The organism is Stenotrophomonas sp., assembly GCF_032103445.1.
In the GTDB taxonomy this organism is placed as follows: domain Bacteria; phylum Pseudomonadota; class Gammaproteobacteria; order Xanthomonadales; family Xanthomonadaceae; genus Stenotrophomonas.
In genome coordinates this window covers 1-52323 of the sequence record NZ_DAMDFR010000028.1, presented here as the reverse complement: position 1 = coordinate 52323, position 52323 = coordinate 1, and the positions used below count along the sequence as shown (strand labels likewise).

General features: G+C 65.4%; 43 protein-coding genes and 1 pseudogene. 31 read left to right on the top strand and 13 right to left on the bottom strand.

Translation table 11 applies throughout. The features are described 5' to 3' along the window. The 6 genes from RT551_RS11840 to RT551_RS11815 all read left to right on the top strand — a co-directional run. Window positions 1–661, top strand: a 661-nt coding sequence (locus RT551_RS11840; RefSeq protein ID WP_313458848.1) for a phospholipase D-like domain-containing protein, incomplete at its 5' end; no start/stop codon positions are given. Between the two features lie 26 nt (window positions 662–687). Further along, window positions 688–1116 (top strand): hotdog fold thioesterase, encoded by a 429-nt coding sequence (locus RT551_RS11835; RefSeq protein WP_313458845.1) that lies wholly within the window; start codon window positions 688–690, stop codon window positions 1114–1116. A 42-nt stretch (window positions 1117–1158) separates the two neighbouring features. Further along, the gene (locus RT551_RS11830) at window positions 1159–1950 is read left to right on the top strand and encodes a lysophospholipid acyltransferase family protein (protein ID WP_313458843.1); all 792 of its coding nucleotides are present in this window, start codon (window positions 1159–1161) and stop codon (window positions 1948–1950) included. A 57-nt stretch (window positions 1951–2007) separates the two neighbouring features. Then, the gene (locus tag RT551_RS11825) at window positions 2008–2997 is read left to right on the top strand and encodes an alpha/beta fold hydrolase (RefSeq protein ID WP_313458856.1); all 990 of its coding nucleotides are present in this window, start codon (window positions 2008–2010) and stop codon (window positions 2995–2997) included. Between the two features lie 58 nt (window positions 2998–3055). Next, window positions 3056–5125 carry a tetratricopeptide repeat protein gene (locus tag RT551_RS11820; protein WP_313458840.1) on the top strand — a complete coding sequence of 690 codons (2070 nt, stop codon included), beginning with the start codon at window positions 3056–3058 and terminating at the stop codon, window positions 5123–5125. 9 nt (window positions 5126–5134) lie between these two features. Next, window positions 5135–5746: a YbhB/YbcL family Raf kinase inhibitor-like protein gene (locus RT551_RS11815; RefSeq protein ID WP_313458837.1), complete on the top strand. Its 612-nt coding sequence runs from the start codon at window positions 5135–5137 to the stop codon at window positions 5744–5746. A 41-nt stretch (window positions 5747–5787) separates the two neighbouring features. Here RT551_RS11815 and RT551_RS11810 read toward each other — a convergent pair whose 3' ends face one another. Both RT551_RS11810 and RT551_RS11805 read right to left on the bottom strand, forming a co-directional pair. Further along, window positions 5788–6618, bottom strand: coding sequence for an META and DUF4377 domain-containing protein (locus RT551_RS11810; protein WP_313458835.1), 831 nt, complete (start codon window positions 6616–6618; stop codon window positions 5788–5790). 72 nt (window positions 6619–6690) lie between these two features. Further along, complete coding sequence (locus RT551_RS11805; protein ID WP_313458832.1) at window positions 6691–7485, bottom strand: undecaprenyl-diphosphate phosphatase; 795 nt, start codon at window positions 7483–7485, stop codon at window positions 6691–6693. A gap of 209 nt (window positions 7486–7694) precedes the next feature. Here RT551_RS11805 and glnA point away from each other — a divergent pair, with 209 nt between their 5' ends. The 10 genes from glnA (at window position 7695) to RT551_RS11755 (ending at window position 22488) form a co-directional block, all read left to right on the top strand. Beyond that, entirely contained in the window at window positions 7695–9104 is a 1410-nt protein-coding gene (glnA, locus tag RT551_RS11800) for a type I glutamate--ammonia ligase (RefSeq protein ID WP_282297721.1), read from the top strand. Window positions 9105–9405: 301 nt separating this feature from the next. Next, window positions 9406–9744 carry a P-II family nitrogen regulator gene (locus tag RT551_RS11795; RefSeq protein ID WP_185750173.1) on the top strand — a complete coding sequence of 113 codons (339 nt, stop codon included), beginning with the start codon at window positions 9406–9408 and terminating at the stop codon, window positions 9742–9744. Between the two features lie 21 nt (window positions 9745–9765). Further along, entirely contained in the window at window positions 9766–11202 is a 1437-nt protein-coding gene (gene amt / locus RT551_RS11790; RefSeq protein WP_313458829.1) for an ammonium transporter, read from the top strand. Window positions 11203–11431: 229 nt separating this feature from the next. Next, on the top strand, window positions 11432–12172 hold the full coding sequence (locus RT551_RS11785; RefSeq protein ID WP_313458827.1) for an N-acetylmuramoyl-L-alanine amidase: 741 nt from the start codon (window positions 11432–11434) through the stop codon (window positions 12170–12172). A gap of 192 nt (window positions 12173–12364) precedes the next feature. Continuing rightward, window positions 12365–15094, top strand: coding sequence for a TonB-dependent receptor (locus RT551_RS11780; protein ID WP_313458825.1), 2730 nt, complete (start codon window positions 12365–12367; stop codon window positions 15092–15094). Between the two features lie 11 nt (window positions 15095–15105). Then, window positions 15106–15996: an endonuclease/exonuclease/phosphatase family protein gene (locus RT551_RS11775; protein WP_313458823.1), complete on the top strand. Its 891-nt coding sequence runs from the start codon at window positions 15106–15108 to the stop codon at window positions 15994–15996. A 35-nt stretch (window positions 15997–16031) separates the two neighbouring features. After that, window positions 16032–19313 carry a GH92 family glycosyl hydrolase gene (locus tag RT551_RS11770; RefSeq protein WP_313458854.1) on the top strand — a complete coding sequence of 1094 codons (3282 nt, stop codon included), beginning with the start codon at window positions 16032–16034 and terminating at the stop codon, window positions 19311–19313. 158 nt (window positions 19314–19471) lie between these two features. Further along, complete coding sequence (locus RT551_RS11765; protein WP_313458821.1) at window positions 19472–20629, top strand: MltA domain-containing protein; 1158 nt, start codon at window positions 19472–19474, stop codon at window positions 20627–20629. Window positions 20630–20724: 95 nt separating this feature from the next. Then, the gene (locus RT551_RS11760) at window positions 20725–21273 is read left to right on the top strand and encodes a hypothetical protein (protein WP_313458818.1); all 549 of its coding nucleotides are present in this window, start codon (window positions 20725–20727) and stop codon (window positions 21271–21273) included. 297 nt (window positions 21274–21570) lie between these two features. Next, window positions 21571–22488: an IS110 family transposase gene (locus tag RT551_RS11755; protein ID WP_313458816.1), complete on the top strand. Its 918-nt coding sequence runs from the start codon at window positions 21571–21573 to the stop codon at window positions 22486–22488. A gap of 201 nt (window positions 22489–22689) precedes the next feature. Here the strand turns inward: RT551_RS11755 and RT551_RS11750 are convergent, their stop codons facing one another. The 5 genes from RT551_RS11750 to RT551_RS11730 all read right to left on the bottom strand — a co-directional run bounded on the left by RT551_RS11750 (window position 22690) and on the right by RT551_RS11730 (window position 30839). After that, complete coding sequence (locus RT551_RS11750) at window positions 22690–25059, bottom strand: PAS domain-containing protein (RefSeq protein ID WP_313458813.1); 2370 nt, start codon at window positions 25057–25059, stop codon at window positions 22690–22692. After that, complete coding sequence (locus RT551_RS11745; RefSeq protein ID WP_313458810.1) at window positions 25052–25525, bottom strand: response regulator; 474 nt, start codon at window positions 25523–25525, stop codon at window positions 25052–25054. The genes RT551_RS11750 and RT551_RS11745 overlap by 8 nt, the downstream gene beginning before the upstream one ends. Further along, window positions 25522–27759 carry an ATP-binding protein gene (locus tag RT551_RS11740; protein WP_313458809.1) on the bottom strand — a complete coding sequence of 746 codons (2238 nt, stop codon included), beginning with the start codon at window positions 27757–27759 and terminating at the stop codon, window positions 25522–25524. Before RT551_RS11740 ends, RT551_RS11745 begins: the two co-directional genes overlap by 4 nt. Window positions 27760–29381: 1622 nt before the next feature. After that, entirely contained in the window at window positions 29382–29981 is a 600-nt protein-coding gene (locus RT551_RS11735) for a DUF6338 family protein (RefSeq protein WP_313458806.1), read from the bottom strand. A 177-nt stretch (window positions 29982–30158) separates the two neighbouring features. Continuing rightward, window positions 30159–30839 carry a Crp/Fnr family transcriptional regulator gene (locus RT551_RS11730; RefSeq protein WP_313458804.1) on the bottom strand — a complete coding sequence of 227 codons (681 nt, stop codon included), beginning with the start codon at window positions 30837–30839 and terminating at the stop codon, window positions 30159–30161. A gap of 130 nt (window positions 30840–30969) precedes the next feature. On the opposite strand from RT551_RS11730, the gene RT551_RS11725 reads away from it, so the two are divergent. From RT551_RS11725 to RT551_RS11705, 5 genes are all read left to right on the top strand, one after another. Beyond that, window positions 30970–31932, top strand: a complete 963-nt coding sequence (locus RT551_RS11725; protein WP_313458802.1) for a transporter — start codon at window positions 30970–30972, stop codon at window positions 31930–31932. 5 nt (window positions 31933–31937) lie between these two features. Further along, on the top strand, window positions 31938–32960 hold the full coding sequence (locus RT551_RS11720) for a DUF1254 domain-containing protein (protein ID WP_313458799.1): 1023 nt from the start codon (window positions 31938–31940) through the stop codon (window positions 32958–32960). A 157-nt stretch (window positions 32961–33117) separates the two neighbouring features. Then, entirely contained in the window at window positions 33118–33387 is a 270-nt protein-coding gene (locus RT551_RS11715) for a hypothetical protein (protein ID WP_125359558.1), read from the top strand. Window positions 33388–33538: 151 nt separating this feature from the next. Continuing rightward, a complete protein-coding gene (locus RT551_RS11710; protein ID WP_313458851.1) occupies window positions 33539–34225 on the top strand; it encodes a hypothetical protein in 687 nt (228 codons plus the stop codon). A gap of 124 nt (window positions 34226–34349) precedes the next feature. Beyond that, window positions 34350–35510 carry a hypothetical protein gene (locus RT551_RS11705; protein ID WP_313458793.1) on the top strand — a complete coding sequence of 387 codons (1161 nt, stop codon included), beginning with the start codon at window positions 34350–34352 and terminating at the stop codon, window positions 35508–35510. An 86-nt stretch (window positions 35511–35596) separates the two neighbouring features. Here RT551_RS11705 and RT551_RS11700 read toward each other — a convergent pair whose 3' ends face one another. Further along, window positions 35597–36010 (bottom strand): energy transducer TonB, encoded by a 414-nt coding sequence (locus tag RT551_RS11700; protein ID WP_313458790.1) that lies wholly within the window; start codon window positions 36008–36010, stop codon window positions 35597–35599. A gap of 199 nt (window positions 36011–36209) precedes the next feature. On the opposite strand from RT551_RS11700, the gene RT551_RS11695 reads away from it, so the two are divergent. The 3 genes from RT551_RS11695 to RT551_RS11685 all read left to right on the top strand — a co-directional run bounded on the left by RT551_RS11695 (window position 36210) and on the right by RT551_RS11685 (window position 41949). Then, window positions 36210–37163, top strand: coding sequence for a tetratricopeptide repeat protein (locus tag RT551_RS11695; protein ID WP_313458788.1), 954 nt, complete (start codon window positions 36210–36212; stop codon window positions 37161–37163). Between the two features lie 441 nt (window positions 37164–37604). Beyond that, window positions 37605–41426, top strand: coding sequence for a M48 family metallopeptidase (locus RT551_RS11690; protein WP_313458786.1), 3822 nt, complete (start codon window positions 37605–37607; stop codon window positions 41424–41426). A 103-nt stretch (window positions 41427–41529) separates the two neighbouring features. After that, the gene (locus RT551_RS11685) at window positions 41530–41949 is read left to right on the top strand and encodes a DUF2314 domain-containing protein (protein WP_313458784.1); all 420 of its coding nucleotides are present in this window, start codon (window positions 41530–41532) and stop codon (window positions 41947–41949) included. A 127-nt stretch (window positions 41950–42076) separates the two neighbouring features. Here the strand turns inward: RT551_RS11685 and RT551_RS11680 are convergent, their stop codons facing one another. Beyond that, window positions 42077–42340, bottom strand: coding sequence for a hypothetical protein (locus RT551_RS11680; protein ID WP_313458782.1), 264 nt, complete (start codon window positions 42338–42340; stop codon window positions 42077–42079). A 144-nt stretch (window positions 42341–42484) separates the two neighbouring features. On the opposite strand from RT551_RS11680, the gene RT551_RS11675 reads away from it, so the two are divergent. From RT551_RS11675 to RT551_RS11650, 6 genes are all read left to right on the top strand, one after another. Next, window positions 42485–42934 (top strand): isoprenylcysteine carboxylmethyltransferase family protein, encoded by a 450-nt coding sequence (locus RT551_RS11675; RefSeq protein WP_313458779.1) that lies wholly within the window; start codon window positions 42485–42487, stop codon window positions 42932–42934. Window positions 42935–42944: 10 nt separating this feature from the next. After that, the gene (locus RT551_RS11670; protein WP_313458777.1) at window positions 42945–43238 is read left to right on the top strand and encodes a hypothetical protein; all 294 of its coding nucleotides are present in this window, start codon (window positions 42945–42947) and stop codon (window positions 43236–43238) included. Window positions 43239–43387: 149 nt separating this feature from the next. Continuing rightward, a complete protein-coding gene (locus tag RT551_RS11665) occupies window positions 43388–44449 on the top strand; it encodes an ATP-binding protein (RefSeq protein WP_313458776.1) in 1062 nt (353 codons plus the stop codon). Beyond that, window positions 44439–45887 (top strand): nitrogen regulation protein NR(I), encoded by a 1449-nt coding sequence (gene ntrC, locus RT551_RS11660; RefSeq protein ID WP_313458774.1) that lies wholly within the window; start codon window positions 44439–44441, stop codon window positions 45885–45887. The genes RT551_RS11665 and ntrC overlap by 11 nt, the downstream gene beginning before the upstream one ends. Before the next feature lie 93 nt (window positions 45888–45980). Then, complete coding sequence (locus tag RT551_RS11655) at window positions 45981–46550, top strand: superoxide dismutase family protein (protein WP_313458772.1); 570 nt, start codon at window positions 45981–45983, stop codon at window positions 46548–46550. A gap of 51 nt (window positions 46551–46601) precedes the next feature. Next, complete coding sequence (locus tag RT551_RS11650) at window positions 46602–47240, top strand: superoxide dismutase family protein (protein ID WP_313458770.1); 639 nt, start codon at window positions 46602–46604, stop codon at window positions 47238–47240. An 85-nt stretch (window positions 47241–47325) separates the two neighbouring features. On the opposite strand, the gene RT551_RS11645 is transcribed toward RT551_RS11650, so the two are convergent. Next, window positions 47326–48213 (bottom strand): hypothetical protein, encoded by an 888-nt coding sequence (locus RT551_RS11645; RefSeq protein WP_313458767.1) that lies wholly within the window; start codon window positions 48211–48213, stop codon window positions 47326–47328. Between the two features lie 92 nt (window positions 48214–48305). Between RT551_RS11645 and RT551_RS11640 the strand changes: the two genes are divergently transcribed. Then, window positions 48306–49601, top strand: a complete 1296-nt coding sequence (locus RT551_RS11640) for an acetyl-CoA C-acetyltransferase (RefSeq protein ID WP_313458764.1) — start codon at window positions 48306–48308, stop codon at window positions 49599–49601. Window positions 49602–49671: 70 nt separating this feature from the next. On the opposite strand, the gene RT551_RS11635 is transcribed toward RT551_RS11640, so the two are convergent. The 3 genes and pseudogenes from RT551_RS11635 to RT551_RS11625 form a co-directional block, all read right to left on the bottom strand. Beyond that, window positions 49672–50994, bottom strand: coding sequence for a heme biosynthesis HemY N-terminal domain-containing protein (locus tag RT551_RS11635; protein WP_313458762.1), 1323 nt, complete (start codon window positions 50992–50994; stop codon window positions 49672–49674). 3 nt (window positions 50995–50997) lie between these two features. Continuing rightward, window positions 50998–51975, bottom strand: coding sequence for a uroporphyrinogen-III C-methyltransferase (locus RT551_RS11630; RefSeq protein WP_313458760.1), 978 nt, complete (start codon window positions 51973–51975; stop codon window positions 50998–51000). 108 nt (window positions 51976–52083) lie between these two features. Next, window positions 52084–52323 (bottom strand): annotated as a pseudogene (locus tag RT551_RS11625) (uroporphyrinogen-III synthase); the annotation flags it as partial.

Below are 52323 nucleotides of genomic sequence, written 5' to 3'. Positions count from 1 at the left end.
GCCGGCTGACCCTGCCAGTGCGGAGACCGACGCCGACAGCCGGCCGCAACCGCAGCCCACGCCTGGCCCCGCCGCGCGCCGCCGTACCGACGGCAGCGTGGTCGAACGGCGCGTCCTGCGTGCTGAAACGCGGCCGTCGTTCCTCGGTACCAAAGCGGTCAACAAGCCGCTGCCGGTGACCCGCAGCGGCGCACGCATGGGCCTGCACGCCAAGTCGCTGGTGGTGGACCGCCGGGTCGGGGTGATCGGCACCCACAACTTCGATCCGCGCAGCGAGAACTACAACACCGAAGGCGCGGTGGTCATCGACGACCCGGCGTTTGCCGAGGCGCTGGCCCAAAGCATCCTGCGCGACATCGAGCCGGACAATTCCTGGACTGTGGCCCCGCGCACCAAGCCGCCGGTGCTGTCGGGCCTGAACTACAGCGTGGGCAAGGCCTCCGAAGCACTCCCGGTGCTGGATTTCTGGCCCTGGCGCTACGCCACCGACTACGAGTTCCAGCCCGGCCCCGAGTGCCCGGCCCCGTTGCCGCGGCAGCACGCAGATTTCCACCGCTGCTACACCGCCGTGGGCGACTTCCCGGAAGTGAATGTCGGCCCGAAGTGGCTGCTGGTGCGTATGCTGACCGCCTTCGGTGCCGGCCTGGTGCCCATCCTGTAACCCCGCTTTCTGTACGGAGACGCTGCATGCCCCAGGTTTTCCGCGAGCCGGTGTCGATCGATGCCCTCAACGCACTCAGCCGCAACACCCTGATCGAGCATCTGGGCATTGTGTTCACCGCCGCCGGCGAGGACTGGGTCAGCGCCACCATGCCGGTAGATGCGCGTACCCGCCAGCCGTATGGCCTGCTGCATGGCGGTGCCTCGGTGGTGCTGGCCGAAACCCTCGGCAGCAGCGCTGGCAATCTGTGCGTCGACACCCGCAAACAGGTGTGCGTCGGGTTGGAGATCAATGCCAACCATATCCGCGCCCAGCGCAGCGGCACCGTCACCGGTACCGCCCGGGCCGTGCATGTGGGCCGCAGCACCCATGTGTGGGACATCCGCATCGAAGACGAGGCCGGAAAGCTGGTCTGCACGTCGCGGCTGACCCTGGCCGTGGTCCCGGCCGCCTGAGAACCGCTGGCAGACCCCGCTATGCTGGAGTATCGTGCCCGGATGACTTCCCCCACTTCGGCCCCGCGTGGCGGCGTGGCGCGTGTGTGCCGTTACCTGTACCGCGTTCCCTTGCTGCTGGTTCACGTCCTGCTGTTCCTGCCCCTGACCCTGATCGGCATGTTGCCGTTGTGGGCGCATGTGCGCGTGGGTAACCGCACGCTGGGGCATGCCGTGGTCAATGCCTGGCAGGGTGGGCTGATGTGGATCTTCGGTTTTCGCCTGCAGCGCATCGGCACACCATTGCCGGGTGCGGTGCTGTTCGTCGCCAATCATGTCAGCTGGGTCGATATCAGCGTGCTGCACAGCCAGCGCATGATGGGCTTTGTGGCCAAGCGCGAGATCGCCAGCTGGCCGGTGGTCGGCTGGCTGGCCGCACGCGGGCAGACCATCTTCCACCAGCGTGGCAGCACCGAGTCGCTGGGTGGGGTGATGCAGGTCATGGTCGAGCGCCTGCAGGAAGGCAAGGCGGTCGGCGTGTTCCCGGAAGGGCGCACCCGTGGTGGCACTGAAGTCGGGCCGTTCCATGCGCGTATCTTCCAGGCGGCGGTGGAAACCCATGTGCCGGTGCAGCCGGTGGCGCTGCGCTACGGCTGGCAGGGTGACGCCCAGACCATCGTGGCGTTCGGCCCGAAAGAAAGCTTTTTTGCCAACTTCCTGCGCCTGCTCGGAGAGCCGGCGCGGCGGGCCGAGGTGCACTTCCTCGACCCCATCGAAACCCACGATCTTGAAGGCCGTCGCCGCATCGCCGAAACTTCGCGTGCGCGCATCGTGGCGGCCATGACGGCTGAGTAAAGCGATGGCGCCCGTTCCCGCGCCATCGTCATTACCCGTAACAGGCTCGCGCCCATGTTGACCGCTGCCGACTACCGTCCGCCGCGTTGGCTGCGCAATCCGCACCTGCAGTCGATGCTCAGTTCCAGCCGCATGCGCATGCAGCGCGGCCTGGTCCTGCTTGCGGCAACCGGGGCGGTCACCGAAGAGCTCATCCTGGACGGTGGTGAAGGTGTGCGCCTGCAGGGTTGGCACAGCCGCATCGAAGGCCGTGAACCGGTCGGCATGGCGCTGCTGCTGCACGGCTGGGAAGGCAGTGCCGAATCCAGCTACATGCGCATGACCGCCGCGCGCATGCTGGAGTCGGGGTACGACGTGATCCGGCTTAACTTCCGGGACCATGGCAACACCCATCATCTCAACCCGGGCATCTTCCACTCCAACCGGATCGAGGAAGTGGTGCAGGCCGCCGGTGATATTGCCCGGCGCTGGCCGCAGCTGCCGCTGGTGGCCGCCGGCTACTCGCTGGGGGGCAATTTCGTGCTGCGGCTGGCGCTGCGCGCACCCGACGCCGGCGTGCCGCTGCGGCGGGGGGCCTCGGTGTGCCCGGTGCTGGACCCGGCCATCACCATGGAAAGCATCGAGAACGGGCCGGCCATGTATGACTGGTACTTCCGTCGCAAGTGGGCCGGGTCGCTGCGCCGCAAGCGCGACCTGTTCCCCGAACTGAGCGACTGGGACGACCGCGTGCTGAAGCTGGACATCCGCGCGCTGACCGCCTGGCTGGTGGAGCATCACACCAACTACGGCTCGCTGCAGGCCTACTTCGATGGCTATTCCATTGCCGGCGACCGCCTGGCCGCGCTGAGTGTGCCGGCCGACATCCTGATGGCCGAGGACGACCCGGTCATTCCTTACGCCACCTTCAACGGCTGGTGCCTGCCAGCCACCGCGCAGCTGGACATCGCCCCGTGGGGCGGCCACTGCGGGTTCCTGGAGAACTGGCGTGGCGACGGCTTCTCCGAACGCTGGGTGGCCGGGCGGCTGGGGCGCGAAGCCCTGCGCTGAAGCGGGCAGGGCCGGCAGGGTGTCTTACAATCGGGGTTTGAGCCCAAGCCGGACTGTCATGCAAGACCAGATTGTTGATGCCCTGCGCCGCAATGCGGCCGATGAAGCCGTGCAGCTGGCGCGGGAGTGGACCCAGATCGAACCGGCGCAGCCGCAGGCACACCGTTGGCTGGCCCTGGCCCTGCAACAGCAGGCCCAGTACGACGCCGCGCTGGAAAGCCTGCAGCAGGCACTGGGCCTGGACCCGGACAACGCCGAACTGCACCTGCAGCACGCCGGGCTGCTGCTGGCCCTGCGCCAGTTCGATGCCGCCGGCAGCGCGCTGGACCGCACCGCCACCCTCAACCCGAACGAGCACGCGGCGTATGTGATGCAGGCGCACCTGGCGCTGGCCCGCAACGACGTGGAAGAGGCCGAGCGGATCACCCGCCTGGCCGCCCGTGTCGACGAAGAACATCCAGAAGTGGTGGCGCTGCTGGGCATGATCGCGCTGCGCCGCAACGACCACGATCGAGCCCTGGCGCTGCTGTCGGCCGCCAGCCAGATGCTGCCCAACGATGCGCGCGTGCTGTACGCACTGGGCTTCGCGCACATGGGCAAGGGCACCCTGGCCTTCGCCGAGCAGGCGTTCCGCCGCGTGCTCGAGCAGAACCCCAGCATCACCTCGCTGCATGGCCTGCTGGTGCAGCTGGCGCTGCGCCAGGGCAACGTGGAAAGTGCCGCGCAGACCCTGGGCCAGCTGCTGGCGCGCCCGGACAGCGACTCGCCCGGCCTGCGCCGCCTGGCCGGTGAAATGGCCCTGCAGGCCGGCCAGCCGCTGCAGGCACTGGAACACCTGCTGCCGGTGCTGGAGCAGTGGCCGGGCGACCGCCAGACCCTGCAGCTGCTGCTGGTGGCCTGGCAGCGCCTGGGCCGCGAAGCGCAGGCACGCGAGGTGCTGGATGCCGCGGTGGACACCCACCCGCAGGAGCACAACCTGTGGCTGGCGCGCCTGTCGGTGGAGCCCGTCGGCAGTGAAGACGCCACCGCAGTGGTGGAGCGCTGGCTGACCGCCATGCCGGAGCACCTGCCGGCGCTGGAAACCCGCATGCGTCTGCATGACATGCAGAATGACGCCGAAGGCGCGGAAGCCGTGGCACGTCGCATCGTGGCGCTCGAACCGGGCCGCGTCACCGGCGAAACCCGTCTGGTCGAAGCCCTGCTGGCACGCGATGCCGATGCGGCCATCGCCCACGTGCAGGCACTGATGGACACCGCACCGGACGCGGCCAGGAACGACCTGCGCGCGTGGCTGGGTGCGGTGCAGGATCGCGCCGGCCGGCCGGCTGACGCGCTGGCCACCTGGGCCAGCCTGCATGCCGACGAAGCCGCGCGCCGCCTGCCGCTGCCGCCGCAGGCCAAGGCTCCGTTGAGCTGGCCGGACAAGGGTGAGATTGCCAGCGACGCTGCGGCGCGCCCGATGTTCGTCTGGGGTGCTCCGGGTTCCGGCGTGGAGCGCGTGGTCGCCGCCATCGCCGCTGCCAGCCCGGTGCTGCGTGGCGACCGCTTCGGTCCCACCCCGCCGAATGACGCCTTCCAGAGCTACCACACCCTGCAGGACCTCTCGACCGGCAAGCTGGATCCCGTGCAGCTGGTGACCCGCTGGCGCGAGGCGCTGGCCGAGCGTGGCCTGGCCGATGCCAACGTGATCGACTGGCTGCTGTGGTGGGACAACGCCCTGCTGTGGTCGCTGCGCCCGCAGCTGCCCGAAGGCCGCTTGCTGGTGGTGCTGCGTGATCCGCGCGACATGCTGCTGCAGTGGCTGGCACACGGTGCGCCGGCTCCGTTCGCGGTCAATTCGGTCAACGAAGCGGCCGAATGGCTGGCGCGGGCACTGGCCCAGGTGGCCACCCTGCACGAACAGGATCTGTACCCGCACGCGCTGGTGCGCATCGACAACATCGGCAATGACCCGGCGGCCATGGCCGACTACCTGGGCGGGCTGTTCGGCGTGGTCATGCCGCCCGCGCAGACCCTGGGTCCGGCGCGTCTGCCGGCCGGTCACTGGCGTACCTACCAGAACGAGCTGTCGGCCGCGTTCGCGCAGCTGACCCCGGTGGCCGTCCGCCTGGGTTATTCGGAAGCATAAGGAGCCCCCATGAAGTTGAGCAGCACCAGTCTGGTCAATGGCCAGCCGATTCCCGCCACCTTTGCCGCCGGTGATGCCAACGGCTTTGCCGGCAATCGCAACCCGCAGCTGGCCTGGAGCGAGGTGCCGGAGGGCACGCGTTCGTTCGCGTTGCTGTGCATCGACCCGGACGTGCCGACCGTGCCGGAAACGGTCGGTCGCCACGACCGCACCGTGCCGGCCGACCAGCCGCGCGCACCGTTCACTCACTGGGCCATGGCCGATATTCCGGCCGACGTGCGTGAGCTCGCCGAAGGCAGCTGCAGCGAAGGCTTTACCGTGAAGGGCAAGCCGCAGCCGGCCGGTCCGGCCGGGGCGCGCCAAGGCTTGAACGACTTCACCGGCTGGTTTGCCGGCAATGCTGACATGGAAGGCCAGTACCTCGGTTACGACGGCCCGTACCCGCCGTTCAACGACGAGCGTGTGCACCGCTACTTCTTCCGCGTGTTCGCGCTGGATGTGGCGACGCTGGAGCTGCCGACGCCGTTTACCGCGGCCGATGTGCTGCGGGCGGTGCAGGGGCATGTGCTGGCTGAGGCCTCGCTGCATGGGACCTACACGCTGAATCCGGCGCTGATGTAATCCCGGTAGGTGCCGACCGTTGGTCGGCACCCAATGCCGGATTATTTCTCGACCGCCGACTCCACCACCATATCCAGCACATACACCTGCGACGGCGCATCCGCCGGCGGGTTGGCAATCGCAAAGCGCTTCACCCGCAGCACGTTGCGGGTACCCGGTTCATGCGTGTAACCCTCGATGCTGCTGTAGAAGTTCTCGAACGCACCGGGCGTTCCAACCTTCAACCCCTTGTCGTCGAACTTCACTTCGCGGGTCTGCAGGCACTGCATGTCGCGGATCAGCGGGTGCGGGCAGGGCCTGGTCTGCGCGGCCACTTCAATGAACACGGTTTCGCCCGGGCCACCAAAGCGCGTTTCCGCGGTCGGTCGCGGTCCGAACACCAGCACGTCGCCGCTGGCGGTGTGCAGGGTCAGCTGGTCGTTGCTGCCGAGGTCGGCCTTCAACGCACCTTCCAGGCGTGAACCCACCGCCTGGTCCAGTGCCATCAGCGCCTTGTCGGTGCAGGCCATCATCGTTGAAGCCAGCGGCGAAATGGTCAGCGTGCCGTCGGCCAGGGTGTAGCCGCCGCTCATGCGGTTGCAGGTGTTGCTGACCGCCACGCGGCCGTCCACGAAGTCCAGCGTGACCGGCTTTTCGGTACGTGCGAACAGCGCATCAATGCGCTTGCCACTGCTGTCGGTGGCGTTTTCCAGCACCCAGTGGTTGGCCAGCAGCTGCTGCGCGTCGAGCTTCGCCACCGCCTTCTGGTCGGCGGCAGCGGTCGGGGCTGGGGCCAGCTCGTCGCGGCCCGGGCCTGCCGGAGCCTCGTTGGACGGGTTGCTGCAGGCGGCCAACAAGGCCAGCGGCAGAATCAGCATCAGGTTGCGTTTCATGAGCATCTCCTTGAAGAACGCGGGATTGAACGCGGGAACCGCCGAAAAGGGGTTGCCCGCGTGCCGGCCTGTTCAGCTACCGGCAGGCAGCCACAGCAGCAGGCCGATACCCAGCGCGATGCGATAGAACGCAAAGGCGGTGAACCGGTGCTGCTTGATGTAGCCCAGCAACCACTTCACTACGACGAAGCCGGTGATGATGGCGGCAACGAAGGCCACGCCCACGTCCGTCCAGTTCTCGCTGGCCAGCTTGCCGTCCTTGGCCAGTTCCAGGAATGCGTAGGCACTGGCCGCGAACATGGTGGGAATGCCGACCAGGAACACGAATTCAGTTGCCGCCGCGCGCCGGCTCAGGCCGAACAGCATCGCCACGAAGATCGCCGAGGCCGAGCGCGAAGTGCCCGGGAACACCCCGGCTACCACCTGTGCCAGACCCACCAGCACCGCCACCGTCCAGGTCACTTCGGTGCGGTCGGGCAGCTTGGCGGTGCGCGCTTCCACCAGCAGCATCCAGATGCCGCCGATGATCAGCGCCCAGGCAATCGGGGTGACCGTCTCCGGCAGCTCCCAGCCGGCCAGTCGCACCGGCAGGCCCACCACCGCCGTGACCAGGAACGCCGTGCCCAGCTTCAGCACGTAATCGCGGTTGGCTTTCTCATGCAGGCCGGTGGCCAGCTGCCACAGGCGCTGGCGGAACACCAGGGTGATCGCCAGGATCGCACCGGCCTGGATCACGATGTTGAAGAAGTCCGAGCGCTCACCCAGCCAATGCTGGGCAATCAGCAGATGGCCGGTGCTGGAGATGGGGAGGAATTCGGTAAGACCTTCAAGAATGCCCAGCAACAGGGCGGAAAGCAGATCGGACATCAGGGAGCTCGGTTGGGGCACCCCACAATATAAAACATCCCATCACGCACCAAATGTGTGCACGATCCGGCCAATGCACCGCAATGGTGCGCACCGTTCAGGGGAGTTCCACCACCGCAGCCAGCCAAATCAACAACTTGTGAAGCCCGAAAAGTTGGCACGGGGATTGCTCTATGTACCCAGGCAATCACCCATTCGAGGTTTCACCGATGTCCGTGGAAAATGTTGAGAAGCTGATCAAGGACAACCAGATCGAGTTCATCGACCTGCGCTTTGTCGATATGCGTGGCGTCGAACAGCACGTCACCTTCCCGGTCAGCATCGTGGAGCCGTCGCTGTTTGAAGAAGGCAAGATGTTCGACGGCAGCTCCATCGCCGGCTGGAAGGGCATCAACGAATCCGACATGGTCCTGCTGCCGGATCCGGCCAGCGCCTACGTCGACCCGTTCTATGCCGACCCGACCCTGGTGATCAGCTGCGACATCCTCGACCCGGCCACCATGCAGCCGTACGGCCGCTGCCCGCGCGGCATCGCCAAGCGTGCCGAGGCCTACCTGAAGTCCTCCGGCATTGCCGAATCCGCCTTCTTCGGTCCGGAGCCGGAATTCTTCATCTTCGATTCCGTGCGTTTCGCCAACGACATGGGCAACACCTTCTTCAAGGTCGATTCCGAAGAAGCCGCCTGGAACACCGGTGCCAAGTACGACGGTGCCAACAGCGGTTACCGTCCGGCCGTGAAGGGCGGTTACTTCCCGGTTCCGCCGACCGACTCGCTGCACGACCTGCGCGCTGAAATGTGCAAGACGCTGGCCCAGGTCGGCATCGAAGTCGAAGTGCAGCACCACGAAGTGGCTACCGCCGGCCAGTGCGAAATCGGCACCAAGTTCAGCACCCTGGTGCAGAAGGCCGACGAACTGCTGCGCATGAAGCACGTCATCAAGAACGTCGCCCACCGCAACGGCAAGACCGCCACCTTCATGCCCAAGCCGATCGTCGGCGACAACGGCAGCGGCATGCACGTGCACCAGTCGCTGTCCAAGGGCGGCACCAACCTGTTCTCCGGCGACGGCTACGGCGGCCTGAGCCAGCTGGCACTGTGGTACATCGGCGGCATTTTCAAGCACGCCAAGGCCATCAACGCCTTCTCCAACTCCGGCACCAACAGCTACAAGCGTCTGGTTCCGGGCTTCGAAGCCCCGGTCATGCTGGCCTACTCGGCCCGCAACCGTTCGGCCTCGTGCCGCATTCCGTGGGTCTCCAACCCGAAGGCGCGCCGCATTGAAATGCGCTTCCCGGACCCGATCCAGTCCGGCTACCTGACCTTCACCGCGCTGATGATGGCCGGCCTGGACGGCATCAAGAACCAGATCGACCCGGGCGCACCGAGCGACAAGGACCTGTACGACCTGCCGCCGGAAGAAGAGAAGCTGATTCCGCAGGTCTGCTCCTCGCTCGACCAGGCGCTGGAAGCGCTGGACAAGGACCGCGAGTTCCTGAAGGCCGGCGGCGTCATGAGCGACGACTTCATCGACGGCTACATCGCGCTGAAGATGCAGGAAGTGACCAAGTTCCGTGCGGCGACCCACCCGCTGGAATACCAGCTGTACTACGCCAACTGAGCAACCAGGTGGCGACGACGAAGGACATCCCTCCCACCTTCGTCGTCGTCACCGTTCTGCCGCTGGGGAGTGGCAGGGCGCACCACCGTTTCACGTAACACCAGGGGCAAGAGAGACCGGACGCTGCATGGGCCTTCCTCCCTCCCGCGTCACCGCTGGCGTCGCCCGTAACGGGCGTCGGCACGGCGTGGTCCACGCATCGTTCGGCGCGACAGCCTGCGGCCATGTGCAAGTGGCCGCCGGTTGACCTGACGCCGGCCTGCTACGGCAGGCCGGTTCCATCCACCATCGGGACATGCGCATGAAACTGATCTCCGCCATCATCCGGCCGTTCAAGCTCGACGAGGTCCGCGAGGCCCTCTCCGACGCGGGCGTGTCGGGCATCACCGTGACCGAAGTGAAAGGCTTCGGCCGGCAGAAGGGCCATACCGAGTTGTACCGCGGCGCGGAGTACGTCGTGGATTTCCTGCCGAAGATCAAGATTGAAACCGTGGTCACCGACGACCGCCTGGACGCGGTGGTTGAAGCGATCCAGAACGCGGCCGGCACCGGCAAGATCGGCGACGGCAAGATCTTCGTTACGCCTGTGGAACAGGTGGTGCGCATCCGCACCGGCGAAATCGGCGCAGACGCGCTCTAACTCTCACTCGGAGTCCCCAGCATGAAGACCTCTTTGTTGACCGGGTGGCAGGCCCGGTTCCACGCCGTGTGCCTGATGATGCTGCTCAGCGCATTGGCCGTCGGTGCTTTCTCCAGCAGCGCGCACGCCCAGGCCCAGGTGGCCCCGGTGGCCGAAGAACAGGTTGCGGTTGAGCCGCTGCCCGATCCGGCCGCCGCCGCTGCTACCGCAGCACCGGCAGAAGAAGCCGCAGCGCCCACCTTCGACCATGGCGACGTGGCCTGGATGCTCACCAGCACCCTGCTGGTGCTGCTGATGGTGGTGCCCGGCCTGGCCTTGTTCTATGGCGGCCTGGTGCGTTCCAAGAACGTGCTCTCGGTACTCAGCCAGATCCTGGTGGTGTTCTCGCTGGTGCTGATGCTGTGGGTGGCCTACGGCTACAGCGCGGTGTTCAGCGAAGGCAACGCCTTCTTCGGTTCATTCACCAAGTTCGCCTTCCTCAAGGGCTTCGCGCCCGACTCGGTCGGCAACACGCCGATTGCCGGCCTGCCGGATTATCTGTTTGTCGCCTTCCAGTCCACCTTCGCCGGCATCACCACCGCGCTGATCGTCGGTGCCTTTGCCGAACGCATCAAGTTCAAGGCGGTGCTGTTGTTCTCGGCCCTGTGGTTCACCCTGAGCTACATCCCGATGGCCCACATCGTGTGGGGCGGCGGTTACCTGGGTGAAATGGGTGCCATCGACTTCGCCGGCGGTACCGTGGTGCACATCAATGCGGGCGTGGCCGGTCTGGTGGCCGCGTACTTCGTGGGCAAGCGCATCGGCTACGGCCAGACCGCGCTGAAGCCGCACAACGTGCCGTTCACCTACATCGGCGCGATGCTGCTGTGGGTGGGTTGGTTCGGCTTCAACGCCGGCTCTGCTGCCGCCGCTGATACCGTCGCCTCGCTGGCCTTCATCAACACCATCCTCGCCACCGCCGCTGCGGTGCTGGGTTGGACCCTGGTGGAAGCGGTCAGCAAGGGCAAGCCGTCCGCACTGGGTGCCGCGTCCGGTGCCGTGGCCGGCCTGGTCGGCATCACCCCGGCCTGCGGCACCGTTGGTCCGCTCGGCGCGATCGTCATCGGCTTGGTCGCCGGTGTGGTCTGCGTATGGGGCGTGACCGGCCTGAAGCGCCTGCTGCGCGTGGACGACACCGCCGACGTGTTCGGTGTGCACGGCATTGGCGGCATCGTGGGTGCCATCCTCACCGGTGTGTTCAGCGCACAGTCGCTGGGCGGCACCAAGGCCGATCTCGACATCGGTCACCAGGTGTGGGTGCAGGTGGTCAGCGTCGGCTTCACCATCGTCTGGTGCGCCGTCGTCACCGCCGCCATCCTGCTGGTGGTCAAGCTGGTGGTCGGCCTGCGCGTCACCGAGGAAGCCGAACGCACCGGCCTCGACGTGACCTCGCACGGCGAATCTGCGTATGAAGCCTGACGCATGACGTGGTGCCGGGCATGGCCCGGCACTACAGGAAGCGCGTAGTGCCGGGCCATGCCCGGCAACCGCAGCCAACCCGAACGAAACACGGTAGTGCCGGGCCATGCCCGGCAACCTCAGCAATACAAGAAACGAGAGAGAGAAGCTGTCTTGACCGGCGATTCCCAAGATCGCCGGTCTTTTTCTTTCATTCGCACCCCACGCCCCGATCGGCCACAATCGGCCCATGCGCCGATTCCGCCTCCCGCTCGCCCTGCTCGCCACGCTGCTGCTCACCAGCTGCGCCACCACCGACCTGCGCAGCCCGCTCGCCACGTGGGTGCCATCCCCGAACCATAACGAGCGCAAGCCGGTCATCATCGTCCTGCACCACACCGACCAGGACAACGTGCAGCAGAGCCTGCACACGCTGCGCACCGCCAACAGCGGTGGCAAGGTCAGCTCGCACTATCTGGTCGGCTCCGACGGCCACATCTACCAGCTGGTCGCCGACAACCGCCGTGCGTGGCATGCGGGCGGTGGACGCTGGGGCTCACTGAGTGACCTCAACTCCACGTCCATCGGCATCGAGATCGACAACGATGGCAAAACCCCCTTTGCGCCGGCGCAGATTGCCGCGCTGATCCGCCTGCTGGACGACGTCTGCACCCGCCTGGCCATCCCGCGCAGCCAGATCATCGCGCACGCGGACCTGGCACCGACGCGCAAGAGCGACCCCAGCCGCTTCTTCCCGTGGCAGCAACTGGCCGAGGCGGGATTCGGGCTGTGGCCGCGTGCAAGTGATGGGCCTGCGCCGGTTGGGTTTGACGCGATGCTGGCGCTGCAGGCGTTCGGTTACTCGTTGGCCAATCGCGAGGCGGCGGTAGGCGCGTTCCATCGGCGTTTCCGTGGGCGTGATGATCTGCCGCAGGTACTGGACGCGGAAGACGCGCGAATTCTGCATTCGTTGTTGTTGCAGATGCGCTGATCGCCGCGCTGCGCGCGGGTACCACGCAGGGCGTGGTATCTACGGAATTGCTGCGTCTCGGGTCGTATGCCGCGGCCATTCCGTGCGATACCTCACATTTTTCGCCCCACACACCACAAAACTGGAATCCCTCTGTCACATCCAACCCATACGCTAGCGATTTAGATCGATCTAACCACGGAGATTCTGCATATGTCGTCGTACCGCCCGTCGTCGTTCCCGTCCGCGCACACCGCGCATTTCATGTCGCGCCGCGCTGCACCGGCAACGAAGACCGGCCTTGCGATTGCGCTGTTGCTGGCCATGTCCCAGTTGCACGCGGCACCACTGGAGGACGCGGCACCAGCATCTGCCGACACCGCCGCAGATCGCCCCGCCGACGCCACCACTCTGGACGCCCTGCAGGTCACTGCCAACGCCGGTGTCACTGCTACCGCGGTCGACGCCAAGCGTCGCTCCTCCGTACTGGTGGACTCCATCGACCAGGAAAGCATCCAGGTCACCAGCCAGGAAAACTCCATCGCCCAACGCCTGGTGGTGGCCCCCGGCGTCAGCCTGATGCGCGACGAAGACCAGCCGCGCTACGTCACCGTGCGCGGCATCGCCGCCAATCTCAACAGCACCACGCTCGATGGCATCACCATGGCCTCGGTCGGTGACGAAGGCGGCGGCGAGCGCAAGATCAACCTGCAGCTGATTCCGAACGACATCGCCGCGCGCATCGACATCTTCAAGACTTTCAGCGCCGAGCAGAACCCGGACAGCATCGGTGCCGGCATCAACCTGGTCAGTGGCAGCGCCTTCGACAAGCCGCGCAATTCGCTGCACCTGGACGCCAGCGTCAACTACCACGCGTTGAGCAACGACGACGGCCGCAACAGCATGTCGCAGACCACCGACCGTTGGGGCAGTGGTCTCAGTGGCTCGTACAGCACCACCTTCGGCAGCGCTGACCAGTTCGGCATCACGCTGTCCGCACGCAACCAGGACTTCCAGACCTCGCAGAACAAGCTCTTCCAGAGCTCGCAGCAGTTCTTCGACGGCCAGGGCAACTACATCTCCGGCCCGCTGGAGAACCTGGGCTGGAACGGCATGTCCGCGCCCAACAACTTCGCCTACTACGCCGACAACCGCTGGATCCGCACCTACGGTGGATCGGCCAAGCTGGAGTGGATGCCCAGCGACAGCCCGTTGCGCGCCTCGGTGTTGATGTACAACTACGGCATGGAAGAGCGCCGCACCGAGAACGGCTACGAGTTCATCACCCAGCGCAACGTCACCGACCAGACCCCGGTGTCCGGAACCAAGGGTATCGATTCGCTCAACGTCATCTTCGAAAACAAGGTCTGGGCCCGCAACAACCGCGGCGTGCTGGGCGGCATCGAATGGGAGCAGGACGACCAGTGGCTGGCGCTGCGCGGCGGCTACACCCGCGACCGTATCAATGCGCACGGCCGCAGCACCCGCCTGACCGCCAAGCCGGTCGGCCAGAACCTCACCTATGCCTCGCCTGGCGTGGGCGAGATCTACAACATCACCGGGCTCAGCGACCCGGGCATCATCGACAGCGCCCGCTACGACCTCAACAGCGCCAACGAATCGCAGACCTACGGCACCGCTGAAGTGCGTGATGTACGCCTGGATCATCGCTGGAACGTGGGCCCGGATGCACGCGGCTTCGGCATTGCCAGCGGCCTGGAATACAAGCGCCTGGAAGTGGACAGCGACATCACCCGCCGCAACAACGTGGCGGGCGGCGACTTCAGCGACTATCTTTACCAGCCGGGCTTCCGCTACCCGAAGTCGCAGTACGCGCTGCCGTTCTTCGACTACCACGCCTTCATGGCCAACGGTGGCTGGGACGCGCTGCCGGTGGATCAGGCCGGCTCCACCTACTCCAGCCTCGCCTCGGACTTCCGTTATCTGGAAACGGTGAAGAACGCCTACGTCTCGTTCCACTACAGCACTGACTTCCTGGAAGCGGTGGCCGGCGTGCGCTACGACGACACCACATTCACGGCCCACACCCCGGCGATCACCGCCGGCGTGGTCACCGGTACCGGCCGCAACGGCGGTGGCTACGACAACCTGCTGCCCTCGTTGAACCTCACCGCACATCTGCGCGAGGACATGAACCTGCGCTTCAGCGCCAGCAAGACCCTGGGTCGCCCGATTCCGTCCAACATTGCCCAGGCCGAAGTGGTGAACTGCGACGGCGACAGTGGCGACTGCACCATCTCGCGCGGCAATCCGGATCTGAAGCCGCAGCGATCCACCAACTTCGACCTGTCGCTGGAGAAGTACTTCAACGACGGTCGCGGTTATGCCTCGCTTGCCATCTTCCACAAAGACATCAGCGACAACATTGCCGGCATCACCACCGAGTTCACTGACGACCAGGGCCGCGTGACCAGCATCAACACCCCCCAGAACCTGGAAGATTCCAGCGTGCGTGGCGTCGAGCTGTCGCTGATCAACCGCGACATGACGCTGGGCGCGCACCGCTTCGACGTGCTGTTCAACGCCGCGCAGATGGACGGTGAAATGATCTACCGCTGGACCGGTGGCGAACGCACCATCCACCAGCTGGCCTCGCAGCCCAAGACCATCGCCAACCTGGGTATCACCTGGCACATGCCGTGGTTGAACACCAGCCTGACCGTCAGCGAGAACTACACCGGCAAGCACATCTTCACCATCGGGGCCAACAGCTGGGGCGACCGCGGCTTCCGCTCGCGTTACGTCACCGACGTGTCGCTCAAGACCCGCATCAACGACCGGTGGTCGCTGGGCCTGACCGCCGCCAATCTGTTCGGCGAGGACCAGTACCAGACCGTGGGCGACAACTTCGAGTACATGCGTAACCTCAACAACTACGGTCCCACCTACGCGCTGCACGTCAGCTACGACCTGAACCCGTAAGGACGCCCACCATGACCGCACACCGCCTGCGTACCCTGTTTGCTTCACTGTTGTTCGTACTTGTAGTCGGCGTGCTGTCGGCGTGTGCATCATCCCCCCGCCCGGTGGCGGCGGGGGAGGCCGCCCCGCTGCGGGTGATGACCTTCAACGTCCGCTATGCCTCTCCCAATGATGGCGTGAACCTGTGGGAGAACCGCCGCGCACTGACCCTCAAGACCATCGTTGACCAGCAGGCCGATCTGATTGGCATGCAGGAACTGCTGCTTGGCCAGGCCACCTGGCTGGATCAGCAGTTGCCGCATCACGCCTGGTTCGGCAAGGGGCGCAACGGGAACGAGGTGGATGGCCAAGGCAATGAGCACATGGGCCTGTTCTACGACACCCGGCGACTGACCTTGCTGCGCCAAGGCGACTTCTGGTACGCCGACACGCCAGACGTCCCTGGCAGCGCCAACTTCGACGGCCCGATGCCGCGTATGGCGACCTGGGGCGAGTTTGAGGACAAGCGCAACGGCAAGCGCTTCTTCCTGTTCAACACCCACCTGCCCCACACCGACGCCGCTGAAGCACTGCGCGAGCGCTGCGCACGGCTGCTGCTGGCCCGAATCCATCAGCTGGCGGGCGATGCCCCCGTGGTAGTGACCGGTGACTTCAACGCGCACCCCGACGGCCCGACTCACCAGTTGCTGACCGCACAGCTGTCCGACGCCTGGGACCAGGCTCCGCAGCGCAGCGGACCGGAGAAGACCGCGCATGCGTTCACCGGCAACCCGGACGCGCGCATCGATTGGGTGCTGTACCGCCAGTTCGGAATCCGCTCGGTGCACTCGGTGGATGACCACGAAGGGCCGCTGTACCCGTCCGACCACTACCCGGTGGTCGCTGAACTGACGTGGCTGTAATGCGCGTGCGTTGCCTGCTGCCTGCGCTGGGCTTGATGGCCGCCGCGTCCACGGCCTACGCCGTACCGAGCGGGTTTGCTACCTCCTTTGAACCTGGACAACCAGCCGTGCAGGGCAGCACCGGCGCGCTGCAGCTGCGCACCGGCAGCGGCCCGAAGCAGCCGTACGCGGCCAACGCCGAGGTTGGCACCACCGGCCTGCATGCCCTGGAGTACCGGGGCAGCGGCCGCCATCGCCTGTTCGATGTGGATGTGCGGATCGAGGCAGACACCACCCTGTACTGGAGCGTGCTGCCGGAGATCGTTGGCGAAGACACGGTGGCCTCCACCTACGCATCCGTGGATGCGGTGCTGGACGATGGCACCCGCCTGTCCGGCCTGTCGGTGCGCGATCAGCACGGGATTGGGCTCGGTGCCACTGCGCAGGGCCATTCCAAAACGCTTTACCCGCAGCAGTGGGCCTACAAGCAGGTGCGCCTGGGCCAAGTGCCTGCACTGCGCGGGAAGCGCGTGGTAGCACTCGAGCTGGAGGTGCAGCCCGCCTCCGGTCGCCTGGCGCAGGGTTGGGTGGACGATGTCGGTGTGCGCTCGATCGCCCCCATTGTGCGCCACCGCCCCAGCGACTGGGTGGTGACCACCCGTGGCACCCAGTCCAACGGCCGCTTCTCGCGCGGCAACAACATTCCCGCCGTGGCGGTGCCGCACGGCTTCAATTTCTGGACCCCGGCCACCAACGCCGGGTCGCTGTCCTGGCTGTACGCCTGGAACGAACACAACGACGCCAACAACCGACCGCGCCTACAGGCGTTCTCGCTCAGCCACCAGCCCAGCCCGTGGATGGGCGACCGTCAGACCTTCCAGGTGATGCCGTCCAGCACTCGCGGTGTGCCCGATGCCGACCGGGTCGCGCGCAGCCTCGCGTTTGATCGTGCCGACGAAGTCGCGCGAGCGCACGAGTACCGCGTGCGCTTCGACAACGGCATCACCGCCGCACTCGCCCCGACCGACCATGCCGCCATCTTCGAGTTCGGCTTCCCGGCCGACGGCGACGCCAACCTGTTGTTCGACAACGTCGATGCACGCGGTGGCCTGACCCTGGACGAGAAGACCGGCACGCTGAGTGGTTACACCGATGTGCGCAGCGGCCTGTCCACCGGTGCAACGCGCATGTTCGTATACGCCCGCTTCGATCAGCCCTGGCAGCGCAGCGGCCTGATCGACACCGGCCGCCCCACCGGCTACATCAAGTTCGCGCCCGGCACCCGCACGGTGACGATGCGGATGGCAACGTCGCTGATCTCGCTGGAACAGGCACGCCACAACCTTGCGCTGGAGGTCGCCGCAGATGACACCCAGCCCACGGTGGCCGCGCGCGCGGCTGACCAGTGGGACGCACTGCTCGGCCGCGTGCAGGTGGACGGAGCCAGCGAAGACCAGCGCATCACGTTGTACTCCAACCTCTACCGGCTCTACCTGTACCCGAACTCGGGCTCGGAGAACGCCGGCACCGCAGCCGCGCCCGACTGGCGCTACGCCAGCCAGAACAGCGGTTCCTCCGACAACGCGCAGGGCAACGCCATCCGCAGCTTCGCCCCGGTGCGCGACGGCAAGGTGCTGGTCAACAACGGCTTCTGGGACACGTTCCGCACCGTGTGGCCGGCGTATGGCCTGCTCACCCCCGACCATGCCGGCAGCCTGATCGAGGGCTTCCTGGAGCAGTACCGCGCCGGCGGCTGGGTGGCCCGCTGGTCCTCGCCCGGCTATGCCGACCTGATGGTGGGCACCAGCTCGGATGTCGCCTTTGCCGATGCCTGGGCCAAGGGCATCAACGGCTTCGATATTCCGTTGGCGTATCAAGCGGCGCTCAAGAACGCCACGGTGATGCCGCCGGACCGCCACGTTGGGCGCAAGGGCATGGCTCATTCGACGTTTGACGGCTACATGAGCACCGACATAGACGGCGGCATGTCGTGGACGATGGAAAGCGCTCTGAACGATTTTGGCATCGCGCAGATGGCTTCTGGGCTGGCTGCAACTACGCAGGATCCGAGATTGCAGCGCCGCTATGCGGATGAGGCTGCGTACTTCGGCTACCGCGCCGCCAGCTACGCCACCGTATTTGACTCCAGCGTCGGCTTCTTCCAGGGCCGCGACCGGGCAGGGCAGTGGCGCGTACCCGCCGCCGACTACAACCCGAAGGTGTGGGGCAACGACTACACCGAATCCAACGGCTGGACCTTCGCCTTCACCGCGCCGCACGACGGCAACGGCCTGCTTGCGCTGTATGGCGGTCGCCAGGCGCTGGCCAACAAGCTGGATGCATTCTTCAGTACGCCGGAAACGGCGGACGTAAGGCTCTCTGGACCGCGCGGCTACCTCATCCATGAAATGACCGAGGCCCGTGACGTGCGCATGGGCATGTACGCGCACAGCAACCAGCCCGCGCACCACATTCCGTGGATGTATCTGTACGCCGGGCAGCCATGGAAGACCCAGCGCATTGTGCGCGACGTTCTGGACCGGCTTTACCTGGGCAGCGAGATCGGCCAGGGCTACGCCGGCGACGAGGACAATGGCGAGATGTCGGCGTGGTACGTGCTGGCATCCATGGGGCTGTATCCATTGCGGATGGGCTCGCCGGACTATGTGATCGGCGCGCCGTTGTTCGAGCGGTTCAGCCTGGAACTTCCGGAGGGTAAGCAGCTGCGCATCCACGCGCTTAATGCGGGTCGCGAGAACCCCTATGTGCAGTCGCTGCGGGTGAACGGCAAACCGTGGTCGAAGACCTGGATTCCGCATCAGCTGCTGGTGCAGGGGGCAACGCTGGAGTTCGTGATGGGGCCGAAGCCTTCTGCCTGGGGCAGTCGAGTTGAAGACGCACCGCCGTCTCTGACCCCGGCAGGGCAGCGGCCGGCCACGCTGGAGGATGTGATTGATACGAGCGCCAAGGTCACCGCGACTTCGCTGGCAGCGCCGGATGCTCTGACCGACAACGATGCGCGCACCGCGCTGGCGTTGCGCGGCGAACCGATCGAGGTAACGGTCGCATTGGCCGCGCCGTCGCAGGCCACGTTCTACACCCTGACCAGTGCTGAGCGGTCGATTGCCACTGCCAGCTGGGAACTACAGGGCAGTGCCGATGGCGTGCAGTGGCAGACACTGGATACACGCGAAGGTGAAGCGTTCGAGTGGGGACACCAGACCCGCCCGTTCCAGATCGCGCAACAGGGGCGCTACGCGCATTACCAGCTTCGGATCACCACGCCGGGCCGCGTGGAATTCGCCGAGTTCGAGTTGTTGCAGCCAGCGCCGAAATAGCGCGCACGAATGAACCCCCGTAGAGCCACGCCCTGCGTGGCTTCGACCCACCCAACCCGCGCGATGACGCGCCATGAACGTCATCGCGGCCCCAACCCACCCAGCCAACCACGCCATACCCATACAATCAAAGGTTCAAGCCGCAACGCAGAGAACCCATGAAGGTCCAGCGCCCCCTCTACGCCCTCCTGGCCCTGGCCCTTCTGGCCGGCTGCACTACCACCGTCCCGCGCACCGACACCTCGGCCCCAGCCAAACCGACCACAAACCCTTACGCCAAGGCCACCTGGTCCGCTCTCCCTGCCGTTTCCGACGCGGACCTGCAGGCCGGCTACACCGCCTGGCGCAGCGCCTGCACCCGCTTGAAGTCGGACGCCACCTGGGGCCCGGTCTGCACCAAAGCCCCGGCCGCAAACGCCAGCGCCAACGACATCCGCACCTTCCTGCAGTCAAGCCTAGACGTCTACGCCCTGCGCGCCGGCGGCCACAAAGCCGACGGCCTGATCACCGGCTACTACGAACCGGTCTACGCCGGCAGCCTCACCCGTACCGCCACGGCAAACGTGCCGGTGTACGGCGTGCCCACCGACATGGTCACCGTGCAGCTGGACAGCCTGTACCCCGAACTGAAGGGCAAGCGCCTGCGCGGCCGCGTCGAAGGCCGCGTGCTCAAGCCGTATGACGACGCCGCCACCATCAGCGCCAAGGGTGCCAAGGCCCCGGTGCTGGCCTGGCTGACCCACCCGATGGACCTGCAGTTCCTGCAGATCCAGGGCTCCGGCCGCATCCGCCTGAATGATGGCCGCCAGCTGCGCATCGCCTACGCCGACCAGAACGGCCATCCCTACCGCCCGATCGGCCGCTGGCTGGTGGAGCAGGGGGAGTTGAAGAAGGAAGACGTCACCATGGACGCCATCCGCCAGTGGGCGGAAACGCACCCCGCACGCGTGCCCGAGCTGCTGGCCAGCAACCCCAGTTATGTGTTTTTCACCGAAGGCCCCGCCGGCGACGAAGGCCCGCGCGGCTCGCTCAACGTACCCCTGACGGCCGGCTACAGCGTCGCCGTGGACCGCACCGTCGTGCCGCTGGGCAGCCTCCTTTGGCTGTCCACCACCCGCCCGGATGGCAGCCCGGTGGTGCGCCCCGTAGCCGCGCAGGACACCGGCGGTGCCATCGCCGGCGAAGTGCGCGCCGACCTGTACTGGGGCACCGGTGACGCCGCCGGCAAGCTGGCTGGCGACATGAAGCAGAAGGGCAACCTGTGGATGCTGTGGCCAAAGGGCACGCCACTGCCAACACCCAATGCCACTCCATGATCGGTAACCGATGACCGATGATTCGTAGAGCCGGGCTTGCCCGGCTGCTTCCCGCGCAGACCCACCACACCGGACAACCCGGCCCAAGGAAGACCATGCCCATCATCTTCATCACGCTGTTCGTGGTCTTCGCCCTGGAGCATTTCCTTCTTTACCGCTGGTCCCCCTCCTACTTCACCCAGGGCATTCGCATCTTCACCGCCCGCATCCCCGCCAACGCCCCCTCCCGTGCGTTGCTGTTACCCAACAGCCTCGAACGCGACGTCGCTCCATTGACCGACATCACGCTGGTCTTCCACCCGCTAACCCACGACCGCATCGCCTTCCGCGAGAGTTTCGCTGCCGGCTTCACCAGCGTCGCGCAACGCTACTACCCGTTGATGCGCGGCCTGATCGAAGTAGATGCGCGGCGCAATGAGATCCGTGTGCAGGGCCTCTGCAACTGGACCGCGCTGCTGCTTCCGCTGGTGTTTCTGGTGTTGGCCGTAGTCGGTTCGGCCAAAGCCACCGCCATCGTGGCCGTGCTGGGCTTCCTGCTGGTGTTCGCCATGGGCTACTTCATCCAGCGCAAGGCATACCTGCAGGTGGTGGAAGCGGTGAAGGCGCAGTTGTCCGACGACATTCCGCGCGCGTTGCGCCCGTAGAGCCGGGCTCTGCCCGGCTGCTTCCGTCTGGATGGGTCCATGCGTTAAAGAGCCGATCATTGCCATCGGCAGTCGTCTTGCGACCGACTCTTATCTGTTCGGAATCTGGCAACGTGGGTGTCGAGAGCCGGCGTGGGCCGCCGTATGACCCTAGATCTAAGCGATCGCTTGGTAGCCAGGTGCCCACGCCGGTATCTCCCTTGCATCGCCCGAACGGTTGCCAGAGTAGGCGCTCGTAGACGTAAGACTGGGCAAACGAGGGAGCTCTCGACCCCACCAGCCTAGCGGAGAACGCTCATGAATGGCATCGGGATTGATGTATGCAAGGCAACGTTGGATGTGGCCGTTTTTGAAGGCCCTTTTGCGCAGTTTCACAACACGCCGGCGGGACATCGCAAGCTGTTGTCTTGGATAGAGAAACAGGATCCAGGAAAGATCGTCCTGGAGGCTTCAGGCGGATATGAACAGCGGGTTCTGGATGCCCTATTCAGCGCCGGCCATCAAGTTATACGAGAGAACGCTCGGCGCAGTCATTCTTTCGCTGATGCCGCGGCCCTGCCAGCGAAGACAGATCGACTGGATGCCATCAACCTGGCTCAGATGGCTCAAGTAGCTGACGCGCTGAAGCTGCGCCTTTACCAGCCGATGGAGCCGTGGAGGGCACGCCTGCGGGAATACGTATGTGCGCGGCTGCAGTTGATAGAGATGATCTCTGCCGCGCAGAACCAGCTTCAGCACGTGACCGACCGCCAGCTAACTCGTCAACTGAAAGCCAACCTTCAACAGATGCAGAGGAATTGCGGACGGTTGGAACAACAGATTGCCGAACAAGTCCGTGAGCAGCCGCGGTTGGAGGACATGAAAGTCCTCAAGGGCATCGGCCCGGTACTGCAATCGGTCTTGGCCGCCTATCTGCCCGAACTGGGCGTACTGAATCGAAAAGCGATTGCCAAACTGGTGGGCGTAGCGCCGATCGCCCGCGACAGTGGAAGCATGCGGGGCTTGCGACGGATCTGTCATGGACGGATAGAAGTGCGCAACGTCCTGTACATGGCATGCCTGTCCGCCATCCGACACGAACCCATCATCGGCGAGTTTTATCAGTCCCTCAAGAAGCGAGGGAAGCCCAGCAAAGTCGCAATAGTAGCGGCCATGCACAAGATGCTTGTGATCATCAACGCGCGCGTACGTGAAGCCAGGCTCGCGCAAGCCTGACTGTCATCGCGCCGCATGCACCCCTTGGGCCGGCCAACGGCCGGCGCTACCGTGCCCGCGATTTGGTGAACGTTTGGTCGCGAAACCACCGCCGACGAACACGGTTGCTACCCGTCCGCAGTGCCCCGTAGAGCAACGCCCTGCGTGGCTGGGACAATGAAACGTTAATGCCGAGTGGGCGTACCACGCAAGGCGTGGTACCTACGGTGCCAATGCCGACCGGATCGCCCCCGCCAGATCACTGCGGGTAAACGGCTTGGCCAGGATCGTGCTCTGCCGCCCGATCGCACCGCTGGCATCAATGTCGCGCGGATACCCGGAAGTAAACAGCACCTTCAACTCCGGCTTGCGTTCCAACACGCGCTTGGCCAGTTCCCAGCCCGACATGCCCGGCATCACGATGTCCGAGAACAGCAGGTCCACGCTCACATCCGGTCGTTCCAGCAGGCGCAGCGCAGAAGCGCCGTCGTGCGCTTCCAGTACGCGATAGCCGAGCTGCCGCAGCGTATCCACGGTGTACGCGCGCACGTCGTCGTTGTCTTCGGCCACCAGCACGGTGGTTTCCGGCTGCGGCTCGTATCCGCCCAGTGCCGAGGTCTCCACCGGCCGGTCGGTCGGCAACGTCGCCGTCGAACGCGGGAACAACAGCGTGATCGAAGTGCCCACGCCTTCCACCGAATCCAGCAGCACATGGCCGCCGGACTGCTTGGCAAAGCCATACACCATCGAAAGCCCCAGCCCGGTGCCGCGACCGACTTCCTTGGTGGTGAAGAACGGCTCGAACACCCGCGCCATCGTGTCGGCCGACATACCGGTGCCGCTGTCCTTCACCCGCACCATCGCGTACTGGCCGGGGCGCACGTCCGGATGACGGGTGGCGACATCGTCATCCAGGTGCACGTTGTCCACCTCGATGGTCAAACGCCCGCCGTGTGGCATCGCATCGCGGGCATTGACGGCGAGGTTCAGCACCGAGGCTTCCAGCTGGCTGGGGTCGATCTCCACGCACCAGATGTCCGGACTGTTCACCACTTCCAGCTGCACCAGTTCGCCCAGCGAGCGCTGCAGCATGTCGCGCATGCCGTCGACCTGGGCGTTCAGATCCACCGGCAGGTTCTTCAACGGCTGCCGGCGTGAGAACGCGAGCAGGCGCTGGGTCACGTTGGCCGCACGCATCACGCCCTTCAATGCGTTGTCCAGCGCTCGCGAAGAACCTTCGGCGACGTCGCCCAGACGCTCGGTGAGCATCTTGGCGTACTCCACGTTGCCCGCAACCACGGTCAGGATGTTGTTGAAGTCGTGCGCGATACCACCGGTCAGTTGGCCCACCGCCTCGATCTTCTGGCTCTGCCGCAGCGCGGCTTCGGCCTGCCGGCGCGCGGTGGTTTCCGAGGCTTCCGACACCACCGCGGTGATGTGACCCTGATGGTCCTGCAGCGGCCGGAACGAGAACTCGAAATTGCGCTTGCCGGTGGGCAGGCGCAGCTCCAGCTCGTGCCGTGAGGCCTTGCCTGCTGCGGCCTGCAGCACCGCCTCGCAGACAATGCCTGGGGCACCTTCGGTGCCGGCAAACCACGCCGATTCGTAGAACAGCTGCCCACGCACTTCCGGCTTGGTCGCCAGAATGGCCGACAGCGATGCCGAGTTGGTGTCGATGATGTGGCCGTCGGTACTGAGCAGCGTCTGGTGCTGGAAGCTGGATTCAAACAGTGCCTGCAGGCGGCTGTCGCTCTGGTGCAGCGCAGACGTGCGCTCGTCCACCTGACGTTCCAGTGCCGCGTTGTTGGCGCGCAGGGCGGCCTGCGCCTGCTTCAGTTCGGTAATGTCGCGGGCCATGGCGTAGTAGCCCAGCACCTCGCCGCTATCGCTGACCTCCGGCACCAGGTCTACCTGCGCATGGCGGGTGGTGCCACCGCGCTTGGGCATGCTGGTCTCAAAGCTCACCCGTTCGCCCTGCAGCGCCCGGTCCAGGTAGGGCTGCACGTCGTCCATGCTCGGCTGGCCGATCATGTCGCCAGCCCGCTTGCCGATCACCGTCTCCGGCGCATGGCCGTACCAGTCCTGATAGGCCTGGTTGACGAACTGGTAGCGGTGATCGCGGTCCAGATGCGAAATCAGGGCCGGCAGCGAATCGGTGATCAGCTTCAGGCGCTGCTCCACCTGCACCAGCTTCTGGCGCTCTTCACTTTCGGCAATTGCACGAACGACCGCATCGGGCAGGCGCTGCAGACGCGACTTCACCACGTAGTCGCGCGCGCCGCGCTTGAGTGCCTGCACCGCCAGTTCTTCGGTCAACGTGCCCGACACGAAGATGAAAGGTGTCAGCGGAGCCAACTCGCAGGCGAGGGTCAGCGCCGCATCGCCGTCAAAACCTGGCAGCACGTGGTCGGCCAGAATCACATCGAAGCCGCCCTGCAGCAGCGCTTCACGCATGCCATCGTGCGACCAGGTGCGTTCAACGGTGAACGACACCCCGGCGCGCTGCATCTGCGCGGTAATCAGTTCCGCATCCAGTGCGCTGTCTTCGACCATCAGGATCCGGATGGTCCGGGTTACAGCGCCTTCAGCCATCTTTGCGGTTCTTCGAGCCATAGCGGGTGCCCTGCGGGGGCGGCTGGTTGGTGATGCCCCAGAACATGCCCAGCCCCTGGATCGCCTCCAGGAACTCGGTGAAATCCACCGGCTTCACTACAAACGCGTTGACGCCCAGTTCGTAGCTGCGCACCAGGTCACTCTCTTCGCGCGAAGAGGTGAGCATCACCACCGGCGTGCTGCTCAGCGCCGCGTCACTGCGGATTTCCTGAAGCACTTCCAGCCCGTTGAGCTTGGGCAGCTTCAGGTCCAGCAGCACCACCACCGGGCCACCGTGGTTCAGATCAGCGTACTTGCCCTCACCGCGCAGGTACTGCAGCGCTTCCACGCCGTCACGCACGTGCGTGACTTCGTTCAGCAGCTGGCAGCGGGCCAGGGCGGCCATGGTCAGTTCGGCGTCGTTGGGGTTGTCCTCAACAAGCAGAATTGGCCGAAGGTCTTTCATGCGGGGTCTCCATGCTGCAGGGGAATGGTAAAGAAGATCGTTGCGCCCGCGCCCACCTCGCCCTGTGCCCAGACGCGGCCGCCGTGGCGGGTGATGATGCGGTGTACGTTGGCCAGGCCGATGCCCGTGCCTTCAAACTCGTCGGCGTGGTGCAGGCGCTGGAACACGCCGAACAGCTTGTCGACGTAGCGCATGTCGAAGCCGCAGCCGTTGTCTTTCACGAAGAACACGTCTTCGGTGTCGGTGCGCTCATGCCCGATCTCGATGGCCGGGGCAGGGGTGTCGCGGGTGAACTTGATCGAATTGGACAGCAGGTTCTGCCACACCAGCCTCAGCATGCCCGGGTCGGCTTCGACCTTGGGCAACGGCGCGATGGTCCACTGGATGGTGCGGCCTTCGGCTTCCATCTCCAATGTGCGGCGAACATCTTCCACCAACGTGCCCATCTCCATGTAGATCTGGCCCATGGTTGACCGGCCCATCTGCGAGAAGCTGAGCAGGTCATCCACCAGACGACCTGCTGATTTTGCCGACTCGACGATGGTATCGACGAATCGCTTCTCTGAACTATTCAGTTTGTCCTCGGCCGAGGACCACAGCAGCTCCGAGTAACCCACGATGTGGCGGAACGGCGCACGCAGGTCGTGGCTGACCGAATACGAGAACGCCTCCAGCTCTTTGTTGCTGCGGACCAGCTGCTCGTTCAAGGCCGCCATCTCTTCGGCCTTGCGCAGCACGATGTCCACGATGGCCGTGCGCAGCTCCAGCGCCGCATCCACGTCCACCTCGTCCCAGGGCAGCGACTGCTGCTGCACGGTTTCCTTCCAGCTTTCAAAGGACTCACGCGGCGACAGCGGGCCGGTCACTTCCTTGCGCGGGTCACCGCCCCAGCGCACCGTGCGTACCACTTCCGGGCGGAACCAGATCACGAAGCTGTCGTGTACCTGCGAAATGGAGATCGCCAGCACGCCGCTGGCCACGCCACTGAAGGCGCTCGCCTCGCTCCAGCGTGCGCTGAGCGAATCGGTATGGAACAGGTCGCCCTCGTGCGGTTGCACCGCCAGCCACTGCACCAGTGACATCACCTGCGCCTTGCTCGGGCAGTCACCATGCAGCAGGCAGGCCCCGCGGTGCACGATGGCCGCGCCGCTGGACTGGGTGAGGGCCAGCAGGCTCTTCGCATCGCGGCCCAGCGCGCTCATGAAGTCGGTATCGCCGGCCATCTGGCCCAGCAGCCGCACCTGGATCGCCCGGCGCGCAATGCGCTGCTCCACGCCCAGGGCGCGTTCCTTCAACGAGATCTGCAGCGACAGAATCTGGCCAATGAACTCACAGGCCGTGCGCACGTGGTACGGCACCCGCATCGGCTGCTGGTTGTGGCAGGAGATCAGCCCCCACAGCTCGCCTTCGCGCAGCAGCGACACCGACATCGATGCGCCGGTGCCCATGTTGCGCATGTACTGCAGGTGCACCGGCGAGACGCTGCGAAGCATCACCGGGCTCAGGTCGGTGGGCGCGGCGTCGGCGCGCTCGGCCGAGCGCAGCAGCGACACCGACTGATAGTTGCTGTCGGCAATCAGCCGCACCCGGTTCTGGCGGTACAGGGCGCGGGCCTGGGCCGGGATGTCCGATTCCGGGAAGCGCAGGTCCATGTAAGAGGGCAGCAACTCGTTGTTGCGGTGCTCGCCCACCACTGCACCGTTCCATTCCTTGTCGAACTGGTACACCAGGGTGCGGTCGAAGCCGGTGAGCTCGCAGATCAGCTCGGCCGCCAACTGGCATAACTCGGTGGTGGTGCCCAACCGTTCGATCGCGCCCATGAACTGGCGGATCTGCGGGTACAGGTCTTCCAGCGAACCCGGCTCGCCCGGCACGGACTGCTCCAGCTCCACCATCAAGGCATCGCCGACCCGGTGGCCCAGCACCTGGTGGGTGCCCACCCCCTCGACATGGTGCGCGCCGAGGAAACGGGTGGTATCCGGGGCGAGTTCTGCGATGACGCTACGGCAGGGTGCCAGTGTGCCGCCCAGCACGGCTTCCACCGGCTGGCCCAGCGGGTCGCCATGGGCTTCCAGCACGGCCGGCCGGGAGATGGCGCGTTCGATGACGACCAACGAAGCCGGGTCCAGCACCAGCAGCATGCCGTAGGGCTGGATAGCCCCCGGGGTACGGATGGGTTCGCGCGCGCACGCGGAAAGGTCCAAGGCGCTCTCGCTGGGGATTCCGTTCGACATGCCTAAAGCCACAGCCACAAAGGCCATAGCTTGGCATACCTGGGCACCCATTCATGTGTACGCCGGCCCACGGCCGCCCGGAATCGCACGGACACGTAGAGCCGGGCTTGCCCGGCTGCTCTTCGCGCGACCTATGAACTCCGTCGCCTGTCCGGATCGCACTCCGGTCCAATCACGACGCCCCCACACCCCGCCGGCACCAACCGCCAACCCCGTCACACATGGCGCAACAAGCCCGCAAAACCACGCCTATCGCGACACGCAATGTCGATTCCGACGCATTATTCGCCTTGCGCGCCAACCCGCTTCTATCATCCAAACCAAGCCGCAACCTCCTGCGTATCCATCTGATGCAGGGTGTGCCTTCGGAGCTTGAAATCTCCTCACGATTTAACAGTGGTCTTCCCGTGTCGGGAGGGTGATGGAATAGAACACCCCCCCGTTGGGGGAATACATCACGTCGCGCCGAATCGTGAGCGAATTTCAACCTCCCGACTCCCTCGCCATACCGGCGAGGGAGCACACTTCGAGTGAGGTTGCCCGTGCGTAAATCCATATTTGAACAACTCACCCTCAGGCACTCAGGCTGCAGCTGGCATCAGCCGAAGAAGGTGCGGGTCACCAGAATGCGCATTCCTGCCCAGGGATACAAAGCCGGGGTCGACGTTCCGGCGGTGATGCTGCAAGGCATGTGGCTGTACGGCTGGGAATTCGAGTCCGGCGGCTGGGTGAAGATATCGGCCTCGCGGGGGAAGCTCGTGCTGGAGGTGGATCACGAGGCCCGGCGGAAGGCGGCGTGGTTCCGGAAGCATGGGTCGATGAAGGGGTGGAGGCGTCGGCGGCGGGGGATTCGGGGTTTGATCTCAGCTGTCGTGCGCTGGTGGCGCAGGTAGTGGGTTGAACAGGGCCGGGCTGGGCTGGGCAAGAAGTGTCTTCCCAGCCAGTGCATGCTAGCGTTCATTCCACCAACACGGATGAGTAACGCAATGGCTGCAGGACGCAACTTTCAAGCGCTCGTCGGGCTCGTGGCAGCCTTATCCCTGGCTGGATGCGCGTCAGTCGGTCAATCGGCCAAGCACACGGTTCCTTTCATCACCGTTCCGCCTCCGCCAGAGGGTGTTCATGAGATCGTCCTGCTGGGTGCGATGCAGGGCAGGATCGTCGACAGGGATGGATGCCTCGTTCTCAAATCCAAACGAGGTGAGAGTACTGTCATCTTCGCCAGTCGCTTCAGGCTCGACCGCGCAAGTGGAACCATAAGTGATGGTGTGGCAGGAGGGCGAACGATCAAACTGGGACAGAAGGGGCGCTTCTCAGGTGGCTCAAGTAGCCGAAGTCAGACAGCAACATGGTTGACTTCGGCTCTACCCGAAGCGTGCCCTGACAGAGTGGTTCAGATCGGCGAGATCAAATGAGCCAAATCGATGGGGCACAACCGGCGCTGCAATTATCCCAATCAACCCGACACCTTTGGCCTCAAAGGCGGCGGAGGTGCTGGAGACGGAGGCGGCCGCTTGTAGCCGATCTGGCTACGAGCGGGGTTGTCAGGATTGGAGCCACGGGAGTCGCCTGGGAGGATCGGGCGGGGGTGGTTTGGCTTGTTGTCGTTGGTCATGTGTTGCTCACTCTTTCATGAATTCTACGGACTCAATCTCGCTCGAAGGAACTACCACCGTCTCAGTCTGGGTCAATTCTACGTAGCCTTCTCCGTCAATCCATGCGGGTTCCTGAAGCACGAAATGTCCGGCGTGAGAGCTGCGGGGCCATTCCTTAGGCCACCCTTGTAGACGACGACCGTCTTTGAAGTTCAGCGTGACCTGGGCTTGTATTGATGCAAAGGCGGTGAACCATTCGGAAGGATGAGACCTTCGGAGGGTCAGCCGGCCGTACTTCCGCAACCATCTGTGTGGAATGTCTTTGTTCGCGCACACAGTAGCAACGGATCCGATGGCGAGCGCGACTGCCAACGAAGCAACCAATCTGGTGTCATCGCTCCACGGCAATATGGCGACATACTCACCGATCCAGAGCAGCGCCCATTTAAGAACCGGCACCAGCGCCTGCACGACAAAGGTGTAGATCAGTACCTCGACAATGCGCTCAAACCGTTCGGGTTTGGGATGGGATGTCAGGCCATAGAACACCCATGCAGCAACAAAACCTGGCAGCAGGAACACCAGCAGGGAGATGACCCCCGCAGAAAGCTCGGGAAATCCTTCCATTGAAATGTGAACTCCAGTCTTTGACCAGACCGAGTGTAGAAATCCCGGAGCTGCGGAAGTGCAGCCCATCAGCGACAACTGCAAGAGCCTTGCATCCCAAGGCATCAGCTCTACTGATCCGAAGAGCCAACTGTCGGAACCAACCCGTGAGGCGCAGATCCACGCGTCTTGCTTGCCTCACCCCTCCTCAGCCAACGCAAACCGCCCCAACGCCGCCGCGTCCGTCACGCGCACGCTGCGATACGTCGCCTCCACCCACCCCTGGGCGATAAACCGCTTGAAGGCCGCCGCCACTTGGCGCCGCGAGGCATTGGCAAGCTGCCCAAGCTCGGTCTGGGTGATGGGAAGCGCCTCACTCTGCGCTACCTGCAAGCGTGTCATGGTCGAGGCAATACGCCGATCCACCTGCGGAATCTGCAGGTCATGCACGATACGCATCAGCACATACACGTTGGACATCAGCATCTGTGCGATGTAGCCCTGCACGGCGGCGTCCCCGCGCGCCAGCTCGTCCATCGCTGCGAGCGGCACGTGGATCACGCTCACCTCCCCACAGGCGCGCAGGTCCAGTCGGCGTGGTTGCCGGGTAAGGAAGCAGCCTTCGCCGGTCCATGATCCCGGCGTGCCGTACTGCACCAGCCTGCACTCTTCACCGGGCGGGGCGATGTCCACCGCTACCACGCCGGAAACCAGCCCATAGATCCCACCCAGCGGATCACCTCGGCGATAGATGAACTGTCCGGCGGTATAGGTGTGCAGGCGCATGTGCGGCAGCAGTTGTTGCTGGAACGACACCGGCAGTTGTGAAAGCCAACCGTGCCGGCACACCACATCCGTGGCCCTGGAGAGATCTGGCATTCCGTTGCTCCATGCGTGGGGGAATGTGCAGTTTTGCACAATCGGCCGAAATGGAACTGCCTAGAATCGTTGAAATGCCGATGCGTAGTGCTACGCATTTCGCATTTCACGCCATCACCAGGGAACGGGCATGATCAAGACACTGCTTCCATTCGTGTTCGTCGTTGCAGGCTGCCACCTCTGCACGGCCCATGCAGCAGAGGGTTCCAGTGGCGTCTATCTGATGGGCATGAAGGGGCAGGGAGCCGCGATGGCACCGCCGCCCGGCGTGCTGTACTACCAGAACGACAGCTACTTCTATCGCGGCTCGATGGGCAGCAACCGCACATTACCCACCGGTGGCAGCTTCGCATCCGGCGTGGATGCCAATGCCTACGTGAATCTTTCCACCTTGGTGTGGACATCGCCCTGGCAGCTCGCCGGGGGCAAAGTAGGCCTGAGTGCGACGCTGCCTATAGGACGCAAGTCGCTGGATGCGCGCGTGGTGACCGAGTTTCCCCGGCTGGGTGGCACCGGTGGCGGCTCGCGCTCGGATGCGCTCACCACATACGGCGATCCCTCGCTGGGAGCGAGCCTCAGCTGGAACACCGGCAAGCTGTATGTGCAAACCAGTGTTTCGGTGAATGTTCCGATCGGCGATTACCGCAGCGATCGCCTCGCCAACATCTCATTCAATCGCTGGGGCACCGATGTCAGTACCGCACTCACCTGGCTGAGTACGGAAACCGGCCGGGAAATCTCGTCCGTGGCCGGCTATACGTTCAACGGCCACAACAGCGTCACCGATTACAGCACCGGCGACGAGACGCACCTGGAAGCGGCGCTTACCCAGTACTTCTCACCGGCCTGGTCGGCCAGTCTGTTGGGCTACCACTATCAGCAGGTAAGTGGCGACTCCGGTTCGGGCGCATTGCTGGGTTCGTTCAAGGGGCGCGCTTCCGCTATCGGGGCGGGCGCGCAGTACAGCTTCAAGACCGCCAGCCGTCCGGTATCGGTCCGGGTGAAGTACTTCCACGAAACCTCAGTGGCCAACCGCGCGCGCAGCAACAGCGTATTCCTCACCGTTTCCCTTCCCCTGTCTTCCAAGGAGTGATGACCATGATCCTGCCCCGACTGCTCTCCGCCGCGCTTGCGCTGGCCTGCGCCGGAGCCGTGTCCGCACAGGATGCGACGCCAATTCGCGTCAACACAGACAATTTCGTGCGCGCGGAAAGCGATGTGTATCTGGCCAAGATCGTCGCCGATGGTGGCTTCGGGAAGTTCCAGCACGCGCGCGCGTTTCCCGCGCTGGACAAGCAGCTGATCATCCGCCTGAACCGCGACACGCTGTATTCGTACGCCGTGGTGGACCTCGATGCCGGCCCGGCCACGCTGGTAATGCCGGACACCGGCGAACGCTACATGGCGGCCCAGATCGTCAACCAGGACCACATCACGGTTGACCTCTGGCACGGCAAGGGCCGTCATGTGCTGACCCGCGACCAAGCCGGAACGCGCTATGCCCTGATCATCATCCGTACCTTGGTGGATGAAACCAGCAAGGCCGATATGGCCGCCGCGCACCGCTTGCAGGACGCGCTGTCGATCGAGCAGGCGAGTAAAGGCACGTTCGAAATTCCCGCGTGGGACAGCGCCTCGCTGGATTCCACGCGCAAGTTGCTGCTGGGTCTCGTGGCGGGGGTTCCCGACTACAAGCGCATGTTTGGCACACGCGAGGAGATCGACCCGGTGCGCCATCTGCTGGGCACCGCGGCGGGCTGGGGTGGCAACCCGGAACGTGAGGCGATCTATGCTGGCGGAGGCGTGGAGAAGAATGACGGCAACACGGTCTACCGGGTGAAAGTGCGCGATGTGCCGATGAAAGCGTTCTGGTCGTTGTCGGTCTACAACGCTGATGGCTTCTTTGAGCAGAACAGCCTGGGTCGATATTCGGTGAACAGCGTTACCGCCAAAAAGAGTGACGACGGCAGCATTGAAGTGCAGTTCGGCGGCTGCACGGCAGCGTCCGTGAACTGCATTCCCACCATGCCGGGATGGAATTACCTGGTGCGCATCTATCGACCTGAACCTGTTGTGGTTCAGGGACAGTGGACCTTCCCGGTGCCGGTGGCTGACCCGTAAGACGCTGGCGGAGACCCGCTGATTTCAGCCTATTCACCCTCCATTTCACAATTTCACACTCCATCGACGTCGCCGGATTTCAACTGAATGCTGGGGAGAGCGCCTGCGGAAAACACCGCTATATTCCAGTCACCCCCAGATGAAGGAGAACCACCCCATGTTCCTGACCAAGCAGCACCTCAAGACCGCGAGCAAGCTGGGCGTTGCCCTCGTTGTCACTGCCGGCCTCAGCGCCTGCGCCACCTACAAGGATGAATTCGCCACCATCAACTCTCGCCTCGACAACCTGGATACCAAGGTCCAGGGCGCAGCGCAGAGTGCGGAGCAGGCCAACCAGTCCGCGCAGCAGGCCAACCAGCGTCTGGATGCCATCGAAGGCCGCGTACAGCAGCTTGAGAGCGCACCCCGCCGCGTGCCGCGCGGTTGATCCCTCCTCCACATTCGTTGAGGGATTTCTGAATAGGGACCAGTGGCCGTTACTGGCCACTGGTCCCTTTTGATCACGCCGTCCTTGTTTTGAAGAGTAGTCCCCCATGCACGCACACCCCGCACGCCACGCCCTTCGCGGCGCACTCATCCTGGCACTGGCCTTTGCCGGCATCGGCGCAGCGAACGCGCAGGAAGCCGAGGTCGTCCAACCGGCCGTCTCGCCCAATGACGAGCTGCCGCAGGACCAGCCCGTGTCTGACACGGTGATTGAGCTGGCCGGTTGGGTGGTGGCCACCAAGGACACGCAGGGCTACCCCTTCGCGATCATGGACAAGGGGAATGCACAGATTCTGGTATTCGATGGCAACGGCAAGCTGCGCGGTGCAGCCCCGGGGCTGTTTGGCTCGGCCGTAGGCGACCATACGGGGAAAGATGTCACCCATGTCGCGCTGAGCGCCATTCCGGGCAAGGACCGCACCACGCCCGCAGGCCGTTTCGTCGGCGGCTACGGCCCTGCCGCCGACGCCGAAAGCGTGCTGTGGGTGGACTACGACTCCGCCATTTCGATGCACCCGATTCCGCCGGGCAGCAAGACCGAACGGCGCGCCGAGCGCCTGGCAACGCCCACCCCGGACGACAACCGCATCTCGCACGGCTGCATCAATGTGTCGCCGACGTTCTATGAGGCAGTGGTCCACCCCACGTTTGCCAAGGGCGGCGTGTTCTATGTGCTGCCGGATGTGGATTCGCTGGAGAAGACGTTCCCGGAGTTCGCTGCGAGCCGCGCTGGGAAGGCGGCGGATGGGGAAGGTGGCAAGCGTCACGCCAGTAACTAATGGTTGAACGTCCCCACCCTCAGCCGCTTGCGTAAGAAAGGCCTTATACGACAACGGGTTGGATGAACTTAGCGGGTTTTGGCTAGGCTTAGCAAATCGCCGAAATGCCTGCTAAGGACCTGCCGTGTCCCTCCAGACCACACTGCCGTACTTCGCTCGCCCGGACCTGCTTGAGAGCGTCACCCGGCTGTTGCTCTCCGGCGCGAACGTCACCCTGTTCGCGCCCCGTCGGCATGGCAAAACTTCATTTGTCCGCTATGACCTGCTGCCGGCACTGCACGAAGCCGGCTGGTTTGCCGCGCGCATTGATCTCTGGCGCAATCGTGAGAATCCCGAGCTCGGTCTGGTGGAAGGGCTGGAGGCAGTTGCCTATGCCACCCCGCCGCGCAGTGCGCTGATGCGTCCCATGAATCTCTCTTCCCTGCGGGCCACGTTCAAAGTGCCGGGGGTGGATATTCAAGGGAACTGGTCGCCGGCAACGGGGCCGACGCCGCACCCGGAGGCCAGCCTTGAGAACCGCCTTGCCAATGCGCTGCATCTGATTGCGGAGCGCGGTACGCATTCCTTGGTCGCGTTGGACGAGTTCCAGGCGTTGGCGAGCAAAGGCTCCGACAACTTCGTGGCCGCATTCCGCACCGTGCTTCAGGACGTCGAAGGGCGGCTGAGTGTGTTCTTTACTGGTTCGTCGCGCGACGGGTTGATGCGGTTGTTCAATCGTTCCCGGGCACCGTTGTTCCGATCTGCCGAATCACTAACGCTTCCTAACCTCGGTGATGCCTTCGTTGATTCCCGGGCGGACTATCTAGATGAAGTGGCGGGAGTAAAAGTAGATCGCGATGCACTGAAGCTGTTCTTCCCGCGCCTCTGCTACACCCCGCTGTTCCTCAACGAAATCGTGCGGATCATGCTGGTCAGGGGAACCGCAGATCTCGATGCTGCGGTCCGCGAGTGGTATCGCGCGAAGTTCGATGACGAATATGCCCATTGGTTCGCCGCGCTGCAGGACGTCGAGTCTGCGGTGATGGTCTGGCTTGCCACCAGCGGGCAGAAGACGGTGTACAGCGAAGAAGCACGCGAGGCCATGCGGCAGTACATTGAGGCAGACGCGGTGCCCACCACCTCGCGCGTTCAAACGGCCATCCGGCGTCTGACCGGAGAGCAGGCCCTTGAACCGACCGGGGTCAACGGGGAGTACGAAATCTCGGATCAGGGCCTGCAGATCGTGCTGAGCAACGCGGTGAACCAGGACTTATTCAAAACGTGCGGGAGCCGCCGCGCCGCCTGATTCCATGCCAGCCCCGTAGAGCCACGCCCTGCGTGGCTGCGCCTCATCCATCACGCACTGGCACGCATGGCGCGTCATACGGACGCTTACTCCGCAACGAACGTCACCGGCACGCGCACCATGCTCCGCACCGGCTTGCCCCCATCCAGCGCGGGAGTGAACCGCCAGCTGGCCGCCGCTTCCTTCGCGGCGGCATCCAGTTTCGGAAACCCGCTGGACCGGTCCAGCGTCACGCCAGTGATGCTGCCCTCGGCGTCCACCTTCAACGCCACCACCACAGTGCCGGCTTCCTGGGCATCAGCGGAACCTGTGGGATAGCGTGGCGGCGGGTTGTACACCGCCTGCGGAAGCACGAAGTCGGAAGGCAACGACGCCGACCCGGGTGGTGGAGGCGGCGGCGGTGGAGCGTCTGCGAATGCGCCGCTGCTGGTGGTCAGCAGCACTGCTGTCAGCATGTGCCGCAGGGCCCAGCGAGAACGAAAAACTCCGATGGCGTCCATGCGTTTCAACTTTTTCCAGTTTGGTTCCAGTGAGATCCTATCTCGTGGCCTGTCGGACGGCCAGCACGGGCGAAGCATCAAGCAATGCTAGTATCCGCGTCCGTATCACCGTGCCGCATGGATCTGGAGCTGGAAAGGAATGAGGATGTTCAAGGAAGAATCGAAAGCGGCTCTCGCCGGCATAGCACTGCAGCTTGGTATGGCGATGTTTGCCTGCAGCGCGCAGGCCTCGACCGACGACGAAGCCTTCGCGGTGGAGCTGGTGCGCAACGCTGCCGACGCCGGGGTTCCGGAAGCGCAGAATGCGCTGGCTGACCGCTATCTCCATGGTGCAGGCGTCACTCGGGACGAGAAACAGGCGGCCGCCTGGTATCGCAAGTCGGCCGAACAGGGGTACGCACCTGCCCAGTCCGCGCTGGGCGGATTGTATCTGCGCGGAACAGGCGTGCCGAAGGACGACGCCGAGGCGCTGGTCTGGGTCCGCAAGGCCGCGGACCAAGGCGAAGCGCTGTCACAGTCCGACCTTGCGATCATGTACCTCAACGGACGGGGCGTACTGCAGGATGATGCCCAGGCCTTGATCTGGGTCCGCAAGGCGGCCGACCAGGGTACGCCGGCGGGTATGTACAACCTGGCCAGCTTCCACCAGCGTGGCGCTGCCGGCCTCGCCAAAGACGACGCCGAGGCCATCCGCTGGTACACCAAGGCCGCGCTTCAATCTTCCTGGGAACTGGGCGTAATTCAGTCGCGGCAGAAGCTGTGTGACTACGGTGGTGAGAACCAGGCGTGGTGCGGTGAAGTCCACACGCCGGGTGCATTCGGTCCCCTTGAGACGCTGACTGCGTTGGCCGAACGCGGCGACACCTTGGCCCTGACCAACCTCGGTGATGTCCATCGCGCCGGTATCGGCGTAAAGAAGGACGAAGCCCAGGCTGCTGCTTGGTACCGCAAGGCGGCGGAGCTGGGTGAGGCGCGGGCCCAAAGCCAGCTGGGCTACATGTACGACACCGGCGCGGGCGTGCCCAAGGACGAGGATGCGGCTGTTTCCTGGTACTGCAAGGCGGCGGCACAAGGGCATTCCCGGGCGCTCGCCAATCTGGAAATCATGCGCACCTTGGGCCAGATGAAAGTAAAGGACTGCGCCGAGCGTTGATCACCGGCACGGCATTGCTCGTGTACTGGGCCCGGCCCGGTGATGTGGACACCGTTATTGTGGATGGGCGGGTACTGAAGCGCGATGGAAAGCTGGTAGGGGTCGATACTGCTGAAGTGCTGCGCCGTGCAGAGGCATCTGCCCGCACCCTACTCACCCCGTAGAGCCACGCCCTGCGTGGCTGAAGTCCCGGTGACCACGCGTACCACGCAGGGCGTGGTACCTACGGATGAGGGGTGACCGCAGACGCGCATGGCGCGTCTCTACAGGTGATCCGTCCGGCCCTTCGTCTCAATTGTTATGCCTCGCTTTTTGGCCCGCAGCGAGATGGCACCGACTCCCCACACCGTGCACAATCGCCGAATCCCGGGCATGACGCCCGGTCCACTCCGCGTCACGTCCGGGGGGACGGCACGGAGCACGACAACAGGGGGATACACCATGGATTCGCTCTATCCGGCGGGGCCGTCGGCCGTGCCTGCACAGCTCACCGCGCCCAGCTCCGCCTACCGCCGCCACGCCTGGCTGGCGGTGGCCGGTCTGCTCGTTTTCGCCGGCGCGTACTTCGCCCTGATGGGCTGGTTCGGCTGGACCGCCTTCCGCATGCTGCGCACGCTGCTGTCCGGTGAGGGTGGCAGCGCGCTGATCAACGCCATCGTCGGCGGGTGCGCGCTGTTCCTGGCGGTGTTCATGGCCAAGGGCCTGATCTTCCTCAAGCGCGGCAAGGCCTCCAAAGACCTGGAGCTGAAGCCTGCCGACCAGCCGGAGCTGTTCGCCTTCCTGCACCGCCTGGCCGACGAGGCCGGCGCGCCGCGCCCGAACCGGGTGTACCTGTCGCCGCGGGTCAACGCCGGCGTCTTCTACGACCTGTCGCTGGTCAATCTGCTGTTCCCCTCGCGCAAGAACCTGGACATCGGTCTGGCGCTGGTGAACGTGTTGAACCTCACCGAGTTCAAGGCGGTGCTGGGCCACGAGTTCGGCCACTTCGCGCAGCGCACGATGGCGGTTGGCCGCTGGGTCTACATCGCCCACCAGGTCGCCACCCAGCTGGTGGCGCGGCGCGATGCGCTGGACAGCTTCCTCGCCGGTCTCTCGCGCACAGATTTCCGCGTCGCCTGGGTCGGCTGGACGCTGTCGATCATCATCTGGGCGATCCGCTCGCTGGTGGACACCGCTTTCAGCGTGGTGACCCTTTCCGAACGCGCGCTGTCGCGCGAGATGGAATACCAGGCCGATCTGGTGGCTGCTTCACTGGCCGGCAGCGATGCGCTGGTGCATGCACTGCACCGCCTGGGCGCGGCCGATGAAGCCTGGGATCGCACGCTGGGCTTCGCCTCGCGCGAATTCGAGGCCGGCCGAGCAGTGGCCGACCTGTTCGCGGTGCAGACCCGCATGATCGCCAACCTGCGCCGGGTCACGCCTGACCCGATGTATGCCGACCCGCCGGAGCTGCCCGAGCACGAGCGTGAGCTGCACCGGGTGTTCCGCAACGAGATGGTGCGCGCACCGCAGATGTGGTCCACGCATCCGGCCAATGCCGATCGCGAGAACAACCTGAAGCGCCGTTACGTGGCCGCCGTCATCGACGAGCGCCCGGCGATGCTGCTGTTCCGCGACGCCGATGGGCTGAAGCACCGGCTTTCGCGCGACATGCTGCGTGAGACGCCGCCAGCATTCGCCGAGACGGCTGACTCGCTGTCCCGGCTGGATGCCGAGTTTGAGGTCCGTGCCCTGCACCAGCGTTACCAGGGCACCTACCTGCGCCGCTCCTTCCTGCGCAATGTGGCGACGCCTGCCGAGCTGTTCCTCGGTTCGCTGCCGTCGCTGGAAAACGCAGCGCTGCGCGAACGCATCTGCGCACTGTATGCACCCGCCCATGGCGAGGCGCTGCAGCAACTGAAGCGTCTGGAGGAAGAGCGCGCCACCCTGGACGCCGCCCGCGCAGGCCACCTGCGCGCATCTGGCAACCGCGTGCACTGGCGCAACCAGACGCTGGACACCAAGCGTCTGGCACCTGCCATCGCAACCCTGGATACCGAGATCGCACCGCTGCGGCAGGCGGTGTTCCTGCACGACCAGGAATGCCGCAGCCTGCATCGGCTGGCCGCGCGCCGCAACGGTCATGGCTGGGAGGCGCTGCTGGAAGGTCAGGTCAGCCTGATGCACTTCTGCGAACACGTCGAAGCCGATCTGCGCGATGTGTATGGCGTGTACGTCAATACCATGCACGTGGTCACAGCCGACAACCGGGTTTCCGGGAAGGAGCTTCGCCGGCTGATCGCAGCAGCCAACATGACCCAGCGCGCCCTGGTCGCCGTCTTCGAGTACGCGCGCGTCTGCCATGTTGATGAAACCGTCATCGAACACGGCGGCCAGCCGCTGCAGGAAGCGCTGGGCGAATTCGGCCTGGCCCTGGCCACGGAACAGAACATCAACGACTGGGTCCGCAAGGTGGGAAGCTGGGTCGAACACACCTGTGCGGTGCTGTCCCGCCTGCGCGCCGCCACGCTGGAGGCGCTGCTGGCAAACGAAGATGCAGCTGTGGATCGCCTGGAATCCGGAGAGGTGGTACCCACCGCGCCAGAGCCTTCGCGGGTGCCGAAGGACTACCCGGTGCTGCTGCCAGGAAAGGAGCGCAAGCTGCAGACCAAGCTGGGTTTGTGGGATCGCTTCCAGACGGCGGATGGCTGGGTGGCCAGTGTTGCGCGCGGCACGGTGGCCGCAGCCATCGTCATCGGCGTCCTGGTGCTGGGCATGCATACCGGTACCGCTACGGTCTCGGTTTACAACGGCTTGGCGATTCCAGTGCGGGTCACCATCGACGGCAGCAGCGTCAACCTGGACCCGCTGGAAAGCACGGCGATGGATGTGGATCCCGGCGCCACCCACAAAGTGGAGAGCCACACCACAGATGGGCAGCTGATCGAGTCTTTCGACAGCGAGCGCATCTCCGGCCGTTCGCACTTTACCTACAACGTGGCGGGCGCTGCACCGCTGGTGGAATGGACGGCGGTCTACGGCAACGTGAAGGAGGAGGCCGAGCGCAAGCTGGGCGCGCAGCGCTGGCTGGCCACCAGTGCCGACTTCGTCTTGAAGACCCCGCCGGAAACGATCCAGACCAGCGAGTATGAGAGCGGCGGCACGCGCTCGGTGCTGTCGGCAGTCGGTGACGCGGCCCCGCACCAGCAGACCGGCTTGGTCGACAACGACGAACAGCGCAAAGCGATGATCCTCGCGCATGCACGCTGGGATGCGCCGGAGTCGCAGCACCTGATCATGTGGCTGGGGATGGCGTCGACTTATCCGGACCTCATGCAGAGCCTCATCGCCGAGCGGCTGAAGCGAAATCCTGAGGACGTTGCTACGTTGCGCATGGAACAGGAGCTCAGTACGGGTGACGCGCACGCGGCGACCTGCGCGCGCCAGCAGCAGGCGGCAGCGACCAAGCCGGAGTCTTCTGCGCTGGCCTATCTGGCGGTGCGCTGCACGGCCGACGGTCCGGCACAGGATGAAGCCTTCCTCGCGGGGCAGCGTCGCTGGCCGGAGCAGCCCTGGTTTGCGCTGGCGGCAGGCCACACGCTGGCCGCGCGCAATGATTGGACCGGTGCCAACGAGATGCTCTCCAAGGCAGCCGCGGCACCGCAACTCGCTGAGGTTGCCTCAGTGGAACTGGCCCGGGTCAAGCGCATGCTGGGCAGCAGCGCGCAGGAGCTGGCGTCGCTGGCGGAGCAGTCGTCGTTCGTGGCCCGCATGCTGGCCTTCGAAAGCGAAGAGGTGGTTGGCTCTCCCTTTGAGGCCTACCTGCAGCTCGACCGGGGCGAGTACGAGCGCGCGCTGGGCCTGGCGCAGGTCGATGCTGAGCTGCTGTCCCGGATTGTTCCGCTGGTTGCCGCCTCGGAGGGTGCCCCCGGCGAATGGGCGCAGAAGGCGCTGGGGATGCCGGTGGCGGACGACGTGGATTCCGATTCGGCGTGGACCATGTGGGCCCTGGCGCTGCGCCACGGCCGCAACGAAGCGGCATGGCGCGAGAAGGTGCTGGCCACCGATGCCAACGAAGCCGCACGCGTGGTCGCGTTCGTTGACGCGGTGCGCGCGAACGCATCCGTGCAACAGGCCGAGGCGGCACTGGGCAACGTGAGCTCCACCAATCGTGGCTACGCCTACACCGTCGCCGCCGTGTTACGGGGCAAGGATTGCCCGCAAGCCTGGCGCGAAGGTGCTAAGCGCCTGCTTTTCAGCTACGAACGCCCCCACCTGACGTAGAGCCACGCCCTGCGTGGCTGAATGCCCCCACATGCACCTGAAAGCACTTCTAACCCGGTTAGGCATCGGCCGCCGCCAGAACAAGGCGGCCGAACCCCTCTTCATGAACATCCCCGACGGCGAGCTCGCCGCCGTTGCACGCACCGCGCAGAGAACCCTTGTGCACTTCCGTGTGCTTCTCATGACCAACGAAGAGCCAGATGCCTCGCCGCTGGTCAAAACCTACATCCCGGATCCGGATGGAAAGGGCATGTGGCTGTGGCTGAGCGTTGAGGACGTGACCCGGTTCGGTTTCGACGCTCGTGTGTTCGAAGCCCCTGCCCACTTCCCCGGAGTTACCGCCGGTTCCCTGCGCTTCATTCCCAACGAAGAAGTAGGGGACTGGGCGGTCATCATTGACGGCGTGCTGCACGGCGGTTACTCGCTTCGCTTGCAGCGCGGGCGATTGCCCGAGTCCGAGCGCGCTGCCTACGACGCCTACATCGGGGCACAGCGCTACGCGCCACTTCCGGACCTGATGTGACCGTTGCCGGCGAATTCGCCACGTAACACGTACGCTCTCGCCATATGACACGTAGAGCCACGCCCTGCGTGGCTGCATCCCACACAGGGCGCGTCACGAATGACGCTTGGCTCAACGTTCCCTCTGCTTACGCCGCCTTCATCACCTGACACTCCAGCGTTTGATGCTGGTAGCTCCTGCCAAGTCTATTGAGTTCGCTTTGCGCCTTCTTGAGCGCATCAGCCTCACCCGTGGCAGTGACAAAGTAGACCGGCCCGGCACCAAACTGCACATACCGGCCGGCGCTATCCTTGGCTTGACACACATACGATAGCTGCGGGCTTTCCTCAGATGCTGCCGCCATACCGCCCGGCAGTGCCAGAGCCAGCATAAGCACGTGTTTGATGTACATCGGAATGCCTCCGTAAACTTCCAGACACTCCCCCGCCCAGGCATCATCCAACGCTGGTTGTTATCGACGCGTAGAGCCACGCCTATGTCGAACCTGATGTAGGCTGCGTTGGAACCGTCTCGTTGGTCAGGAAGGCCAGACCGCATGATCTCAGTCTTGGAAACCAAGGTTCCGCCGCCACTGCTGCTGTTGGCGCTCGCGGCTATCGTATGGTTCCTTCCTGGGACAGCATCATCGGTTGGTCGCCTCGCCTTCGGTCTGCCCGTCATCGTGCTGGGTCTCTCACTCAATGCGTTGCCCAAGCTGTTGTTCCGCCGCGCAGGAACGACGGTCAACCCGCTGCGGCCAGAACAGTCCTCGGCCCTGATCACCTCGGGTCTCTATCGCTATTCCCGGAACCCGATGTACCTGGGCTATGCCGTTGCATTGACTGGATGGGTGATCTCTCTGGGGAAGCCACTGGGGCTTTTAGCCGTTGGGTTCTTCGTCGGCTACGTAACGAGACTTCAGATCATGCCGGAAGAGCGTCAGTTGGCGGCGATATTCCCGGGCGAGTACGCGCTGTACAGTGCCACCGTACGCCGATGGATATGATGTGAACCGCATGAAAGAACCACCCGTCGTTGCCCGAACTGCATACCTGCAGTACACCTCCAGCGCTGGCGAAGGCCTTCAGCTTGAGATTCTTGCGGGTGACCCGGATGGCGGAATCCTTCCCGGTCACCATGAGGCTGTTGCGCGCATCGTGGCCGACGACGATGAGTTTCAGTGGTTTGAGGTCTTTACTTCGCGCGGTGCCGTCCGCATCCCGGTTTCGGCGGTGGAGGAGGCCATTGTCGCGGCCAGATCGGACGTGCACGGCGAGGCGTGGTACGACCGGGAGGAACCGGACGCATGAACGCGTAGAGACGCGCCATGCGCGTCTGAGGGCCCCGAACGAGTTCCAGCCGGGCAAGCCCGGCTCTACGTGGGGCACCGCGGAGTTACACGGCGAAATGCAGCGTTACGCTGGCCCAACCACCCCACGTTTTGCACTACATTGGTGCAATGACGTCCGTTCTCCCCCCTCCCGACCTCGACACCCTCGGCACACCCGTCGCCTGGGCCGATGCCGAAGGCCGGGTGGCGGGCTGCAACCCCGCCTTCGCCCGCTGGCTGGGTGTCAGCGTACGCCGCGTCGTCGGCCAGCCGCTGGCCTCGCTGGAAGTCCAAGGCGAAGCGCTGGCCCACTTCCTGGCCCGGGGCGAGCAGGACACCCTGCGCCTGCACCGGCTGGCGCTGGCTTTACCGGGCGATGCGCCGCGTTTCGCCGAAGGCTGGCTGAGCCGGCGCGATGAGAGCGGTTGGCTGCTTGAAGCCCACCCGGTCGACGAATTTCCCGGCCTGGACCCGACCCAGGCATTGCCGAGCGCGCTCAGCGCGGCGCTCAAGGGCCTGGCCCATGAGCTGCGCAACCCGCTGGCCGGATTGAAGGGGGCGGCCCAGCTGCTGGCCCGCCGCAGCGCCCAGCGCGATGCCGACGAGCGCGAGCTGATCGCGCTGATCGGCTCGGAGATCGAGCGACTCAACGGCCTGCTGGAACAGCTGCTGTCGCCGGCTCCGGCCGCGCCGCATGCGCCATTGAACATCCACGCCTCATTGGAGCGGGTGCTGCGCCTGGCCGAAACCGAGGGCGGCTGGGCAGTGCGCCTGCAGCGTGACTACGACCCCAGCATTCCCGAGTTCGACGGCGACGCCGACCGCCTCACCCAGGCGGTGTGGAACCTGGTCCGCAATGCCATCCAGGCCGGGGCAGGCACGGTCACCCTGCGCACCCGGGTCGAACATGGGGTGCGTATCAACGATGCGCTGCACCCGCTGGCGCTGCGCCTGGAAATCGTGGACGACGGTCGCGGCGTGCCCGAAGACCTGGCCGAACACCTGTTCCTGCCGCTGGTCAGCGGTCGCGCTGAAGGCACTGGCCTGGGCCTGGCGCTGGCCCAGCAGGTGGCCCGCGAACACCGCGGCACACTGACCTACCGCTCGCGCCCGGGCCATACCGTATTCACCGTGCTGCTGCCGATGGGGCAGGGCACGCTCGCCATGGAGGAGCCCGCCCATGGCGGATGACAGCCGCACGACCGCCCCGCGCATCTGGGTGGTGGACGATGACCGCTCGGTGCGCTTCGTCCTGTGCACCGCGCTGCGTGACGCCGGCTACCAGGTGGAAGGCTTCGATGGTGCGGCCGCCGCGCTCAGCCTGCTGGAAACCGAGACTCCGCCGGACCTGCTGTTCACCGACGTGCGCATGCCCGGCGATGACGGGCTGGTATTGCTGGACAAGCTCAAGGCCGCGCACCCGCAGCTGCCGGTGATCGTCATGTCGGCCTACACCGACGTGGCCAGCACCGCCGGCGCGTTTCGCGGCGGCGCGCAGGAATTCCTGTCCAAGCCGTTTGATCTGGACGATGCGGTGGCACTGGCGCGGCGCGTGCTGCCTGAGCGCGACACCCCCATCGCCGAAACCACGGCGGCACCCACGCCGGCCGTAGCAGACCAACGCCCGCAGCTGGTCGGTGACACGCCGGCGATGCGCGCGCTGTTCCGCGCGATTGGCCGCTTGGCGCAGGCTCCGCTGTCGGTGTTGATCAACGGCGAAACCGGCACCGGCAAGGAACTGGTGGCGCATGCGCTGCACCACGAATCACCGCGCGCGCAGGGGCCGTTCGTGGCACTCAACACAGCGGCCATTCCCTCGGAGTTGCTGGAGAGCGAGCTGTTCGGGCACGAAGCCGGTGCGTTCACCGGCGCGCAGCGCCGCAACGTCGGCCGCTTCGAGCAGGCCAATGGCGGCACGCTGTTCCTGGATGAAATCGGCGACATGCCGCTGCCGTTGCAGACCCGTCTGCTGCGTGTGCTGGCCGAGGGCGAGTTCTTCCGCGTGGGTGGGCGCGAGCTGATCCGCGTGGATGTGCGCGTGATCGCCGCCACCCACCAGGATCTGGAATCGCTGGTGGCGCAGGGCCGGTTCCGCGCCGACCTGCTGCACCGGCTGGACGTGGTGCGCCTGCGCCTGCCGCCGCTGCGCGAGCGCCGCGATGACATCGCGCAGCTGGCCGACACCTTCCTGGCGTCGGCGGCACGCAAGCTGGATACGCCGCCGAAACGGCTCACGGCATCGGCCCTGCAGGCACTGCGCGAGCACGATTGGCCGGGCAACGTGCGCGAACTGGAGAACGTGTGCTGGCGCATGGCCGCGCTGGCGTCTTCCGACACCATCGGCGTGGCTGATGTGGACAGCGCGCTGCATCGGGGCCCCGGCGCGCGGACGCGCAGCCAGGGTGACCCGGGCCAATGGGAAACGCTGCTGTCGGCGTGGGCGCGACAGCGCCTGGCCGAAGGCGCGGAAGGTCTGCACGCACAGGTGCGCGAAAAGGTGGACCAGGCCCTGCTGGAAGCGGCGCTGCAGATCACCCACGGCCGCCGCGCCGAAGCTGCCGCGCGGCTGGGGCTGGGTCGCAATACCTTGACCCGCAAGCTCGGGGCTGGGCGTCGTCGCGGCGGCTGAATGTCCTGTTCACGGGAATAACACGTATGTGGTGGCCGCTTTCATGATCCATGGACAGCGCCGCCGTTAGGTTGGAAATACAAGGAGTCTTCCATGCGCAGTACCCGAATCCTGATTGGCAGCGCCGCGTTGGTGGCACTTAGTGCGTGCAGCACCACGCCGCCGCCGCCACCGCCGGCTCCGCCCCTGCCCACGGTGAGCACGGCGAAGATGGCCGAGGCCAATCTGTCGCCGGCGTCAGCCAGCATCGTCAGCGGACGGCTGGCGGTGGTGCCCGATTCGCGTGGTGGCGTGCACATCACCGGCGTCATCGGCGGGCTGCAACCGCTGCAGACCGCGGCGTTCCACGTGCATGAGCGTGGCGACTGCAGCGCGGTGGATGCCAGCAGTGCCGGCGCGCATTTCAACCCGACCAACCAGCCGCACGGCCGCACCAGCGGCGGCGCGCATCACCTGGGCGACATGGACAATCTGCGCGCCGATGCGCAGGGAAGGGTCAATGTCGACGTGCGCCTGCCGGCGGTGACACTCGGCGGCGGAGCGCCCAATGACATTGCGGGGCGTGCCTTGATCGTGCATGCCAGCGCCGACGATTACCGTAGCCAGCCCGCCGGCAATGCCGGTGCCCGCGTTTCCTGCGGCATCATCCGGGTCACGCGCTGAGGCGCGTTCCCATTTGCCGCTTCACCCCGTTGTATCTGCAAGGAGATCCACATGCGTCTGATCCATACCGCGTTGTTCGCCGCCATTGCCACGATTGGCCTGACCGCCTGCAACAAGCCGGCCGAAACCACCCCGGAAGCCACCCCGGCCGCCGACACCGCACCGGCGGCTGATGCAGCAGCAGCTGCCAACGATGCGCCGCCGGCGATGATGAGCAGCGATGCACACGCCAACCACACCGCCATTGGCGAGCTCGCGCCGACCCAGGGCAATGACGTCAAGGGCAGCATCACCTTCAGCGTGGTGGACGGCAAGGTGCACGCCAAGGGCGAGGTCACCGGCCTGAAGCCGAACAGCGAGCACGGCTTCCACATCCATGAAACCGGCGACTGCAGTGCACCGGACGGTGCCAGCGCCGGTGGCCATTTCAACCCGGGCAAGGAAGATCACGGCAGCGTGGCGGCCAGCCCGCACCACGGCGGTGACATGCCGAACATCAAGGCCGATGCGGATGGCAAGGCGGTTGTTGATGCGGACGTGTCGACCAACGTCAACATTGGCAAGGCTGATGACTTCGACATCATTGGCCGCGGGCTGATCGTGCATGCCGACCCGGATGACTACAAGACCCAGCCGACCGGTAATGCCGGTGCGCGTCTGGCGTGTGCGGTGATCAAGGCTGCGCCGTAAGGCAGTTCAGCCACGCAGGGCGTGGCTCTACGTTAGGTAAGCAGAATGAAAAACGCCGGCAATGCCGGCGTTTTTCGTACCGCAATCACCGGGCCAGCAGCTCCCGCGGTTCCTGCCCGGGTTCGCAATGCACGAACAGCACCGGCAGGCCGTGGGCTTCCAGCACGGCGGCCATCTGCCGCTGGCGCATCAGGTACTGGTCGTAGATGCCCTGCAGGCGCTCGCAGTCGCCGGTGCCGTGGTTGTAGAAGTTGCACCAGCCGGCTGGATCGAACAGCGCCATACGCACTTCGCCGTCAGCGTATCGAAGCAGCGGCTCCGGGGCGGCATCCAGCCATTCCTCGGCCTGCGGGGCCAGCACGGCGGTTTCGATCAGCGGCCACAGCGCGGCCAGGCCCTGGTTGTCGTACTGCATCGACATCATCGCGGCCAGGTCGTTCACGGTGAAATACCGCGCGTGCTCGATCTGCGCGCCAAACGCGTTCTGTGCCAGCAGGGCGGTGTCCGCGCCGGCCATGCCCTGGGCCAGCAGCACGTCTTCCAGCGCCTCGGCCACGGCCTGGGTCTGGGCCACTTCACTGCCGGTCAGCACGAACGGCACCACCCGCAGGCCACCGCCGGTCAGGGTGGTGTCGGCCTGCAACGGCAGCGGCACTTCGCCGTCTTCGTTGGTGCCGAAGGCCAGCAGGCGCGGGCCTTCATTGCGGCCGGGGGCGCGCATCTGCAGTTCTTCCAGGCGGCGGTGAATGGGCCAGCCCGGACGCAGCACCTCGGCCGGGTCGAAATGGGCTCCGAAGAACACCAGGTCCAGCCCGCTCACGCCGGGGACCAGCTTGGCCAGGTCGCGGCCGATGCGTTCGGCCAGTTCGCCGGCCTGGGCGGACGACAGCGCCGCGTGGCGCGGGGCGTCGCCGCCGGCCAGTTCCAGTGCCAGTACGCCTAAGGCATTCATGCCGGGGTCGGGTTTGCTCATGGTTTCACAGTTGGCCCATCACAGGGCGGCAGCTACACTTGGCTCCATTATGCCTGCTCCTTCGTGCAGGCCATGTTGCAGACACCCCTTCCATGCCAGGTATGTCCATGCCCAACGCTCGTCCCGTCGCCATCCTCGGTGGTGTCCGCATTCCGTTCTGCCGCCAGAACACCGCCTATTCGGATGTCGGCAACCTTGGCATGTCGGTGCGCACACTGGGCGCGCTGGTGGAACGCTTCGGTCTGCACGGGCAGCAGCTGGGCGAAGTGGCGATGGGTGCGGTGATCAAGCACTCCAGCGACTGGAACCTGGGCCGCGAAGCCACGCTGTCGTCGGGCCTTTCGCCGCTCACCCCGGGCATCACCCTGCAGCGTGCCTGCGGCACCTCGCTGGACACCATCATCACCGTGGCCAACAAGATCGCGCTGGGCCAGATTGAGTCCGGCATCGGCGGCGGCTCGGACACCACCTCCGACGTGCCGATCGTGTACGGCAAGAAGCTGCGTGCGCGCCTTCTGGCCGCCAACCGCGCCAAAAGCACCGGCGACAAGATCAAGGCGCTCACCTCGGGCTTCAAGTTCAGCGAACTCAAGCCGGAGTTCCCGGGCGTGGCCGAGCCGCGCACCGGCAAGAGCATGGGCGACCACTGCGAAGACATGGCCAAGGAATGGAACATCGCCCGCGATTCGCAGGACGAATGGGCCGTTTCCTCGCACAAGAAGCTGGCCGCCGCCTATGAGCGCGGCTTCTTCAACGACCTGATCGCGCCGTTCCGTGGCGTCGAGCGCGACAACATCCTGCGCCCGGATACCTCGCTGGAAAAGCTGGCCACGCTGAAGCCGGCATTCGACAAGGTGTCCGGCCGTGGCACGCTCACCGCGGCCAACTCCACCCCGCTCACCGACGGTGCCGCAGCGGTACTGCTGGCCAGCGAAGAATGGGCGCGCGCGCACGGCCACGAGCCGCTGGCCTACCTGCGTGATTCGCAGGTGTCGGCGGTGGATTTCGTGCACGGCGAAGGCCTGCTGATGGCCCCGACCATTGCAGTGCCGGAAATGCTCAAGCGCAACGGCCTCACCCTGCAGGATTTCGACATCTACGAGATCCATGAAGCCTTTGCGGCGCAGGTGCTGTGCACGCTGCGTGCGTGGGAAAGCGAAGACTATTGCCGTAACCGCCTGGGCCTGGACGCGCCGCTGGGTCGTATCGACCCGGAGAAGATCAACCCGCTGGGTTCGTCGCTGGCCACCGGCCATCCGTTCGCTGCCACCGGTGCACGCGTGATTGCGACGGCTGCCAAGCAGCTGGCCGAACGCGGCGGTGGTCGCGCGCTGGTGTCGATCTGCACCGCCGGCGGCATGGGCGTGGTGGCGATCGTCGAACGTTGATCGATCGCGAGGCGGACGCGCATGGCGCGTCCCTACGGTAGTGACGCGCCATGCGCGTCACCGCAATCCATCACGGCTCGCGTCGGTTCCCAAACGCATCATGTTCGGCCGGGTGATCCAGCACCGGTGCCGGCTCACTCATCAGTGACTGCTCTTCAACGGTAGCCCGTTCCGGCACCACCGCTGCCACTGGCACCACCGCAGCCTCAGCCTTCGCCAGCGCCACACTGTCTTCCCCGCGCTGCTGCCGCAGCGCATTTCCAAAGCACTGCGCGGCCAATGCCGGCTCACCGCGCGCCACGAACACCTCGCCCAAGGCTTCCCACGCTTCCGGACCCGCACCGGCAGCAATCGCGCGGTGCAGATAGTCCTCAGCCTGCACATGCTCGCCCTGGCGCGCGGCGATGCGGCCCAGCGCCAGCAACAAGGCAGGGCTGCCCGGCTGCTGGGCGAGCCAGCGCTGCAGGTTGGCCTGGCGGGTGGCCAGCTTTTCCACCGGCATCTGCCCATACAGGGTCACAAGTGACTCGTCCCAGCGCGTGTCCAGTGCCTGTTCCAGGTTCAGCAGGGCCGGTTCTTCCCAGTCCAGCGCCACGGCACGCAGCGCGTATGCGCTCACCACATCCGGGTTGCTGCGCAACGCCTTCGGGGTGGCTTCCCACTGCGCGGCCAGCGCATTCACGTCAGTGGCTTCCAGCAACGACTGCGCGGCCAGACGGCTTTCCAGTTCGGCCATGTCTTCGTCGGGCAGGATCTTCTGCTTGCGCAATGCGCCCAGCTGGCCGTACGCCTCATGTGCACGACCAGCACGCGCCAGCGCCTCGGTGCGCAGCCACAGCCCACGCGGCGGCAGCGGCTGCACGCCGGGCACGTCCAGTGCGTTGATCGCATCCACCGGGCGCTCCAGCTGCAGCAGCCGCTCGGCCTGCATCAGCGCATAGCCGGTGGCATCGGTGGTGGAAAGTCGCTGCAGGTACTGGTCGACACTGGCGGCGTCGTTGCGCGCTTCGGCGCTGCGCACGGCCGTGGTCAGCGCCACCGCGCTCACTTCGCTGTCTTCCGCGGCGCTCACCAGCGACTTCTCCGCGCGCTGCCAGTGGCCATACTCGTGCGCCTGCAGGCCTTCGATCAGCTTCACCCGGCCCTGCTTGCGGCGGTAACGGCCCCAGGCGCGGAACGGCGACGACGCCAGGCTCCACAGCAGCCACAGCACCAGCAGCGCCACCAGCACCATCAGCGCTACCTGCGGCACGCTGCTGCGGTAGTCCACGCCGCCGTGGCGGTAGATCACCTCGCCATACTGGCGCAGTGATTCGGTGCCCAGCCATTGCGCGGCCACCACGCCCAGCACCACGGCCAGCAGCAGGACCACCACGGATTGAATCGGCTTCATTGTTTAACTCCCGTCGCGCAAAGTGCGCAGTTGCTGCAGGGTGCTGCCCAGTTCGGGCAGGGCGGGGCGCAGCACGCTGGTGCGCAGTTGCCTCAGTTCAGCACGTCGCTCGCGCAGAGCGGGTGAATCCGGCCACAGGCGCGGCAGCCACAGGCCCACGCGGTCCAGCGCCTGTTCAAACGCGGCCTGGTCGCCGCGCTCCACCGCTGCCCGTGCCAAGGTCAGTTCCAGCTGCAGCGAATCCCAGGCCGCTACGCGTTCGGCGCTGCTCAGCGGTCCCTGCGCAGCGGTCGGGGTGATGGTGACAAACGGGGCCAGCAGACTGTGCCACCAGGGTGCGGCGGTCGCCGCGGCAGGGGCTTCCACGCGCTCAGGCAGCGCGGTCAGCGCTTGGGCGAAGGTGCCCAGCCGTTGTTGCACGGCGGTGCGTGTGCCTTGGCCCAGGGTGTCCAGCGCGTTGCGTTCCTGCATCAGTGCCTGGCGCAGGTTGAGGTAGTCGTTGCCCTGCACGTCTTCCAGTGCGGTGGCGGCCAGTGCGTACAGGCGCTTGGCTCCGTCCACGTCGTCGGCGTACGCCAACCGTTGCCCGGCCTGGCTGAGCAGCAGCTCGGTCTCTTCCAGCTGCAGCGCCTGTGCGCTGTGTCGCGTGCTGTCGGCCAGTTTGGCCAGGTTCTCTTCCAGCAGCGCGCTGCGCTGGCTGAGGCCCAGCATTTCATCGCGCAGCACCCGGTTGGTCGCGGCGGCATCCTGCACGCGCTGCGAGGTGGAGCGCTGGTCGCGGCGCAGTGCCTCCAGGCTGTCGCTCAGCCCCTGCACCAGCAGCGCGGCATCCGCTTCGCGCTGCGCGGTGAGGGCCTGCTGGGCCTGCCATTGGCTCCAGCCCCACCAGCCGGCTGCGCCAGCGCCTACCGCCACCACAACCAGTGGCAGTATCCAGCGCAGGGCAGGGCGGTGTGGCGGGGGTGATTCAAGCTCATTCATGTACGCATCCTTGTCGTTCGCGCCGGTGTCTTCACGAGCTGGCGAGCGATCAGGCGCACAGCATCGCCCGTCCCCCGCGCGGCCCGCAAGGCCACCGTTCTTCCCTGTTCAGTCAGGTGCGCGGGCGGTGACGACCGCGTGCGCTGCCTGCGCCAACTGTAGCGGTTGTGGGCCCTGCGCCAGATGGATACGGGCAAAGCCGTCGCTTTCGGCCAGCGCGGCCAGACGCTCGCTGGCGGCCACCACGGTGCTGGCGCGCAGACGGGCCAGCAGGTCGGTCGGCAGCTGCGCCGCCGCCCAGGCCAGAGCCTCGGCGCTGCTCAGGGCCAGGACCCACGGGTCGGGCTG

What these genes read in the sequence shown, in the direction of transcription:
- RT551_RS11640 (WP_313458764.1), top strand. Translation starts at nt 48,306, where the DNA reads ATGCCAGGTATGTCCATGCCCAACGCTCGTCCCGTCGCCATCCTCGGT.
- RT551_RS11665 (WP_313458776.1), top strand. Translation starts at nt 43,388, where the DNA reads ATGACGTCCGTTCTCCCCCCTCCCGACCTCGACACCCTCGGCACACCC.
- RT551_RS11730 (WP_313458804.1), bottom strand. Translation starts at nt 30,839, where the DNA reads ATGCCAGATCTCTCCAGGGCCACGGATGTGGTGTGCCGGCACGGTTGG.
- RT551_RS11685 (WP_313458784.1), top strand. Translation starts at nt 41,530, where the DNA reads ATGAACATCCCCGACGGCGAGCTCGCCGCCGTTGCACGCACCGCGCAG.
- RT551_RS11820 (WP_313458840.1), top strand. Translation starts at nt 3,056, where the DNA reads ATGCAAGACCAGATTGTTGATGCCCTGCGCCGCAATGCGGCCGATGAA.
- RT551_RS11745 (WP_313458810.1), bottom strand. Translation starts at nt 25,525, where the DNA reads ATGAAAGACCTTCGGCCAATTCTGCTTGTTGAGGACAACCCCAACGAC.
- RT551_RS11765 (WP_313458821.1), top strand. Translation starts at nt 19,472, where the DNA reads ATGAAGGTCCAGCGCCCCCTCTACGCCCTCCTGGCCCTGGCCCTTCTG.
- RT551_RS11755 (WP_313458816.1), top strand. Translation starts at nt 21,571, where the DNA reads ATGAATGGCATCGGGATTGATGTATGCAAGGCAACGTTGGATGTGGCC.
- RT551_RS11675 (WP_313458779.1), top strand. Translation starts at nt 42,485, where the DNA reads ATGATCTCAGTCTTGGAAACCAAGGTTCCGCCGCCACTGCTGCTGTTG.
- RT551_RS11740 (WP_313458809.1), bottom strand. Translation starts at nt 27,759, where the DNA reads ATGTCGAACGGAATCCCCAGCGAGAGCGCCTTGGACCTTTCCGCGTGC.
- RT551_RS11815 (WP_313458837.1), top strand. Translation starts at nt 5,135, where the DNA reads ATGAAGTTGAGCAGCACCAGTCTGGTCAATGGCCAGCCGATTCCCGCC.
- RT551_RS11805 (WP_313458832.1), bottom strand. Translation starts at nt 7,485, where the DNA reads ATGTCCGATCTGCTTTCCGCCCTGTTGCTGGGCATTCTTGAAGGTCTT.
- RT551_RS11650 (WP_313458770.1), top strand. Translation starts at nt 46,602, where the DNA reads ATGCGTCTGATCCATACCGCGTTGTTCGCCGCCATTGCCACGATTGGC.
- RT551_RS11770 (WP_313458854.1), top strand. Translation starts at nt 16,032, where the DNA reads ATGGCCGCCGCGTCCACGGCCTACGCCGTACCGAGCGGGTTTGCTACC.
- RT551_RS11810 (WP_313458835.1), bottom strand. Translation starts at nt 6,618, where the DNA reads ATGAAACGCAACCTGATGCTGATTCTGCCGCTGGCCTTGTTGGCCGCC.
- RT551_RS11725 (WP_313458802.1), top strand. Translation starts at nt 30,970, where the DNA reads ATGATCAAGACACTGCTTCCATTCGTGTTCGTCGTTGCAGGCTGCCAC.
- RT551_RS11785 (WP_313458827.1), top strand. Translation starts at nt 11,432, where the DNA reads ATGCGCCGATTCCGCCTCCCGCTCGCCCTGCTCGCCACGCTGCTGCTC.
- RT551_RS11760 (WP_313458818.1), top strand. Translation starts at nt 20,725, where the DNA reads ATGCCCATCATCTTCATCACGCTGTTCGTGGTCTTCGCCCTGGAGCAT.
- RT551_RS11635 (WP_313458762.1), bottom strand. Translation starts at nt 50,994, where the DNA reads ATGAAGCCGATTCAATCCGTGGTGGTCCTGCTGCTGGCCGTGGTGCTG.
- RT551_RS11670 (WP_313458777.1), top strand. Translation starts at nt 42,945, where the DNA reads ATGAAAGAACCACCCGTCGTTGCCCGAACTGCATACCTGCAGTACACC.
- RT551_RS11645 (WP_313458767.1), bottom strand. Translation starts at nt 48,213, where the DNA reads ATGAGCAAACCCGACCCCGGCATGAATGCCTTAGGCGTACTGGCACTG.
- RT551_RS11835 (WP_313458845.1), top strand. Translation starts at nt 688, where the DNA reads ATGCCCCAGGTTTTCCGCGAGCCGGTGTCGATCGATGCCCTCAACGCA.
- RT551_RS11750 (WP_313458813.1), bottom strand. Translation starts at nt 25,059, where the DNA reads ATGGCTGAAGGCGCTGTAACCCGGACCATCCGGATCCTGATGGTCGAA.
- ntrC (WP_313458774.1), top strand. Translation starts at nt 44,439, where the DNA reads ATGGCGGATGACAGCCGCACGACCGCCCCGCGCATCTGGGTGGTGGAC.
- glnA (WP_282297721.1), top strand. Translation starts at nt 7,695, where the DNA reads ATGTCCGTGGAAAATGTTGAGAAGCTGATCAAGGACAACCAGATCGAG.
- RT551_RS11715 (WP_125359558.1), top strand. Translation starts at nt 33,118, where the DNA reads ATGTTCCTGACCAAGCAGCACCTCAAGACCGCGAGCAAGCTGGGCGTT.
- RT551_RS11690 (WP_313458786.1), top strand. Translation starts at nt 37,605, where the DNA reads ATGGATTCGCTCTATCCGGCGGGGCCGTCGGCCGTGCCTGCACAGCTC.
- RT551_RS11700 (WP_313458790.1), bottom strand. Translation starts at nt 36,010, where the DNA reads ATGGACGCCATCGGAGTTTTTCGTTCTCGCTGGGCCCTGCGGCACATG.
- RT551_RS11695 (WP_313458788.1), top strand. Translation starts at nt 36,210, where the DNA reads ATGGCGATGTTTGCCTGCAGCGCGCAGGCCTCGACCGACGACGAAGCC.
- RT551_RS11720 (WP_313458799.1), top strand. Translation starts at nt 31,938, where the DNA reads ATGATCCTGCCCCGACTGCTCTCCGCCGCGCTTGCGCTGGCCTGCGCC.
- RT551_RS11830 (WP_313458843.1), top strand. Translation starts at nt 1,159, where the DNA reads ATGACTTCCCCCACTTCGGCCCCGCGTGGCGGCGTGGCGCGTGTGTGC.
- RT551_RS11655 (WP_313458772.1), top strand. Translation starts at nt 45,981, where the DNA reads ATGCGCAGTACCCGAATCCTGATTGGCAGCGCCGCGTTGGTGGCACTT.
- RT551_RS11735 (WP_313458806.1), bottom strand. Translation starts at nt 29,981, where the DNA reads ATGGAAGGATTTCCCGAGCTTTCTGCGGGGGTCATCTCCCTGCTGGTG.
- RT551_RS11795 (WP_185750173.1), top strand. Translation starts at nt 9,406, where the DNA reads ATGAAACTGATCTCCGCCATCATCCGGCCGTTCAAGCTCGACGAGGTC.
- RT551_RS11630 (WP_313458760.1), bottom strand. Translation starts at nt 51,975, where the DNA reads ATGAATGAGCTTGAATCACCCCCGCCACACCGCCCTGCCCTGCGCTGG.
- amt (WP_313458829.1), top strand. Translation starts at nt 9,766, where the DNA reads ATGAAGACCTCTTTGTTGACCGGGTGGCAGGCCCGGTTCCACGCCGTG.
- RT551_RS11680 (WP_313458782.1), bottom strand. Translation starts at nt 42,340, where the DNA reads ATGTACATCAAACACGTGCTTATGCTGGCTCTGGCACTGCCGGGCGGT.
- RT551_RS11775 (WP_313458823.1), top strand. Translation starts at nt 15,106, where the DNA reads ATGACCGCACACCGCCTGCGTACCCTGTTTGCTTCACTGTTGTTCGTA.
- RT551_RS11780 (WP_313458825.1), top strand. Translation starts at nt 12,365, where the DNA reads ATGTCGTCGTACCGCCCGTCGTCGTTCCCGTCCGCGCACACCGCGCAT.